At 44.7% G+C, this 57671-nt stretch carries 47 protein-coding genes, 1 tRNA gene and 2 pseudogenes (2 of these 50 only partly in view); 31 read left to right on the plus strand and 19 right to left on the minus strand.

What is annotated here, in order from left to right:
• From NIES593_RS03390 to NIES593_RS03425, 8 genes are all read left to right on the plus strand, one after another.
• On the plus strand, positions 1 to 754 hold the end of the coding sequence (locus NIES593_RS03390; protein WP_073598237.1) for a tubulin-like doman-containing protein. The gene continues 2582 nt to the left of window position 1, outside the view; only the last 754 of its 3336 coding nucleotides appear in the window; the start codon falls outside the window, past its left edge; its stop codon occupies positions 752 to 754.
• 22 nt (positions 755 to 776) lie between these two features.
• The gene (locus NIES593_RS03395) at positions 777 to 2699 is read left to right on the plus strand and encodes a synaptonemal complex protein 1 (protein ID WP_073598238.1); all 1923 of its coding nucleotides are present in this window, start codon (positions 777 to 779) and stop codon (positions 2697 to 2699) included.
• Positions 2700 to 2730: 31 nt separating this feature from the next.
• Entirely contained in the window at positions 2731 to 3351 is a 621-nt protein-coding gene (locus NIES593_RS03400; RefSeq protein ID WP_073598239.1) for an OmpA family protein, read from the plus strand.
• Positions 3352 to 3494: 143 nt separating this feature from the next.
• A complete protein-coding gene (ggt, locus tag NIES593_RS03405; RefSeq protein ID WP_073598240.1) occupies positions 3495 to 5045 on the plus strand; it encodes a gamma-glutamyltransferase in 1551 nt (516 codons plus the stop codon).
• A gap of 254 nt (positions 5046 to 5299) precedes the next feature.
• A complete protein-coding gene (locus NIES593_RS03410; RefSeq protein WP_073598241.1) occupies positions 5300 to 6907 on the plus strand; it encodes a TolC family protein in 1608 nt (535 codons plus the stop codon).
• A 118-nt stretch (positions 6908 to 7025) separates the two neighbouring features.
• Entirely contained in the window at positions 7026 to 7676 is a 651-nt protein-coding gene (gene upp, locus NIES593_RS03415; RefSeq protein ID WP_073598242.1) for a uracil phosphoribosyltransferase, read from the plus strand.
• A gap of 38 nt (positions 7677 to 7714) precedes the next feature.
• Positions 7715 to 8014 (plus strand): ssl2009 family thylakoid membrane protein, encoded by a 300-nt coding sequence (locus NIES593_RS03420; RefSeq protein ID WP_073598243.1) that lies wholly within the window; start codon positions 7715 to 7717, stop codon positions 8012 to 8014.
• A 111-nt stretch (positions 8015 to 8125) separates the two neighbouring features.
• Complete coding sequence (locus NIES593_RS03425; protein WP_073598244.1) at positions 8126 to 9721, plus strand: Hsp70 family protein; 1596 nt, start codon at positions 8126 to 8128, stop codon at positions 9719 to 9721.
• A 37-nt stretch (positions 9722 to 9758) separates the two neighbouring features.
• Here NIES593_RS03425 and NIES593_RS03430 read toward each other — a convergent pair.
• From NIES593_RS03430 to NIES593_RS03440, 3 genes are all read right to left on the minus strand, one after another.
• A tRNA-Val gene (locus tag NIES593_RS03430) sits at positions 9759 to 9830 on the minus strand.
• Between the two features lie 33 nt (positions 9831 to 9863).
• On the minus strand, positions 9864 to 10595 hold the full coding sequence (gene radC, locus NIES593_RS03435) for a RadC family protein (RefSeq protein ID WP_073598245.1): 732 nt from the start codon (positions 10593 to 10595) through the stop codon (positions 9864 to 9866).
• 281 nt (positions 10596 to 10876) lie between these two features.
• Positions 10877 to 12541, minus strand: a complete 1665-nt coding sequence (locus NIES593_RS03440; protein ID WP_083602314.1) for an iron uptake porin — start codon at positions 12539 to 12541, stop codon at positions 10877 to 10879.
• Positions 12542 to 12806: 265 nt separating this feature from the next.
• Between NIES593_RS03440 and NIES593_RS25725 the strand changes: the two are divergent.
• Both NIES593_RS25725 and NIES593_RS25730 read left to right on the plus strand, forming a co-directional pair.
• Positions 12807 to 13844, plus strand: a pseudogene (locus NIES593_RS25725) (CHASE4 domain-containing protein); the annotation flags it as partial.
• 18 nt (positions 13845 to 13862) lie between these two features.
• Entirely contained in the window at positions 13863 to 14981 is a 1119-nt protein-coding gene (locus NIES593_RS25730; RefSeq protein ID WP_425432526.1) for a sensor histidine kinase, read from the plus strand.
• Positions 14982 to 15011: 30 nt separating this feature from the next.
• Here NIES593_RS25730 and NIES593_RS23390 read toward each other — a convergent pair whose 3' ends face one another.
• Positions 15012 to 15248, minus strand: a complete 237-nt coding sequence (locus NIES593_RS23390) for a hypothetical protein (RefSeq protein ID WP_139253613.1) — start codon at positions 15246 to 15248, stop codon at positions 15012 to 15014.
• A 56-nt stretch (positions 15249 to 15304) separates the two neighbouring features.
• Between NIES593_RS23390 and NIES593_RS03450 the strand changes: the two genes are divergently transcribed.
• From NIES593_RS03450 to NIES593_RS03470, 5 genes are all read left to right on the plus strand, one after another.
• Positions 15305 to 15757, plus strand: coding sequence for a response regulator (locus tag NIES593_RS03450; protein ID WP_073598247.1), 453 nt, complete (start codon positions 15305 to 15307; stop codon positions 15755 to 15757).
• 76 nt (positions 15758 to 15833) lie between these two features.
• Positions 15834 to 17942: a putative bifunctional diguanylate cyclase/phosphodiesterase gene (locus NIES593_RS03455; RefSeq protein WP_245817257.1), complete on the plus strand. Its 2109-nt coding sequence runs from the start codon at positions 15834 to 15836 to the stop codon at positions 17940 to 17942.
• 222 nt (positions 17943 to 18164) lie between these two features.
• Positions 18165 to 18551 (plus strand): YMGG-like glycine zipper-containing protein, encoded by a 387-nt coding sequence (locus NIES593_RS03460; protein ID WP_073598249.1) that lies wholly within the window; start codon positions 18165 to 18167, stop codon positions 18549 to 18551.
• Positions 18552 to 18985: 434 nt separating this feature from the next.
• Complete coding sequence (locus NIES593_RS03465) at positions 18986 to 19981, plus strand: Npun_R2821/Npun_R2822 family protein (protein WP_073598250.1); 996 nt, start codon at positions 18986 to 18988, stop codon at positions 19979 to 19981.
• Between the two features lie 10 nt (positions 19982 to 19991).
• On the plus strand, positions 19992 to 20924 hold the full coding sequence (locus NIES593_RS03470) for an Npun_R2821/Npun_R2822 family protein (RefSeq protein WP_073598251.1): 933 nt from the start codon (positions 19992 to 19994) through the stop codon (positions 20922 to 20924).
• Positions 20925 to 20961: 37 nt separating this feature from the next.
• Here the strand turns inward: NIES593_RS03470 and NIES593_RS03475 are convergent, their stop codons facing one another.
• Positions 20962 to 21876 (minus strand): ion channel, encoded by a 915-nt coding sequence (locus NIES593_RS03475; protein WP_073598252.1) that lies wholly within the window; start codon positions 21874 to 21876, stop codon positions 20962 to 20964.
• A gap of 153 nt (positions 21877 to 22029) precedes the next feature.
• Here NIES593_RS03475 and NIES593_RS03480 point away from each other — a divergent pair, with 153 nt between their 5' ends.
• The 4 genes from NIES593_RS03480 (at position 22030) to NIES593_RS03495 (ending at position 30320) form a co-directional block, all read left to right on the plus strand.
• The gene (locus tag NIES593_RS03480) at positions 22030 to 24156 is read left to right on the plus strand and encodes an EAL domain-containing protein (RefSeq protein WP_073598253.1); all 2127 of its coding nucleotides are present in this window, start codon (positions 22030 to 22032) and stop codon (positions 24154 to 24156) included.
• 47 nt (positions 24157 to 24203) lie between these two features.
• Positions 24204 to 26030 carry an EAL domain-containing protein gene (locus tag NIES593_RS03485; protein ID WP_073598254.1) on the plus strand — a complete coding sequence of 609 codons (1827 nt, stop codon included), beginning with the start codon at positions 24204 to 24206 and terminating at the stop codon, positions 26028 to 26030.
• Positions 26031 to 26493: 463 nt separating this feature from the next.
• Positions 26494 to 29298, plus strand: coding sequence for a hybrid sensor histidine kinase/response regulator (locus NIES593_RS03490; RefSeq protein WP_073598255.1), 2805 nt, complete (start codon positions 26494 to 26496; stop codon positions 29296 to 29298).
• On the plus strand, positions 29295 to 30320 hold the full coding sequence (locus NIES593_RS03495) for a diguanylate cyclase domain-containing protein (protein WP_073598256.1): 1026 nt from the start codon (positions 29295 to 29297) through the stop codon (positions 30318 to 30320). The genes NIES593_RS03490 and NIES593_RS03495 overlap by 4 nt, the downstream gene beginning before the upstream one ends.
• Before the next feature lies 1 nt (position 30321).
• On the opposite strand, the gene NIES593_RS03500 is transcribed toward NIES593_RS03495, so the two are convergent.
• The 5 genes from NIES593_RS03500 to NIES593_RS03520 all read right to left on the minus strand — a co-directional run bounded on the left by NIES593_RS03500 (position 30322) and on the right by NIES593_RS03520 (position 37207).
• Positions 30322 to 31596: a M16 family metallopeptidase gene (locus NIES593_RS03500; RefSeq protein ID WP_073598257.1), complete on the minus strand. Its 1275-nt coding sequence runs from the start codon at positions 31594 to 31596 to the stop codon at positions 30322 to 30324.
• 73 nt (positions 31597 to 31669) lie between these two features.
• Entirely contained in the window at positions 31670 to 32944 is a 1275-nt protein-coding gene (locus NIES593_RS03505) for a M16 family metallopeptidase (RefSeq protein WP_073598351.1), read from the minus strand.
• 162 nt (positions 32945 to 33106) lie between these two features.
• Positions 33107 to 34333 (minus strand): hypothetical protein, encoded by a 1227-nt coding sequence (locus NIES593_RS03510; protein ID WP_073598258.1) that lies wholly within the window; start codon positions 34331 to 34333, stop codon positions 33107 to 33109.
• A 222-nt stretch (positions 34334 to 34555) separates the two neighbouring features.
• The gene (locus NIES593_RS03515; RefSeq protein WP_073598259.1) at positions 34556 to 35245 is read right to left on the minus strand and encodes a Bax inhibitor-1/YccA family protein; all 690 of its coding nucleotides are present in this window, start codon (positions 35243 to 35245) and stop codon (positions 34556 to 34558) included.
• A gap of 279 nt (positions 35246 to 35524) precedes the next feature.
• On the minus strand, positions 35525 to 37207 hold the full coding sequence (locus NIES593_RS03520) for a cation:proton antiporter (protein ID WP_073598260.1): 1683 nt from the start codon (positions 37205 to 37207) through the stop codon (positions 35525 to 35527).
• 201 nt (positions 37208 to 37408) lie between these two features.
• Between NIES593_RS03520 and NIES593_RS03525 the strand changes: the two genes are divergently transcribed.
• The 5 genes from NIES593_RS03525 (at position 37409) to NIES593_RS03545 (ending at position 42660) form a co-directional block, all read left to right on the plus strand.
• On the plus strand, positions 37409 to 38611 hold the full coding sequence (locus tag NIES593_RS03525; protein ID WP_073598261.1) for an argininosuccinate synthase: 1203 nt from the start codon (positions 37409 to 37411) through the stop codon (positions 38609 to 38611).
• Between the two features lie 63 nt (positions 38612 to 38674).
• Positions 38675 to 39259, plus strand: a complete 585-nt coding sequence (locus NIES593_RS03530; RefSeq protein ID WP_073598262.1) for an endonuclease dU — start codon at positions 38675 to 38677, stop codon at positions 39257 to 39259.
• 89 nt (positions 39260 to 39348) lie between these two features.
• Positions 39349 to 39684: a hypothetical protein gene (locus tag NIES593_RS03535; RefSeq protein WP_073598263.1), complete on the plus strand. Its 336-nt coding sequence runs from the start codon at positions 39349 to 39351 to the stop codon at positions 39682 to 39684.
• 56 nt (positions 39685 to 39740) lie between these two features.
• Positions 39741 to 41708, plus strand: a complete 1968-nt coding sequence (locus NIES593_RS03540; protein ID WP_073598264.1) for a heavy metal translocating P-type ATPase — start codon at positions 39741 to 39743, stop codon at positions 41706 to 41708.
• A 244-nt stretch (positions 41709 to 41952) separates the two neighbouring features.
• Positions 41953 to 42660, plus strand: coding sequence for a response regulator transcription factor (locus NIES593_RS03545; RefSeq protein ID WP_073598265.1), 708 nt, complete (start codon positions 41953 to 41955; stop codon positions 42658 to 42660).
• Between the two features lie 209 nt (positions 42661 to 42869).
• Here NIES593_RS03545 and NIES593_RS03550 read toward each other — a convergent pair whose 3' ends face one another.
• From NIES593_RS03550 to NIES593_RS03565, 4 genes and pseudogenes are all read right to left on the minus strand, one after another.
• Positions 42870 to 45401 (minus strand): sigma 54-interacting transcriptional regulator, encoded by a 2532-nt coding sequence (locus NIES593_RS03550; RefSeq protein ID WP_073598266.1) that lies wholly within the window; start codon positions 45399 to 45401, stop codon positions 42870 to 42872.
• Positions 45402 to 45500: 99 nt separating this feature from the next.
• Positions 45501 to 45584 (minus strand): annotated as a pseudogene (locus tag NIES593_RS25430) (VOC family protein); the annotation flags it as partial.
• 40 nt (positions 45585 to 45624) lie between these two features.
• On the minus strand, positions 45625 to 46866 hold the full coding sequence (locus NIES593_RS03560; protein WP_073598267.1) for a glycosyltransferase: 1242 nt from the start codon (positions 46864 to 46866) through the stop codon (positions 45625 to 45627).
• Positions 46867 to 46883: 17 nt separating this feature from the next.
• Entirely contained in the window at positions 46884 to 47819 is a 936-nt protein-coding gene (locus NIES593_RS03565; protein WP_073598268.1) for a Vgb family protein, read from the minus strand.
• 272 nt (positions 47820 to 48091) lie between these two features.
• Between NIES593_RS03565 and NIES593_RS03570 the strand changes: the two genes are divergently transcribed.
• The 3 genes from NIES593_RS03570 to NIES593_RS03580 all read left to right on the plus strand — a co-directional run bounded on the left by NIES593_RS03570 (position 48092) and on the right by NIES593_RS03580 (position 50619).
• Positions 48092 to 48658, plus strand: coding sequence for a photosystem I assembly protein Ycf4 (locus tag NIES593_RS03570; protein ID WP_073598269.1), 567 nt, complete (start codon positions 48092 to 48094; stop codon positions 48656 to 48658).
• Positions 48659 to 48704: 46 nt separating this feature from the next.
• The gene (locus tag NIES593_RS03575) at positions 48705 to 49388 is read left to right on the plus strand and encodes a peptidylprolyl isomerase (RefSeq protein WP_073598270.1); all 684 of its coding nucleotides are present in this window, start codon (positions 48705 to 48707) and stop codon (positions 49386 to 49388) included.
• Positions 49389 to 49485: 97 nt separating this feature from the next.
• On the plus strand, positions 49486 to 50619 hold the full coding sequence (locus NIES593_RS03580) for a beta-ketoacyl-ACP synthase (RefSeq protein ID WP_073598271.1): 1134 nt from the start codon (positions 49486 to 49488) through the stop codon (positions 50617 to 50619).
• 186 nt (positions 50620 to 50805) lie between these two features.
• On the opposite strand, the gene NIES593_RS03585 is transcribed toward NIES593_RS03580, so the two are convergent.
• The 3 genes from NIES593_RS03585 to NIES593_RS03595 all read right to left on the minus strand — a co-directional run bounded on the left by NIES593_RS03585 (position 50806) and on the right by NIES593_RS03595 (position 52935).
• On the minus strand, positions 50806 to 51567 hold the full coding sequence (locus tag NIES593_RS03585) for a glycosyltransferase family 25 protein (protein ID WP_073598272.1): 762 nt from the start codon (positions 51565 to 51567) through the stop codon (positions 50806 to 50808).
• Between the two features lie 289 nt (positions 51568 to 51856).
• Positions 51857 to 52675, minus strand: coding sequence for a tetratricopeptide repeat protein (locus tag NIES593_RS03590; protein ID WP_073598273.1), 819 nt, complete (start codon positions 52673 to 52675; stop codon positions 51857 to 51859).
• Between the two features lie 83 nt (positions 52676 to 52758).
• Positions 52759 to 52935, minus strand: coding sequence for a twin-arginine translocase TatA/TatE family subunit (locus tag NIES593_RS03595; protein ID WP_073598274.1), 177 nt, complete (start codon positions 52933 to 52935; stop codon positions 52759 to 52761).
• A gap of 146 nt (positions 52936 to 53081) precedes the next feature.
• On the opposite strand from NIES593_RS03595, the gene NIES593_RS03600 reads away from it, so the two are divergent.
• Positions 53082 to 53840 (plus strand): phycocyanobilin:ferredoxin oxidoreductase, encoded by a 759-nt coding sequence (locus tag NIES593_RS03600; protein ID WP_073598352.1) that lies wholly within the window; start codon positions 53082 to 53084, stop codon positions 53838 to 53840.
• A gap of 58 nt (positions 53841 to 53898) precedes the next feature.
• Here NIES593_RS03600 and NIES593_RS03605 read toward each other — a convergent pair whose 3' ends face one another.
• A complete protein-coding gene (locus NIES593_RS03605) occupies positions 53899 to 54456 on the minus strand; it encodes a zinc ribbon domain-containing protein (protein WP_073598275.1) in 558 nt (185 codons plus the stop codon).
• Positions 54457 to 54718: 262 nt separating this feature from the next.
• On the opposite strand from NIES593_RS03605, the gene NIES593_RS03610 reads away from it, so the two are divergent.
• Positions 54719 to 55378, plus strand: coding sequence for a hypothetical protein (locus NIES593_RS03610; RefSeq protein WP_073598276.1), 660 nt, complete (start codon positions 54719 to 54721; stop codon positions 55376 to 55378).
• A 290-nt stretch (positions 55379 to 55668) separates the two neighbouring features.
• Here the strand turns inward: NIES593_RS03610 and NIES593_RS03615 are convergent, their stop codons facing one another.
• Positions 55669 to 56361, minus strand: a complete 693-nt coding sequence (locus tag NIES593_RS03615; protein ID WP_073598277.1) for a manganese catalase family protein — start codon at positions 56359 to 56361, stop codon at positions 55669 to 55671.
• Between the two features lie 476 nt (positions 56362 to 56837).
• On the opposite strand from NIES593_RS03615, the gene NIES593_RS03620 reads away from it, so the two are divergent.
• Both NIES593_RS03620 and NIES593_RS03625 read left to right on the plus strand, forming a co-directional pair.
• Positions 56838 to 57323 (plus strand): orange carotenoid protein N-terminal domain-containing protein, encoded by a 486-nt coding sequence (locus tag NIES593_RS03620; RefSeq protein WP_073598353.1) that lies wholly within the window; start codon positions 56838 to 56840, stop codon positions 57321 to 57323.
• A gap of 131 nt (positions 57324 to 57454) precedes the next feature.
• Positions 57455 to 57671, plus strand: the beginning of a protein-coding gene (locus NIES593_RS03625) for an SDH family Clp fold serine proteinase (protein ID WP_073598278.1). It continues 656 nt past the right edge of the window; only the first 217 of its 873 coding nucleotides appear in the window; its start codon is at positions 57455 to 57457; its stop codon lies beyond the right edge, outside the window.

The following is a 57671-nucleotide window of genomic DNA, read 5'->3' on the forward strand; positions in this document are numbered from 1 at the left end:
AACATTTATTGACATCATTCCTCCCGATGCTAGGAAGATGGAAGAATTGCAAGATATTTTTTATACTTGTTTAGCCTTTAATTTGTTGGAAGAAAACCCGGAAACTCAAAAATATGAATTTCAATACTATGATGGATTACGTAATTTATATGAGACTGTCGAACTCAGTTATATCTGGAATGAAGCTTTAGAACAACTGGCAAATTTACAAGACATGACTAAGGCTTTAAAAGAATTGAGAGATAAGGCAATTCATGAAATAAAAATACAAAACGATCGCTGGGATAATTATTATTTACCTAAACTACGAGAATTTGTCAGAAAAGTCGATCGCTTGTCTGAATACGATCCAAATTTTCCTGAAAAAGCTACTGTAGTCGGCGTAAAAGCTACCATCGACACTCCAGCAAAAGAAGGAATTGTCGTGCGAATTTTGCGCCATGTTCAAGAGGAAATTATACAAAAACGTCCGCTACCACCTACTAATATACCTTCAACAAATCTCCTTACTCCCAGTTCAGAAAGAAGTGGCGATCGCGCTGGAAACAACAATATTAATACACAACTAGAACCAGTATATGAATTAGAGTTTGAACTAACAGAAAAACCGTCTCAAAATTCTCCATCCAATAACCAAAAAGTAAACGATCTAGAAGCTATGCAAAAACTTAGAGAATTAATTCAAATGAAAAAAGAAGGCGATCTTACCGAAGAAGAATTCAAAGCTCTCAAAAAGCAATTATTAGATCTATAAACTTATTTTAGGAGTTCAATTCATGCTTGAATGGATAAAACTTTTTCCTCCTTATCTAATTTTTCTTACTGTTGTTTTTGTCATTATTCCCTCTTTTGCTAGCTTTTTAATACGTTTGTCTATTTACAAGTATTTAAACGATCTGGCAAATAAAGTCATACGACTTTTAAGATCGGGAGAAAGCCGTGGCATACAACCTAAAATTGTTGAGGAACTAGAGAAAAGATACAAAGAATCTATTACTCAACTAGAACAGGTTAATACAGCAGCTTTAATTGACGGAGTTTACAGTCAAGAAAAGTTTCGCTTTTTTGGTTTTTCCCTTCGCTGCGAACAATGGGATCATTTTTGCAAAATACTACCTAATTTACTGCTTGCTTTTGGACTGTTAGGTACTTTTTTAGGCATAACGCTTAACTTATACAATCTGAGTCAAACCATTAACGGGATAGAGAATGATGTTAGTAGTTTAGTCCAGCAATTGCAGACTCCTCTGCAAAGTATGGGAATTGCTTTCATTACTAGCCTGATTGCTCTTGTTTGCAGTTCATTTTTGATCGTCATTAACCTTCGCTGCAATACTAATTTAGCAAAAGTTCGACTAATTAGTTCTTTAGAAGATTATCTTGACAATATTTTTAAATCCAAAGTTCAAGGCGATTCACGCCTCGATAAAGCTGTAAATCGAATGGTAGAACAGCAACATGAGTTCTTAACTAGATTTCATGAAAAAGTCGGGCAAGTCTTAGAGTCAACCTTGGGACGCGCAGCAGATAAAATTGCTGAAGAGAACAAAATATCTAATGCATTAGCTAGAGAAGTTTATGAGAGATTTCTTGAATCTTCTGGTACATTGGCTAGGAGTGCTAATACTTTTCAAGAAGCTGCCTCATTTTTAGACAAACAAGTAGAGAGTATTGCTGATATTGTTCCTCATTTCCAAAAATCTTGTCAAACATTGGAAAATAGTGCCCTTGTTTTTCTAGAAGCTTCTGAAAAGATTGAAAAGAGCAAATTCTCTGAAAATTTAGAAACTATTACCGCAGATTTAGCAAAAACTCAAAAAGCGTTTTCTCAGTCAACTGCATTTCTTGGAAATAATATGCATAAACTTATTGACAACAATCAGAAAGCTACCAAATTAGCTGAGAAAGTTTATAATCAACTGCAAGAATCCTCAGCGAAACTACAAAATAGTGCAACGAGTTTCCTTGAAGCATCAGAAACAATTAAACAAAGTCAGTTTGCTGATAAATTATCAGCAGCTACAACCGATCTAGCTACTATGCAAAATCAGTTTGCTCAAGCGGCATCAACTTTGAATCAATCTACCCAATCGATAGAAATAGTCATAACGAACCTACAAAACTCTGTTCAAAGAATGGTAGATTTAGGAGATAGAATAAGTGGCTTAAACCAACAGTCAGCTAAAATAATAGACTTAACTGAAACCAGACTAACCAATGAAAAAGATAGTTTGAATCACATTCAGGTTGAACTGAATAATTTAATTAAAATTTTAAAAGAAAATGAACAAAATACCAATCTTGAGTTACAGAAACTAGGCGATCGCTTTATCGCTAATACTGATAAACAGTTAGGTAATAATAGTAAACAAATTCAAATATTAGCCGATAAATTTGCTCGATATATCAGCGAGCTTATTGAGACAAAATCTAATTTGACTAATCTAGTCAACACTTTGAAAGAAAATACTAAACAGACGGAAAGTAATTTCCAGTTTTGGGGAGAGCGAATTACAACAGTGATAGAGAGAGAAACTAAACGTAGTAACGAGCAAAGTCGGGAATTGTTCTATCAATTAGCGCAATATATTCATAAAAATAGCGAAGTTCCTTCTAAATTCAATAAATTAGAAGAACTAAAAAGAGATCGTTTAGACTCATCAGGATTTAATGGAAAAACTAACCATAAAAATTCTTAGAGAGAAAAAGTAATCACTCAGGAGTTCTATAATGACCAGACGCTCGCTATATGCTCAAGACGATGAATCCGTAAATATCTTTCAATCTTTTACGGATTTAATGTCTAATGCTTTCATGATTATAAGTTTTTTCTTGTTACTCGTTCTATTGCAAGTTTTAGAATTAAACCAACGCTTGCAGGCGGCTTCCCCTATCATCATAGACGAGCAGTCAGGAAAATTTAAATTTAAATCGGGAAGTGCTGAGTTAACAACCGAACTGACAAGCTATATTCAAACTGCGATCGCGCCAAAAATTGAAGAGATTGCCAAGGAACGGGAGATTGATTTTATTCAAGTCATCGGTCATACTGACGGTCAGGAAATTAACAAAACCAGCAATTTAGATAGTACCCTAGAAGAAATAGCTCAAGGTCGTCAAGCTTTTAATAAACTCAAACCAGGCTCTAATGTAGATTTAGGGTTAATGCGAGCCTTAGCTGTGGTAAAAGAATTAGAAAAAACAAGTCGTTTAAAAAATATAAAATTTAGAGCCTATTCTGCGGCACAATTGTATTTATCATCAGGACAATTAGCTCCGCGCGATCGCAATCCTGATGAAAATAGGCGCAGGATAGAAATACGCTTTATCCCTCCAGGAGAACAGAAGTAAACAATACAGAATAAAAGATTTTAGAAGTTTAGAATTATTTCTCTCGCACTAAACTGGTTGTGTTGCAAAAACTGATAGAAGCCTGGTACAGATAATAAGTATTGATCGCTAACTATTTGCCAACGTGGAAAAAGCGAAGAGAAATGAGCCAGAAAAATCGAGGGGTTATTGCTGCTGGACATCAAAAAACTGCCGAGGCGGGGCAAGCAATGTTTGCCTTAGGCGGGAATGCTTTTGATGCTGCGATCGCGGCTGTCTTAACGGCATTTGTTGCAGAATCGGTTCTTTCCTCTCCAGCTGGCGGCGGTTTTCTCCTGGCTCATACTAAAGATAATCAAAGTATTTTATTTGATTTTTTTTGTCAAACTCCCCGTCATAAAAAACCTGTAGAAAAAATTGATTTCTATCCCATTCATGTTAACTTTGGCGGCGAAATTCAGACGTTTCATATAGGACTAGGTTCGATCGCAACGCCTGGAAATTTAGCAGGAATCTGGAAAGTTCATCAAAAATTGGGAAAATTGCCCTTTGAAGTCGTCGTCCAACCCGCGATCGATTGTGCCCAAAATGGATTTATTGTTAATCATTTTAATAGTTTTACCTTTAAATTACTCGAACCGATTTTGACAAGATATCCCGAATCTCGTCAAATTTATGCGCCAGATGGGAAATTATTGACTGCCGGACAAATCTGCTACATGAAAGATTTAGCGGCGACTTTAACTGAAATATCTCGCTCTGGAATCAAAATATTTTATGAAGGAGACATTGCTCATCAATTAGTGAAAGACTTGTCAGACGCGGGATATTTAACTCTAGAAGATCTTGAAAATTATCGAGTTCTTGTCAGGAAACCGCTAAAAATTCGCTATCGTGGCTGGGAATTACTGACCAATCCTCCACCGAGTTCGGGCGGAACGTTAATTGCTTTTGCCCTCAAACTTTTAGAAATATTCGATCTGAGTCAAATTGAATTTGGCACCTCTCAACATTTGGAAATATTAGCTCAAGTCATGCGCCTGACTAATGAAGCGAGAAAACATAATTACGATAGTCGCCTCTATCAAAAGAATATAGAGCAACATTTTCTCGACGAACGGTATTTAGAACAGTATCGATCGCAATTAGATGCTGCCGTCAACAAATTAGGCAACACCACTCATATCAGCGTCCTCGATAGCGAAGGAAATGCCGCAAGCGTTACCGTTTCTAACGGAGAAGGGTCTTCCTATGTCATCCCAGGAACGGGAATCATGCTCAATAACATGCTCGGAGAAGCCGATTTAAATCCCCTTGGCTTTCATAATTGGGAATGCGATCGCCGCATTTCTTCGATGATGTCGCCAACCATCGTTTTAAGAGACGGAAAACCAGAATTAGTACTGGGTTCGGGCGGTTCCAATCGGATTAGAACGGCAATTTTACAAGTCATTTCTAACTTATTAGATTTTAACTTATCGCTCGCAGAAGCTGTAGAAAATCCGAGAGTGCATTGGGAAAATAATATATTCAGCGTCGAACCTATGTTTGGAGCAGAAACTCTCGAACGATCGCGCCTGCCAGAAGCCACTCAAGTTGTTTTGTGGCAAGAGAAAAATATGTTCTTTGGCGGCGTTCATGCAGTCAGAAAAAAACCCGACGGAAGCATGGAAGGACGTGGCGATCCTCGACGGGAAGGAGTAGCGATCGCTTAATCCCATTTCACTTCCTATAACAAAGATAAAGGCACAAGGGGGCATGACCATACGCCTGTAGGGGAAAGTGGGAGGAGATCGCTACGAAAGTTTGGATGAAGGAACCATTTCCTTGAATTTTCAATTCATTACCGATTAAATAAGCTTTAAGCTATTTAGCAAGAAGTCTGTTTCAAAATCTAATCGTTCTTGCTAGATGACTTCAGATTTTCTTGCATAATTACCTGTTAAGAACGAAACCTATACTAGAGCCAATGTTAGTTATTCGTTATCTCATGACAGCCAGTGTCGGTGCAATCCTAACCCTTGTTTGGGGAACATCGGCAACTGCACAGACAGTATCGCCCCCTCGCACTAAATTCGAGAAGCTATCTCAAGTCGAGCATCGGAACACCAACGTAGCGCAGATGCAAGAGCAGCCAGCTCCTCCAGCTAGGGAGTCACTTCCCGGATTAGAGCCAGCTCAACCCTCTCAAGCGCCTGCCGAGACTCGCAAAGATGAGCCAGCCCCAGAAAATCTCGATCCGAGCGCTAATCCGCTACAATTTCCAACCAAACCAGAAGAAGTTGACATCGAAAACGTTCAGCCTATTACCCTCAATCAAGCGATCGAACTGGCACTGCGCAATAACAAAGACCTTCGGGAAGCCCGAATTACCCTAGAACGTCGGCAGGCTGAGTTGCAAGAAGCTCAAGCCGCTCTGTTACCCAACCTGTCCACTCAAGTCCAGTTCGATCGCAGCGGACAAACAACTAACATCCCAGGACAAGTAAATCCCTTTACCGGACAAACCGTAGGCGAACCCGAGCAAGGGTTTGAAGAAAGTACGAATTTCCAGGGAAACCTCGAACTGAGCTACAACATATACACGGGAGGGCGCAGAGGCGCGCAGATCGAACGAGCGGAACGTGCCTTGCGTCAAAGCGAGTTAGATGTAGAACGCCTTGCCGAAGAAACCCGCTTTAACGCGACTGACAGATATTACCTATTGCAAAATGCCGACGCTCAGGTTGCGATCGCTCAAGCAGCCGTAGAAGATGCCACTCAGAGTTTGCGCGATGCCCAACTCCTCGAACAGGCTGGTTTGGGAACGCGCTTCGATACGTTGCGATCTGAAGTAGACTTAGCCAGGGCAAACCAACAGTTAACCAGAGCCATTTCAGCGCAACGCACGGCTAGGCGGAATCTGGCAGAAGTCTTGAGCGTAGGTCAGCAAGTCGAGCTGACGGCTGCCGATGAAATCAAAGAGGCTGGCAGATGGCCGTTGTCTCTAGAAGAAAGTATCGTCCAAGCCTATAAAAATCGAGCCGAATTAGAGCAGCAGCTCTTACAGAGAGAAATTAGCGAACGCGATCGAACGATTGCACTAGCCGACATTAAACCGCAAGTTGATTTCTTTGCCCAATACAATTTCCGAGACAATTTCGATGACGAGTTTGGGATTGGCGACGGCTATAGCTTTGGAGCCAGAATGCGCTGGACGCTTTTCGATGGCGGAGCAGCTTTTGCTAGAGCGAGGCAGGCAGATAGAAATATCGACCTGGCTAACAATGCCTTCGCCAGACAGCGCAACCAAATTCGCACGCAGGTCGAAACAGCATACTATGAACTCATCGCCAATCAAGAAAATATCGAAACAACTCGGCTCAACGTGCAACGGGCTGAAGAATCGCTGCGACTAGCTCGCTTGCGTTTCCAAGCCGGAGTCGGCACCCAAACAGATGTAATTAACTCGCAACGGGATCTGACCGAAGCTCGCAGCGAGTTCCTACAGGCAATTATCGGTTACAATCAGTCGTTGAACCAACTACAACGATTCGTTAGCAATCAGCCAGATAATAGGCTATTTGAGTTCCGTTAATCGTGGTGTGGGGAGCAAATAAAGGAAAAAAGAAAAGGAAAAATTAATTTTGCCTTTTAACTGTCAACTTTTGACTCCCCTTTGCTTTTATCATCCAAAATCTAACATCTAAAATCGAATGACTTTACAATTACGAGTATACGTCCCCGACCATCCCTTGATTAAACACTGGTTGGCAGTTGCTCGCGATGCAAATACGCCCTCAGTCCTCTTCAAAACCGCGATGACGGAATTAGGACGCTGGTTAACCTACGAAGCCGCCCGCCACTGGCTGCCGACGCTGGAGGCAACCGTACAAACCCCGCTAGCTGAATGTTCGGCTACGCTGATCGATCCGGAAGTTCCCGTCGCAGTCGTTCCCATTCTCCGCGCCGGACTCGCTTTGTTGGATGGAGCGCAGGTACTGCTTCCTCTGGCTTCAATTTACCATCTGGGAATAGTCCGCAACGAAGAAACCTTGCAGCCTAGTTGTTATTTAAACAAATTGCCAGAACAGTTTGCTTGCGAGACGCGAGTGTTGATTTTAGAGCCAATGCTGGCAACGGGAGGTTCGATTATGACGGCAATGGCAGAAATTACCCGTCGGGGAGGAGATCCGGCACTGATACGGATTATCTCTGTCGTGGCTGCACCGCCCGCTCTGCGACAATTGAGCGAAAAATATCCTAGCTTGAATATCTACACCGCTATCATTGATGAAGGACTAAATAGTAAAGGTTATATCGTACCGGGGTTAGGAGATGCAGGCGATCGCGCCTTCGGAACCTGAGCGATCGCATTATTGTAGATACAGTAGGGAAAAGAACTATGAGTCAGCGTGATGGTTTTGCCGCAGGATTTTTCTTAGGAGCGATCGTCGGCGGCGCAGTCGGCGGCGTACTGGGAGCAGTCGTAGCTACTCGTCGGCAATCTCAAGAACCCAGCCAAGACGATCGGTCTTTGCTTTCGCCCGGTCAAGGGGCTAAATTCGAGACAGAAGAAAGCATGGAAAGGGCGCGTCGCCGCCTAGAAGATAAAATAGCTCAACTCAATAGCGCGATCGACGATGTTCGCCAGCAGCTAGATCCGAATAATGGCAGTTCATCCCAACCAGAGGAGTTACCTTGAAGGTGAATTCGGGGTTGGAAGAAGATCGTTCCCAACTCCGAACTCATAGCTCTGCTAGAGGATAAATTATGTAACACTGATAACTGATAATTGACCACTAATAACTGAAAAGTGTCCTACGCCATCGATTTCGGTACCAGTAACACCGTTATTACCCGTTGGAACGCAGTAACCGAAAAGCCCGAAACCGTAAAACTATCGGGACTGTCCCAACAACTGGGAGATAATCCCCCTCTGATTCCCAGTTTGGTGTATGTAGAAGATGCCAGTCGCGCTAAGATCGTCGCGGGACAGACAGTACGCGATCGCGGTTTGGATCTCGCCAGCGATCCCCGCTTCTTCCGCAGCTTCAAGCGAGGAATCGGCGCGCAAATACAAGGGTTTTTGCCAGAATTAGATGAAAAAATCGTCACTTTTGAACGAGTCGGGGAATGGTTTTTAACGACGTTAATTAACCAACTCAAAGACGAAACCTCCCAAACTCCGGACTCTCTCGTCCTCACGGTCCCCGTCGATAGCTTTGAAACCTATCGCAGTTGGTTGACTCAAGTCTGTCAATCTTGGGCGATCGAACAAATTAGAATTCTCGACGAACCGACGGCAGCGGCGCTGGGGTACGGTACGACAGATGAAAATTTGCTTTTAGTCGTCGATTTTGGCGGCGGAACGATCGACCTTTCTTTAGTTCAGTTGGACTTAGATAACAAACAAAAAACGCAGGGCTTTATTCTTAAATGGGGCGAAAAATTCTTTGGCAATAATTCGGGACAAAAAGCTAAACTCGCCCGCGTTTTAGCCAAAGCAGGCACGAATTTAGGGGGTTCCGATCTCGATTATTGGTTAGTCGATTATTTTGCTCAAACACAAGGATTGCCAAAATCTCCTTTAACAACTCGTTTGGCAGAACGACTAAAGATTCAACTCTCTTCTCAAACACAAGCAACTGAAGTTTATTTTAATGATGAAACTTTTGAGAGTTACGAATTAGCATTAGAACGCGATCGCTTTGAAGAAATTCTCAAACAACAGCAATTTTTTGAGCAATTAGACGAATTAATGACTCAAGTCTTGCAGCAAGCAAGACGCAATGGCATTGAAATAACCAATATCGATGCCGTGTTATTGGTGGGAGGAACGGTACAAATTCCTGCCGTACAAAATTGGGTCAAACAATACTTTGATGAAGCTAAAATTCGCTGCGATCGCCCCTTTGAAGCGATCGCATTGGGCGCGTTGCAATTAGCCCAAGGATTTGAATTAAAAGACTTTCTTTATCACAGTTACGGAATTCGCTACTGGAATCGCCGCAAAAACGCCCATAGCTGGCATCCGATTATTAGGGCAGGGCAACCTTATCCGATGGACAATCCCGTTGAATTGACCTTGGGTGCCTCTGTGGAAAATCAACCCAGCATCGAATTAATTATCGGTGAATTGGGTGCAGACACGGGAGGAACGGAAGTATATTTTGAAGGCGATCGCTTGGTAACTCGTTCCGTTGGCAGTGGCGAAACCACGGTTCGCCCTCTCAACGATCGCGATGGGGCAAGAACGATCGCGCAACTAAATCCTGCGGGGAGTCCGGGAAGCGATCGTATTAAATTGCAATTGTGGGTAGACGAACAGCGTTTCTTGCGAATTAACGTGGAAGATTTACTGAGACAAGAAACACTACTGAGAAATCAGATTGTGGCACAGTTGAGTTAAGCGGGCGATCGCTAACCAGTTATATCAAACGTAAAAATGGGCGATACTGGATTTGAACCAGTGACCCCTTCCGTGTGAAGGAAGTGCGCTACCCCTGTGCCAATCGCCCTTCTTCCTCCAAGCTTAACATAAACCTCAACTATCAATCGTTTTGAGGGTATTTCTCCCACAGATTGGTTATCTGTCGCAAACTTTGACGATCGCCATTGCCGACGATTAAGTGATCCAAAAGTGGAATCCTTAAATATTGCGCCCCTTGTAATAACTGCTCCGTTAAAGAAATATCTTCTCGACTCGGTTCTAAGTTACCAGAAGGATGATTGTGAGCGATAATGAGCTTCGTTGCTCCTTGTTTGATAACTTCGCGGAAAATCTCGCGAGGATGAACTAATGTTTCAGTGGCAGTACCGATGGTTACCACTTTAGTACCAATGAGACGGTTCTTGACATCTAACAAAATGACGGCAAATCGCTCTTGTTGCTGCCACATCAAATCTAGACTAATCGCTGCTGCTGCTGCATCGGGACTGTCTATCACAACCTTTTCCATCGGTCGTATTTGAAACGATCGTTTGCCCAATTCAACAGCAGCAAGAATAGTTGTAGCTTTTGCAGGTCCAATTCCTGGAATCGCCATCAACTCTTGAGGGCTGATATCTCTCAAAACATCCAGAGGCTCGCGCTTGTGCTTGCTTAATTCTTGTAAAATGTACTGTCCTAAGCCGATCGCAGAGAGTTTTCCCTTTCCTTGACCCGTAGCGAGTAAAATGGCTAACAATTCAGCCGTTGATAAATGTCTGGCTCCCAAGCTCAGCAATCGTTCGCGAGGTCGTTCGCTGCTGGGAATATCGGCAATTCTGAGACTATAGGTCATGGATGAGTTAAGTTTGACGATTTAATCGGGAACAATCTCTTAATTTTCTCCCCTCAGGGATAATTAATACCGTTTCTAAAAAAAGCATAGAAAGCCAAAGCCCTGTAATATCGGTTTAAAAAATGTTGGCGACAGGATAGATCTCTAAAACGCCTATTAGAAGTTCCTTTCAAAATCCTTTCGTCCAAAATCTTTTCATCCAAAATCCAAAATGGTATGAGTGTATGAGAGGGCGCAATAAAAGTTCCCTCGCGCCCCCGTCTTTAATTAGCTGGGCATTATTAGAACGTAAAAGTCGTTCTAACAACGCCCAAAATCGCATCTTCATCATCCTGCTGATCGGGCGCGTTTAGATAAACAATTCCAGGCGTGATGGAAATATTATCGTTGAGCTGATAGCGGTAGAAAGCTTCTATGTGTATGGGAATATTGTTAGAAGCACCAACAAAACCCACTTCAGCGGGGTTGCCCAAATAGGGCTGAACGCCTGCGATCAAACCGCCCAAATTTCCCTCTCCGAACAAGTCAGGAAAGGCAAGAGACAGTGCGTAGTTCCAAATTTCTCCGTCCTCAGAGACATTGCGAATATCGGCGATCGTGTATCCTCCCCAAGCGCTGACGACGAATTGCGGCGCAACCCGATAAGAAGCACCAACGCCAAACGAGTTGGCACTAACCCTAGCATCAGTGCCGCCAGGAAAGTTAGCAAAGCTTGTCCCGACAACTCCTGTACTATCGGGGGAAGTAGCAAAGCCATAGTTAAAGATGGGCGTACCAGCACTATGATAGCTATTGACGTAGGTCAGGACAAACGTCAGACTGTCATTGGGCGTAATGGTCAACTGCCCCAAAGCAGCATAGTCTCCGTTAAAAATTCCAGCCCCTTCTGCCGGACTGGCAGCATCGGAAGGCCCGGCTAGATAACTCGTACTAAGCGTAAATGTATCGCCGAACTTAAGGTTAAATCCTGCCCCAGCGCCACCTCCGATATAGTAAATCGGATTGTGGGCACCAAAGAGAGTCAGGGCACCAGAACCGCCATCGCCGCCATCGTCAATGGGATCGTTACCAGCGGTAGGTAAATAGTCTGAAGTAGCTCCGGCAGCAGCAGTCACGAAAACTTCAGCCCAATCGCCAATCGGCGTGAAGTAGGATAGAAAATCGATCGCGACATCATTGTCAGCATAGTCCTGGAAGGTAAAGGTACCTTCACCCGTAGGGATGCCCGTTCCTTGGGAAGGAAGGTCGAAGCGAGGAGAATTGCCTGCCGCCAGTCCGGTATAGAGAATATCTTCTCCTGTAAAGCTAGTTTCTAGATATAAGCGCGTCCGATTTTGGAAAACGGCTTGATTATCCGTCCCGCCGTTGTTGGTTGCGGCAGCAACGGCAAAAACCACTTCGCCCGTTAGCTTAGTAGTTGTTGAAAATTGATTGTCTTCCAAAAAGGCAACGCGCCCTTCTAAGTTATCGACTCGTCCGCCCAGGGCAGCTAGTTCGGCTTCAAATTCTTGAGCGAGTCGTTTGAGCGTATCCACGTCTTCCTTGAGCACGGCAACATTTTCTTGGATGAGGCGCTCTATGGTGTTCATACAAGCGTTCAAACCAGCAGCAAACTCCCAACGAGTCAGGGCGCGGTTGCCTCGGTAAGTGCTATCGGGATAACCTACAATACAGCCATAGCGTTCTACCAAACTCCGCAATGCTTCATATGCCCACTCTGTCGGAGCGACGTCCTTTAATTCTTGGACGCTAGTCACTTGGTCGAGGGAATCGCTCTGATTATTGTAGCGATCGAGTTGTTGGAGGAAGTCAGCATTAGCCGCAGGAGTTTCGCGACTTTGAGGCGCGATCGCGTCAGCTAGAGCATTGGTCGTCGTTAGACCTATCGAACCCAGCAGCATCGAACCGAGCAGCCCGTATTGTCCTAGTTGTCTCAAACTTGTCATATCCTCACACCTTATAAGAGTAATGATTCGAGAATCGATTCAATCGAAACTCTAAATTTAAATTTCCCAAAATGATTGCCCAAATTCAACAGAAGCAAAAAAATGTTAAGCAAATCCTTGCTATTTCCGATCGCGATTGGGGAATTCTAGGTGTCAGTCTAGCGCTGGCCATCTCAGCGTAACGGGGACTTTCGAGCGCCCAGCTTCGGGAATCGAACCGCAAAAAGTTTTCCAAAAACTCATGTCAGCTATCATTTCCAAACCAATGTCAGGACTTCGTTTTAAAGTAGTATCCGCGATTGGCATTGCATTTTTAGTGCTTTTCGTCGGTCAATTTACTGCTGCTCGGATTATTTTGCTCAACAGTTATGCCAAATTCAATCGAGAAAGGGCTATCCTGAATGCCGAGCAAGTCCAGAATGTTTTATCTCACGAAATTTGTCAGCTAGATCTGATTGCTGGCGATTGGGCTGAATGGAACGATACCTACCAATTTGTTAAAGATGGGAATGCCGCCTATGTAGCCTCAAACCTAGTAAACGGAACATTCACCAATTTGAAGCTTAACGTTTTGCTGATTATCAACCCATCCGGACAAATCGTCTTTGGGCAGGGTTTCGACCTACAGAGTCAAAAAAGACGAGCATTGCCTGCTGACTTGATGGCGCTAATTTTTCAAGACAGATCGCCTCTGCTGCGTCATTCTCGAACGAAGGGAAGTATCAAGGGTTTCGTTCTCCTACAAGAGGGTTTGATGCTTCTGAGCGCTCGGTCTATCCTCACCAGCCAGGAACGAGCACCCGTTCGCGGAACCTTAATTATGGGGCGCTTTCTCGATCGCGCAGAGATTGAAAGGCTGGCTAAAGTTATGCAAGTAAAATTAAGTCTTTATCGCGATCGCGATCCTCAACAGCCAGCCGACGTTCAGTCCGTGCGATCTCAATTACTTAAAAATGCGCCAGTCGCTGCAAAAACCCTAACTAACAACGCGATCGTGTCCTATGTTTTGCTGCGCGATATTTTCGCTCGACCCGCCTCGATCGTGCGCCTAGAAATAGACCGAAACACCCATGTGCATGCAGAAAGCAGTTTTTTCTACTATTTCTGGACTACCCTAGTCATCGGTTTAGTCTTCTGCGGTCTGAGTTGGCTGCTGCTAGAGAGGCTAATCCTCTCTCGTCTGGGTCAACTTACCCACCTAATCAATCAAATTGGATCTACTGGCAACTTGTCGGCAAGGGTTTTATTGCCGGGTAACGATGAATTATCTCAACTAGCTAGCGCTCTTAACTCGACGCTCGAACAACTCCAGCAATCTCAGATAGCTCTTAAAGAGAGCGAAGAGCGGTATTTTCTGGTAGTTGAAGGCGCTAATCATGGCGTGTGGGATTGGGATTTGCTGAGCGACCAAATTTATTTCTCCCCGCGTTGGAAAGCCATTCTCGGCTACAAAGATAATGAAATCGCTCCAGATCCCAATGAATGGTTTGGGCGAGTACATCCCCAAGAGCGCGAGTCGATCGAATGGGGGATCGAGATTCACTTAAACGGTCAGACTCCTTACTTTCGACACGAATATCAGATGCGGCACAAAGACGGATCGTATCGCTGGGTACTTTGTCGGGGACTGGCAGTACGAGACGAACAGGGAAAACCCTACCGCATGGCAGGCTCGCTGAGCGATATCACAGAGCGCAAACTCGCCGAACGAGCCTTGGCACAACAGGCGGTAGAATTAGCGCGATCCAATGCCGAACTCGAACAGTTTGCCTATATCGCCTCCCACGACCTACAAGAACCCCTCAGGAAAATCGAGGCATTTGGCGATCGCCTGCAAGCCAATTACGCCGACCAACTCGGCGATCGAGGTCGAGATTATCTAGAGAGAATACAAAAGTCAGCGCAGCGCCTGCGAATCCTGATCCAGGATCTACTCACTTTCTCGTGCGTGACCACTAAAGCTCAACCATTTGTCTCGGTCGATCTCAACAAACTGATTGCTGAGATCGTCTCCGATTTTGAAGTGCAAATTCAGCAGACGAGAGGGGGCATAGAAATTGGCGAACTCTTTCCTATCGATGCCGATCCGCTACAGATGCGTCAATTGTTTCAGAACTTGCTCAGCAATGCCCTAAAATTTCGCCGCCAGGAGGAACCGCCAATCGTTCGAGTGTTCGGAGAAAGGTTAACGGGCAATCGCTGTCGGATCTCAGTGAGTGACAACGGCATTGGCTTTGACGAAAAGTATCGCGATCGCATTTTCCAGGTTTTTCAACGCCTGCACGGTCGTAACGAGTACGAAGGAACGGGGATCGGACTCGCTATCTGTGCCAAAATCGTCGCTCGCCATCGCGGTTCTATCGAAGCTAAAAGTACTCCAGGTCAAGGCGCGACTTTTATCGTTACCTTACCCATTCGACAGGCTAGAGAAGTGGACTAGGAGTGTGGGGAGATTTCTGAGATCTGACTTTTATTTCATCGCCAGAAGAAAGGCTTCCCTGGTCGCGCTCGATGGCATGCGATCGAGATCGCAACCCGATGAGTATCGGATCGCAGTTAAAGACAATAGCATCGGGTTTGATGAAAATATAGCGATCGCATTTTTCAGGTATCCAACGCCTGCACGGTCGCAGCGGAATGCAAAGGAACGGATATCGGCTTGGCAATTTGCGCCAAAATCGCCACCGCCAAAAGTGTTCCAGAGCAAGGATCTACTTTTATCATTCAACCCCCTTTCCAACAGGAATCAGCCGCAAGCGAACTATGAAAACGACCAACAAACTTACAACCATTTTAATCGCCGATGACGACGAAGAGGATTGCATGTTGATCCAAGAGGCTCTAGAAGCGAGCAAACTCGCCAACGATCTAAGCTTTGTCAGCGATGGCGAAGAACTGATGGATTATTTATATCGCCGAGGTCAATACGCCGAACCGAGTACTTCTCCCCGTCCCGGATTGATTTTGCTCGACTTGAATATGCCTAAAAAGAACGGTCGCGAAGCCTTGCAAGAAATCAAAGTCGATCCCAATCTACGCAGAATTCCCGTCGTCGTCTTAACCACCTCGAAAGCAGAGATAGATATTTACCAAAGCTACAATCTGGGCGCTAACTCTTTCATCACCAAGCCTGTCACTTTTGAAGGATTGGTTGAAGTCATGAAAACGCTAGGTAAATACTGGTTCGCAGTTGTAGAACTTCCACCGCAAGCGTAAGAAATCAGAAGAAAACGGGAATACTTAAGATGATTGTCGTATTTGCGAACCCCCGATCGCTGAAAACTGATAAACGATGATGAGCAACACAGGAAGTCAACAATTAAGAATCCTATTAGTGGAGGACGATGAGGATGATTTTATCCTCCTCAAAGATTTATTGTCTGACATCGAGGGAACTGAATTTACACTGGAGTGGGTTAGCAATTACGCAGCCGCACTAGAAGCAGTGCAAAAGAACCAGCACGAGATCTATCTATTTGACTGCTGTTTGGGAGAGTATAATGGGCTAGAACTCCTGCGAGAGGCGATCGCCAATGGTTGTAAAGTTCCCGTTATCATGCTCACCGGACAGGGAGAGCGGGAAAATGACCTCGAAGCCATGCAAGCCGGCGCAGCCGATTATCTGGTTAAAGGCGAGATTAGTGCTTCTTTACTAGAGCGATCGATTCGCTATGCCATCAATCGCTCTCAGACGTTGGACGCATTGCGAGAGAGCGAAGAACGATATGCCTTAGCCGCTCAAGGCTCTAACGATGGGTTGTGGGACTGGAATCTAGCCACTAATGAAGTTTATTTCTCCGAACGCTGGAAAGCAACCATCGGTTTAAGCGATCGAGAGAAAGAGAATTTTAAACATTTTAATCAGTGGTTGCAGCGCATTCATCCCGAAGATTTGGAGCGATTTAAAACGAAGTTGCGCGACCACCTCAAAGGCATTACTCCCTACTTTGAAAGCGAATATCGCATTCGGCATTGCAACGGGACTTATCTTTGGGCGCTCAGTCGAGGGCTAGCCGTTCGCACTGCTAACGGTCGTCCCTATCGCATAGCAGGCTCTCAGACCGATTTAAGCCATCATCGCGTTCTTTACGATCAGCTAACGGGTTTGTCGAACCGAACGCTCTTTATCGACCATCTAGAGCGCACCCTCAAGCGTACCAAACGACAACCCGATTATTTATTTGCCGTTATCTTTTTAGATTGCGATCGCTTTAAGATAATTAACGACAGTTTGGGACATTTGGTCGGCGATCGATTGCTGATCCAAGTAGCAAAAAGACTGCTAAAATGCCTGCGACCGGGAGATATCGTCGCCCGTCTGGGAGGCGACGAATTCGCCATCTTGCTAGAAAACATTAGAGATATTAGCGATGCAACGCAGGTAGCCCAGCGGATTAACGAAGACTTGATGAAACCCTATAGCCTAATGGGTCATTTGGTATACATTTCGGCAAGCATCGGCATTGCTCTCAACTCGCAAAATTGCCAGAAACCGGAAGACCTGCTCCGCAATGCCGACACTGCCATGTATCGCGCCAAAGCTCTAGGGAAAGCTAGGTACGAGGTTTTCGATACTACCATGCACGCCCAAGCGCAGGCGCGATTACAGCTAGAAACGTCACTCAGACAAGCACTCGAACGCAGCGAATTTCATCTCAACTACCAACCAATTATCTCTCTGAGCACCAACAAAGGTATTGGTTTCGAGGCGCTGGTGCGCTGGCGACATCCAGATCGGGGCATTATCTCTCCAGCCGACTTTATCCCAGTAGCAGAAGAAACGGGGTTAATTATTCCGCTCGGTCAGTGGGTACTTCAAGAAGCCTGCCGCCAGATGAAAGCATGGCAGGAACAGTTCCCAATCTGTCGGTCTTTGACGATGAGCGTCAACCTATCTCGCCAACAATTGTCTCAACCCGATTTAGCCGGACAAATCGATCGCATTCTCAAGGGAACGGGCTTGTCGGCAAGCTGTCTGAATCTAGAAGTGACCGAAACGGGCTTGATGAACGAACACGAGGAAACGGCAGCGACGATTCTCGCTGAAATCAAAGAATTAGGCGTGCAGTTATCGCTAGATGATTTTGGGACGGGATATTCGTCGCTCAGTTGCATCCATTCTTTTCCCATTGATACGCTTAAGCTCGATCGCTCCTTCGTGAATAATATGCATATTGCTAGCAAGAATATGGACATCGTTCGAGCGATCGTTACTTTAGCACGCAGTTTGGGCATAAAAGTGACCGCAGAAGGCGTGGAAACCGCCAAACAACTGGCACAGTTACAAATCCTCAAATGCGATTGCGCGCAAGGCTATTTCTTTTCTAAACCGCTGGCACCAGAAGCTGTAACCGATTGGATAGCCAGAAATTTCCCAGAAATTGTGAGAAAGTTTGCTTAACAATTGGGCAATACCATTAACTTCCCTACAACACCATTGCCAATTGCCAATTGGATTGTCCCCATTTGAATTTCTACTATTTTCCCTTTTTTTCTACTATTTTCCACAATTGGGATCGGAAATTTTCCCAATTGGAGTGGGACTGACATCCTCAAGCGATCGCAATAGCCTTAAAAAAAGGTTAATAGAGCCTCATAAAAATTTCACTAACAGGAGTGAGAAATGAAAAGAGGACAAAAAATCACCTTGTTCGCTCCGGCGATCGTTGCCACTGGCATCCTAGGAACTATTTTATTGCCATCTCAACCTGCTCGTGCCGATCTAATTAAGGATACTGCTGTAGGAGCAGCTACCGGAGTCGTTGCTGGAGAAATTCTCGATCGACGAAGCAGTACCTGGAAAAATGCGGTAGGAGGGGCGGCAGCGGGCGCAGCAGTCAGCGCGACGCATAATCGCAATAGCGGTACCCTTCCGAGTCTGATTCAAGATGCCGCAGTTGGGGCAGCAGCTAATGCAGTAACTGGCGAAATTACAAACAATAGCTCGCTAGGGAATAATGCCATCAAAGGAGCAGTCACTGGTGTAATTGTCAACGTCACTAAAGACTGAGTTCTAATTTCTTTATAGGGTGACTGCCGGTTGAGTGACAAATCTTTGTCCCCTCATCCCTAAATCCCTTCTCCCACAAAGAGCGAAGGGACTTCAGGTAAAAGCCTTAATTGGAAAGTCCCTCTCTCGCTCTGGGAGAGGAGTTGGGGTGAGGGCGATTTGAGTTGGGTTACTCAACCAGGGGTGACTAACGAGTCAATTCCCCTTACGGGGGTCGATCGTTAAAAAGCTAATTTGAAGACCGTTGGGAATTTATTTGTGCATAATAGCCTGCCTGACTTAATACAGTTGTGGCAGGTTTTTTCGTAATCCTAGCCCATTCTGGTTAAAATTCAATTGGCATGCAACTCAAAAGGCAAATCAACAAAACTCGGTCACAATTTCTCAAGTTGACTGAATTAGCTAAACTAAATTGGGGCTTGTAATTTAGATTTATGGATGGAATTTGTACCTTAGCTAACGACCGAGTTTACGACCAACTAATTGCTTTACTTAATAGCATTGAAGCCAATTCAGATTCGGAAACTCCTGTTTGTGTCTATCCTTACGACGATAATACCGAAAAAATTGCGGCTGAGATAGCTAAGCGCCCTAATGTCCAATTGTACGACGATCGCAGCTCGATCGAAAAATGGGATAATTTTGCTCGCTCTGTTTGGGATACTCATCCGACTGCGCGAGAGCGTTGGGCTAAAGTAGGAAGTACGGGGTATCATCGCTTTGGCACCCATCGGCGCTATTGTGCATTCGATGCTCCTTTCGATCGCTTTCTTTACATGGATGCCGATACCTTACTCTTAGATTCGGTTGACTCGATCTTTGCCCGACTCGATCGCGACGATTGTATTGTTTATGACTTTCAGTATAAAGATCCTACACACGTTTACGAACTTTCCTCGGCTAAGTTAACAGAAATTTTTCCAACACAAAGAATTAAATCTGAAATTTTTTGTTCGGGATTTTATGCCTCTAAAAAAGATTTATTTGACGAAGAGAGAAAAAATTGGTTGCTCGATCGCCTCAAATCTGGAGAAGCAGAAATTCTCTATCCCATGGCTCCCGATCAAACTTTGATTAACTATATGATGATGCGATCGGGATATTCGATTTATAATTTTGCTCTCCAGCTACCCAAAAATAAAAGAACGGGATGCAGCATCACTTCCAGGCATTTTAAAAGTAGAAATAACTTGCTCTACGATAAAGGCAATCGCTTGACTTATTTACACTATATTGGGATTCACTCTAGAGTCTTTGCTCAAGTCGGTGCGGGAGAAAATCTGAGCTTTCCCTATCGAGATATTTTCTTGTATTACCGCTATCTTTACGAACCAGAACAACGTCCCAATTTTAATGAGAAAGCGAAACCTTATCGACAATCTCCCAATCTGGCTAAAAAAATCTTGAAAAAATTAGGATTGACATTTTGAGGTCAAATAGATGAATCGCGGAATTTATATAGTTGCTAATGATAAAGTTATCGATAATGCGATCGCACTCCTAAATAGTATCCGCTATCATGACAGAGATGTCTCCGTTTTCTTGATTCCTTTCAACGAACAGTATAAAAAAGTCGCTAATATTCTCAAACAGAAGCATAATGTAGAAATTTTTCCCGATTTAGATTTCCTGGAAAAATTTACGCAAAAAGTTGGAGAAATTTTCGATAGAGATTTTTTAAATAATCCCAATAAAATGCGAAAACTCGTTCAGTGGTTTGGACCACTAAATGAATTCCTTTATATCGATACAGATATTCTAGTTTTTGAAAAAATTGTTGATATTTTAAACTATTTATCTGAATGCGAGTTTGTTTGCTGCGATTATCACTATAAAAAAAGACAACTAGCCGATATTTTTTCTTCTGTAGTTAAAGAGCAAGGAATCTTTAGCGATCGCGAATTAGAAGATGTTTTTAATAGCGGCTTCTGGGCATCTAAAAAAGGAATATTTTCAGAATCTCAACTATATGAATTATTACAAGAATGCGCTCAACATCGAGAATATTTTGACTTTTCTTACAAGACAACCGATCAACCCATTCTTAATTATATTATTCTCAAAACAACACAAAAAAGGCTGAATTTAGTTAAAATTTCCGATAAAGAACCCGGTAGCTGGGCAGGTTCCCAACATTTTACAGAAAAAGATCATATTTTATATGACGGAGAGAATCGATTGAGATACCTTCACTGGGCAGGGATGCCCATGATCCCTGGCAGTGCTTATCGAGAACTCTGGGAATACTATCGTTATTTGGGAGAAACAAAACCACCTCAAGTTGTTGTGCCACCTCAACAAGAAAGTCAGTGGCAAAAATTCGTCACTCGAATTAAACAACAAATTAAAAAAGCGATCGGCAAGCGAAAATGAGAATTAAGCGACGAAAGAAGCTTAGACGTGCGGAGTGTCAATCTATGGGCACGACATCGTGGAAATGGTTGTAGTCGATGTAGCGATCGCCATTGGGAGCGTCGCGAATCACATCGACAAATCGATTGTTCCAAAGAATGTCTTGAGCGGCATAGATGTGACGGGAGTGAATCGCCTGAGCGACGGTTTCATCGATTCCACTGAGCGAGATGACGAGAGTCGTTTGATTTTCAAATAAAGAGTCTGGCGTAGCGCCATAGAGAGGGCTATTTTCATCGATCTGGTGCATAGCAGCCCAAGTCAGCGCAAAACTCGGCGATCGGTGTCTCAGCAGCTTGAGATCGTAGATCCGACGCATAAATTGCCCTTCGCTACTGATTTCGTCTCGCATGAGATAAACCTGTAACTGCGCTTCTAAAATCAGGTTGCGGCGCTGATTAGCCGCCCGAAACATGAGAGTGGGAACGCCATCGTAGGGCGTAATTACGGCAACGCGGCTAAAGAGAACGCGAGCTGTAGGCAAGGAAAATCGGGCAAAGGCAAGTCCGGTAACGACGGCGATGGTTAATAAACTCGTAATTGCTGATAGTGTGACGATGATATTGGCGTAAGTGGTTTTTGGCGCGATGACACCATAGCCAATCGATGCCAAGGTATGCACGCTGAAGAAAAATGCATCCTCAAAAGATCCCGGACGCGCCCCCTCCAAACAATCTCCACCTGCCAGATATAACAGCGCAAAAAGGGCATTGAGGACAATATAGGCGATCGCGACGATCGCAATAAATCCCCACCAGGGAATGGTCAGCATCATGTGATAGGGATCGCGCCAGTAGGAATACCAAGCGCCAAGACCAACTATTTGAAAGCGCCCGTCTTGGATTTGAATTTTAACGACTGGAAGCCGACGCTGACGAGCTTTTGCGGAATTTCTCTCTTGTCGAGGTTTCATCATCACCTTTGATTGCGATCGAAATCACGACGGGCGAGTGACAACTGTTGTTGAGGGAACCGTTTTTAGAGGGCATTCTCTTATTAATAAGCCAAATTTTAAGGCGCTAATGATTAAACAACCTCTAAACACCCGCTCTTAGGACAATACAAGATGTTAACCCTAGTAGACAACTTAAAAAAAGTTAACCACATCTTGGTGATTGATGCGCCCAATTTGAGACGGACGGTTTCTCTCGAACAGCCTATGTATTCAATTGGTCGGCAGACGAGCAACTCAATTGTCATTTTTTCTCAAAAGTTGTCTCGCAAACATGCCACTATTCTAAGGAAAAATGAAGATCGAGACAACAGTCATTCATTTTGTATTATTGATGGAGATTTAGAGGGAAATAAAAGCAAGAATGGCATTTTCGTTAATGGGAGAAAATGTCTAGAGCATGAGCTTAAACACGGAGATTTAATCAACCTATCTGACGACATTAGAATAAGTTATTATATTATTAATAACTCTTCCAATAATCTTAATGCCGATCGCTATAAAGATAGTCAACTAATCCCTGAAAAATCCACCTCTTTTAATATCTCTAGAGAGCAATTCAAACAAACTCAAGTTATTACAAAAACTGAGATAACTGAGATCGAAGGAGAAAATGATTACGAGCTAACTAAATTAGCATCTTTAGTTGAATTAAGTCCCAATCCAATTATTGAAATTGATTGGGAAGGTCAAATCACTTATCTAAATTCAGCAGCCAGTCTAAAATTTCCCGATATTTATAAAACCAAACTAGAGCATCCCATTCTCAAAGATTTACTGGAAAAGAATCAGCATCGCAACGGCAATTTATTAATCCGAGAAGTCAAAGTTGAAGAAGAAGTCTTTGAACAACACGTTCACTACTTATCCGAAAGTAAACTGATTAGAAGCTACATTTTTGATATTACCGAACGGAAACGAATCGAAGAAATTTTGCAATATCAAGCGTTTCACGACGCGCTTACCGATTTGCCCAACCGCTCCTTCTTCCACGAACAGCTAGCACTGGCGATCGCCAATGCCCATCGCAATCAAACCCAAATGGCAGTCATCTTTCTCGATCTCGACTGTTTTAAGAACATCAATGACACCCTAGGACACAGCATCGGCGATCGCATTCTGCAACTATTTGCCAAACGCTTGAATGCCGGCTTGAGGGAGGGCGATACCATCGCGCGTTGGGGAGGCGATGAATTTACGATCCTGCTGCCCCACATTAAAAATGTTGAAGAAGCTGCCAAGCTTGCCGAGAGACTGCTCGGAGAAATCAAACAGCCCTTTGAAGTCGGCGAACACAAACTATATGTCAAGAGTAGCCTCGGCATTGCTATCTATCCTCAAGATGGAGAAGATCCCGAAACGCTGCTCAAAAATGCCGATGCCGCCCTCTATCGCAGTAAAGAACAAGGTCGCGATCGCTATCAGTTTTATAGCTCGACCATGACTTCTAAAGTCTCGGAATGGTTGCGACTAGAGCATCTGCTCCACCAAGCATTGGTCAATGAGGAATTGTTCCTCGTCTACCAACCTCAACTCGATCTTGAGAGTGGCAAGATCTTTGGCATGGAAGCCCTTCTGCGCTGGCATAATCCAGAATTAGGGCTAGTCTCGCCAGCCAAATTTATCCCGCTAGCCGAAGACAACGGGCTGATCGTTCCTATCGGCGAATGGGCACTCTTGAGTGCCTGCGCTCAAATCAAAGCTTGGCAATTACTAGGAATAGAACCGTTCAAGGTGTCGGTCAATCTCTCCGCCCGACAATTCCAAAACGCCAACCTAGTAGAGATGGTGACGCAAATCTTACAAGAGACAGAAATAGATCCTCAATGGCTGGAATTAGAAATTACAGAAACCACCATCATGCAAAATGTCAATTTTGCGCGTCAGGCACTGGAGAAATTGCAGCAAATCGGCGTTCGCATCTCTCTAGATGATTTCGGAACCGGATACTCCTCTCTCGGCTATCTCAAACAATTTCCCTTCCATACCCTCAAAATCGACCAATCTTTTGTCCGCGATCTTAAGGAAAATTCTCGCGATACAGCAATTATTTCAGCAGTCATCGCTCTAGGACGCGGACTCAATCTGCGCGTCATTGCCGAAGGCGTAGAAACCCAGCAACAACTGGAATTACTGCGGAATCTGCAATGCGAAGCCATACAGGGATATTGGTTAAGCAAACCCTTAATTGCCGCAGAGGTAGTTAACTTTCTGACTTGTCACGCCAAAATGGCGGGGTAATTTTAAATTCACCAATACACAAACTATTTATTAATAGAAAGGTAAACATGGTTAACTCTCAGGCAGGTTCTCATATTCTCGTGATCGAAGACGAAAAATACAGAAGAACGATTTCTCTCGAAGAGGCGACCTACTCTATGGGTCGTCATAAGAGCAATGCGATCGTGCTCAACTCTAAGCAAGCCTCTCGCAAACACGCCACTTTAATCAGAAGACTCAACACCAAAACGAATAGTTACTCCTACTGGATTTTGGACGGCGATTTAGAGGGAAATAAGAGCGTCAATGGCGTATTTGTTAATGGAGAAAAATGCCTCGTCAAAGAACTCAAAAATGGCGATTTAATTAACTTCGGTTGTAACGTTAACGCTAGCTATCACTGTACGACTAATGGGTCCGATACTTTCATCAATATAGAGCGCTTCAGAAACGGCAATGGTACTTTAAACGAACGAACCATAGGCGAGGTAACTGCCGTGAAGCCTAGAGAGATAACCTCATTCAAATCGACTTTGCGTGCAACTCTGACCCTGAGTGACGATCGCCAAGACAATTTGAGTAGCAAAGAAACCATTCAAGAACAGGCGTTTCGCGATCCTCTCACCGATTTACCCAACCGAACCCTGTTTCACGAGTATCTCTCTATCGCCCTCTCCAATGCTAAGAGAAATCAAAATCTAGTCGGCGTTGTTTTGCTCGATCTCGATAGCTTCAAACAAATTAACGATGGCTTCGGCTATCCCATCGGCGACCAGTTATTAAAATGCTGTGCCGACCGTCTCAACTCCTGTTTTCGCTCTGGCGATATCGTCGCCCGCTGGGGAGGCGATGAGTTTGCCATACTTCTGCCTCGCATCAGCCATATCGAGGATGTCAGCAAAATCGGTCAAAGAATTTTAGAGATCCTCCAACAGCCATTTGAAGTGTCCGGTCAGAAACTTCAGCTAAGAAGCCAAATGGGGGTAGCCCTCTATCCTCAAGACGGGCAAGATGTCAGCACGATTGTAGAACAAGCGACAGCCAATCTGCGCCAAAATAAAGAGCGAAAGATAGATGGTTCTGCCTCGCAGGGTTCGACGGTAGATCCCAAGGCAGCTCAGCTATTTAAGGCGAAGAATGTCCTATCTCAAGCGCTGGTACAAGAAGAGTTTTCCCTGTGCTATCAACCGCAAGTCAACATCAGCAGCGGCGAAATTCATGGCATGGAAGCTCTCCTGCGCTGGAAGCATCCTCGCTTCGGACAAGTATCGCCCAGCAAATTTATCCCTCTAGCCGAAGAAACCGATCTCATTATCCCTATTGGCAAATGGGTTCTCAAGACTGCCTGCATTCAAAATCAAGCTTGGCAGAAAATCGGCTTACCTGCTGTGCCCGTCTCAGTTAACCTCTCGCCCCGACAATTGCAACACCCAGATCTCGTCAAAATGGTGGGACAAGTTTTGGATGAAACGGGACTCGCCCCTCATTGGCTGGAGCTAGAAATTACAGAAGCTGCCCTGATGCAAGACTTAGAGTTAGCCAGGAAAGTAATGCGAGAGCTACAACAGCTAGGCGTTAGCATCTCAATGGATGATTTTGGGATCGGCTGTTCTTCTCTGGGCTACCTGAAACAACTTCCCTTCCATACCCTCAAAATTGCTCAGTCTTTTGTACGAGAACTCAAAGATGACTCCCAAGATGCGGCGCTGCTGTCGGCTTTAATTACCCTGGGGCGCAGTTTGAATTTAAGAGTAGTTGCAGAAGGCGTAGAGACCGAGCAGCAAGTCGAACTCCTGCGCAGCTTACATTGCGAGGAAATGCAGGGTTATCGGTTCAGCAAACCGCTTCAAGCCGAAGAAGCTGCTAAATTTCTAGCCCTGAGTCCCATCGTATAAAATCGTATAAAAGAATAGTAGGGGTATGCCAGGGCTATTTCATTCTAGTAGCCAGAGAATTTCTTCTCTGGCTAAGAGGCTAAAGTCCACTTAGATCTTGCACCATTCTCAACAATCGCCGGGGAATTAATTTCTCGTCTCATATACTAATATTAAATCCGGTTGAATGACCACAATAACAAGTAGTGCGATCCGTCCTCTTGGGCACTGCGCTTGACGCAAACGTCCCGCTCGCGACTCCTGTTGGTCGCACTATATACTATGACTAATTAAACGGATTTGATATAGGTCGATTAAAATCGACTCAAACACTTATGCAGTCGTCTTTAGACGACTTTAGATATGAGGCAGCGATAGAACATCGCTGACTGTGACGAAGATCTCATTCGTCCTCTTTTCAACTCTCAGTCCTTTAAACTGAAGTGTCGCACGATTGAGTTAGCCGAATAGACAAGCTAACAAAATGAACGTGCTACATCCAAAAACCACTTCTAAAAAGTTGCCACTTCGCCTAATTTTGGTGGTGCCTTTTGTCGTGCAAATCTTTGCGGCAGTGGGACTGACGGGATGGCTTTCATTTCGCAATGCTCAGAAAGCGATTAACGATCTGGCAAGCCAGTTGCAGTCGCAAGCAAGCGATCGCGTTGACCAGCACCTCGATAAATACCTGTCTACGCCCCATCAGATCAATCAAATTAACGCGAAGGCGATCGATCTAAATCTGATTGACACAAAAGACCTCCGCACGTTCGGGCGCTATTTCTGGCAGCAAATGCGAAGCTTTAAAGATTTCGGCTACATTAACTTTGGCAACCCTCAGGGAGACTTTATCGGCATTTATCGCGAACCTAAAGATGACAGCCTGCGGATGGATTTTGTCGAACCAGCCCACCTTGGCAAATATTATGGCTATGCGATTGATGAGCAAGGCAATCCTACTAAGCGAATCATTGTTGATGGCTTCGATCATCGTAGGGATAGCTGGTATACGGATGCTGTCAAAGTTGGAAAACCCATCTGGAGTGAAATCTACACCTGGGATGACGACCCATCAATTATTTCTATCTCTGCTAGCTATCCTCTTTACAACAAAGATAAAATACTGCTCGGCGTAATCGGAATCGATTTGGTGCTTTCACAAATCGGTGATTTCCTGCGCGAATTGAAAATTAGCCCATCGGCAAAAACCTTTATATTGGAGCGCAATGGACTGCTGGTAGCGGCTTCTAGCAAAGAGAAATCTTACATTATCGACGCAAATGGCGCAGCGCAACGACTCAAAGCAGTTGACAGTCAAGATGCCTCCATCAAACTAACGACACAGCATCTCATCGATCGCTTCGGCGACTTAAGTCAAATTCAGCAAAGCCAGCAACTTAATTTGAACGTCGAGGGCGAAAAGACGTTTGTGCGAGTCACGCCTTGGCAAGATGAATATGGATTGGATTGGCTGATTGTGGTGACATTGCCCGAATCTGACTTCATGGAACAGATTAACGCCAATACCCGCACCACTATTTTGCTGTGTTTGGCATCGCTGGCAATAGCAACCGCACTGGGAGTTTACACTTCTCGTTGGATTGCTAAACCCATCCTAAAGCTCGTTCGGGCAAGCAAAGCAATTGCTTCTGGCAACCTCGATCGCACTGTGGAAGTTGAAGGCATTGAAGAACTCAGCTTGCTCGCCCAATCCTTTAACCGCATGGCAGTGCAATTAAAAGAGTCTTTTGAGACTCTAGAGCAAAGGGTTAAGGAGCGCACCGCTCAATTAGCCCAAGCCAAAGAGCGAGCTGAGGTAGCCAACCGAGCCAAAAGCGAATTCCTTTCCAACATGAGCCACGAACTGCGCACGCCTCTCAATGGCATTTTAGGCTATGCTCAGATTCTGAAAGGCGATCGCAACTTAAATACCCGACAAATTGATGGTTTAAATATTATCGAACAAAGTGGAACCCATCTGTTGACCCTCATCAACGACATTTTAGACCTGGCTAAAATTGAAGCTTGCAAAATGGAACTCTACCCAACCGACTTTCACTTCCAGACCTTTTTGGAAGGAATGGTTGGCATTATTCGCATGCGCGCTCTAGAAAAAGATATTTCGTTCGACTATCAAAGCGAAGGGAACTTACCCATCGGAGTTCGAGCCGATGAGAAACGCTTGCGTCAAGTTCTGCTCAACCTTTTGGGCAATGCGGTCAAGTTTACGGAAAAAGGCTCTGTGACGCTGCGCGTGTCATCAGTCATTAGTAAAAACCAAGGCGAAGCCGACGCAGCCCCTGGAACCTGCGTCCAGGGGAACGTCGGACAAACGATCGATGACGAAGAACAAATAACCATTCGCTTTGAAGTCATCGATACGGGCGTGGGGATCGCTCCCGAACAGATTGGGAAAATTTTCCAACCCTTCGAGCAAGTAGGCGATCGCCAGCATCGTTTGGAGGGAACGGGTTTGGGCTTGGTCATCGCTCGACAGCTCGTCGAATTGATGGGAGGCGAGTTAAACGTTCGCAGCGAATTGGGAGTAGGTTCTACTTTTTGGTTTGAGGTTTTCTTGCCCGTCGTAGAGATCCTTCAAAAAGGAGAACAAAACTGCCTCTGTCAGGTCATCGGATACCAAGGGCGACGACGCAAGATTCTTGTGGCAGATGACAAACGAGAAAATCGGTTAGTGTTGCTCAGCATGCTCGAACCTTTGGGCTTCGAGATAGTCATGGCCCAAAACGGTCAGCAGGAAGTGGAAATCGCCCGACGAGTTCGTCCCGATCTCATCTTGACCGATTTAGTGATGCCAGTTAAAACAGGCTTTGAAGCCGTGCAGGAAATCCGACAGATTCCAGAGATTGAGGACGTGCCAATTATTGCTATCTCGGCTAGCGCGTTCGATATCCAGCAGAAGGAGTCTCAGACCGCAGGATGTCAAGCTTTCTTACCCAAACCTATCGATCGGCAAAAGTTACTTTCTTTATTAGAGCAGTATTTGCAACTGGAGTGGATTTATGAAGAAATCCTCCAACCACCAATAGTGGAACCAGCAAACGCGATCGAATCGCTAATCGTTCCTCCCGAAGAAGAACTGGAAGTATTATATGAATTAGCCAGACTGGGTAGTATGCGCAAGATTCGAGATCGCTGTGCCTATTTAGAGGAAATCGATGAAAAATACCTTCCCTTTGCTAATAAAATTAAGGATCTCGCTCAAGGGTTTCAAGAAAAAGCGATCGTTACCTTGATAGAAAAATACCTTAATTTCGAAGGAGCCAAATGAGCGAAACTGATGTCGATCTAGTCAACCTCGATCCGAGAAACTTTACTATCTTAATTGTTGACGATAATTCCACTAATTTAAGCGTGGCGGTCGATTATTTGGAAGAAAGCGGCTTTACGGTTCTGGTCGCTCAAGATGGCGAAAGTGCTTTAAAGCGGGCAAAGTACGCTCGCCCACATCTGATCTTGCTCGACGTACTCATGCCAGGAATTGATGGCTTTGAAACTTGTTGTCGATTGAAAAGCGATCGCGATACTAAAGATATTCCCGTAATTTTTCTAACTGCTTTATCAGATACAGAGGATAAAGTCAAAGGATTTAAGTTTGGGGCAGTCGATTACGTTACCAAACCCATACAAAAAGAAGAACTCTTAGCCCGCCTTACGACTCATTTGCGAATTCAGGCGCTCGCGCAACAACTGCAACAGCAAAACCAGCAATTGCAACAACAAGCCCTCGAACTCAAAGCGGCTAAGGAAGCTGCCGAAGCTGCCAACAGAGAACTAGAACGCCTTGCCAATGTAGATAGCTTAACTCAGATTGCCAATCGTCGCCGCTTTGACGAACATCTCAACCAAGAATGGCGACGGCTGACGCGAGAGCAAGCGCCCCTATCTTTAATTCTCTGCGACATCGATTATTTTAAAGGCTATAACGACTACTATGGACATCAGGCAGGAGATGAGTGCTTGAGGCAAGTTGCCCAAACGATCGCTGAAATTCTCGAACGTCCCGGCGATTTAGTCGCTCGTTATGGCGGCGAAGAAATTGCCGCGATCTTGCCCAATACAACGGCTGAGGGTGCAATCCAAATTGCCGAACTCATCCACTTGGGCATCAGACGACTTAAAATTCCCCACGTTCGCTCGACGGTCAGTTCCTATGTGACTTTGAGCTTGGGAATCAGTAGCCAGGTTCCTAACCGCCAACTCAGCCCCGAATCTCTAATTGCTGCGGCAGATAAAGCGCTCTATGCTGCAAAAGAGCGAGGGCGCAATCGGTATTATTTGTACGGAACTTAAGTTAGAAGTTGACTGACGCAGCAGGTCCTACCAGAGAGATGTAGGGTTCTAGAAAATAATTCCCAGCTACTTTTTGTGCCATCTCGGCAGTCACTCGTGCCACGGCTTCTTGAAACTGGGTATCAAATTCGAGTCCGAGTCCCAGCGTCTCGTACCAGCCAAATAACTGCGCCATTTCTGCATTGGTTTGTTTTCCGAGGGCATACTGACCCAAGAGCTTATTTTTAGCGGCTTGTAGTTCTTCTGATGTCAATTCTGTATGGCAGAGGCGTTCGGCTTCTGTCCGCAGTCCCTCTACGGCGATCGCGGTATTATTGGGGGAAGTTCCCATATAGAGGACAAACTGCGATCGCTCTAAACGAGTTGGATAAAATGCCGACACGTCGTAGGCTAAGCCGCGCTTTTCCCTCAATTCTACAAAGAGGCGACTGGAAAGACCATTGCCTAAATAGGTACTCAGCAATTTCAGCACCGGATAATCGGGATTTTTAACTGCCGCTCCCAAATACCCCAACATGACGATCGCTTGTTGGGTTTCTTGCGGCGTAATTGCTAGACGGGGTTGAGGCACCAGTTCGGGAATTGGAGACTCCTCTATCGACTTACTGGGAATTTCCCAATCCCCAAAGACTTGCTCGATTAGTTCGATTCCTTCTTCTAGCGTCAGGCGACCCGACAAACTGACAATTAAATTATCGGGACGAAAATAGGTTTGGTGACATCGTTCTAAATCGCGTCGGGTTAACCGGGAAACGGTTTCTTCTGTGCCTAAGATGGAGAGTCCATAGGGATGATTGGGGTACATAGCTTCTCTCAATTGATTGAAAGCAACATTAAAGGGTTGCTCCAACTGAGAACGGATATTTTGGCAAGTAATCTGTTTTTCTCGCTCGACCTCTAATTCGGGAAAAGTGGGCGATCGCAAAATGTCCCCAGCTAGCTTCAGCATTTGCGGAAAATCGCGAGAAACTGTCTTGAGACTCAGCACGAAGTAATCGGCTGCTGCATCGGCACTGAGACTTGCCCCAATCGATTCTACTCGTTCGGCAATCTCGACAGCCGATAATTTTTCCGTGCCTTTGGTTATAACTGTTGCCAACAGATGAAATAGTCCGGCTACCGACCGCGACTCCCATCTCGATCCCGCACCTTTTAAAAAAATTCGACCGGCGATCAAATCGGCAGCTTGATTTTCGATCGAGATTAAAGTAATGCCATTATCGAGAACGACCTTCCGAACTGTTTGATTGTTGCCCGTGGATCTTACCGTTTGCATTGGTTGTTTCTTGTCTGTTAGGAGTTAGGAGTTTGTAGTTAGTTGAATTTTTTCTCACTACTACTAACACTAACTAACAAGGTTGCATTATGGTAATGGCATAGCATTCTGGCGAGAGATATCGATCGGCAAGACACTGGAGTTCTAAAGGTTGGAATTGCCCGATCGCCATTGGATAGATCGCTGACATTTGGGCAGTTGCGATGGTCTGGTAATAGCCATATAAACCTGCCAACTGACCCGGAGTTTCTGTCGAAAAGATATAGTCATTGATCAGCAAGCGTTTAGCGCGTTCTAATTCTGCTTCTGATATGGGAGTCGCTTGCAACTGCGCCAAGCGATCGCGAATAATTTGCTCGACGCTTTCTAGATGTTCTTCTTTCAGCCAAGCTGCGATCGTAAATAAACTCGAATCTCGCTGGAGAGAAAAAGTACTTTCAATATGAAAGACTAATTGCTTTTCTTGTTGCAATTCTCGTACCAAACGCGAAGAACGGCTGCCAGCCAAGATGACGGATAGTAAATCCAATCCAAAGGCATCTTGGATCTGTTCTACGCCCGGTCCCATCCAACCCATAACTAGGCGGGCTTGTTCTAGCCTGGGTAGATACATCTGAGTGCGACGAATACTTATTAACGGCGGTTCCGCTTCTACGATGCTGGGCGGGCATTCGGAGGGCGCTCTAAACTTGGCGAAGGAGTCCTCGATCAAAGATAGAGCGCGATCTTCTTCAATTCCTCCGACAATCGATACCGTCATATTCTCCGGTTGGTAGTAAGTGCGATGAAAGCACCGCATTTGATTGGGGGTGTGTTTCATCAGCTGCGCTTCGTCGCCTAAGATCGGTCTTCCATAGGGATGGCACTGATACATACTCCCGCACAATGCCTGAAATCCCAACCAATCAGGATCGTCATAGGAAGCGCGAATTTCTTCTAAAACAACTTCTCTCTCTAGATAAAATTCTTCGTCTGGAATTTCGGCGTGCAAGAGGATCTCTGCGAGGTGAGGTAGAGTATCGGCTAGGTATGGGGCTGCCGCCGTCAGGAAAAAGTGAGCGTAATCGTGGCTGGTAGCCGCGTTAGTCATGCCGCCGCTATGTTCGACAAGGCGATCGAACATTCCCGGCGGCAGGTATTTGGTGCCTTTAAAGATCATGTGTTCGAGAAAATGTGCCATTCCGGACCACTCATGGGGTTCGGCGCTGGCTCCGGCACGCACCCATATGTCTGCCACCACTACGGAAGTCGCTGGCAGATATTGATGGATTACCGTTAACCCATGACTTAACTGAGTGACTTTGGCGGGAAATCGATCGGTTTCGAGGCGCTCTAATAGGTGTTGCAATCTTACCAATCGCAAAAAATAATCGGATTTATCCAATTATATTAGCGCTTTATGTCGAACCGTTAAAAAATTTATATGCGAAAATCTTGACATTTCTAAGTTTTGTCATCGGTCGTTTGTCATTGGTCGCTTGTGAAAAATCAAGTTGTTTGAGTGCGATCGCTACCTGGAATTGGGCAGCAGTTCCAGCTTAAAGGTTTCGTCGTCAGAAGTAAGCGATACGCCTTGATAGCGCGCTCGCAGCACTAATCCCCGACCTAGGGTGGTTGAGACGGAAGTCACCCAACCCGTTCCCTGAGAACCCATGCCATAACTCACATCAAATTCCCAGCGAGATGGATCGTCTTTCGAGCCATTCCCCGACTGATAGCGCCAGCCAACCGTAGTGAGGCGATCGTCTCGCTCTTCGGAATCGCGAGTTTCGTAACCGACTTTCAGCAAATGTGCCGAACCGGAATTGTCGTTCTTGAACAGACTATAGCCTACTTGTGAATTCATTCCCAGTGCATGGGGATCTCCATTGGTTTGATAGCTGAGCTGGAGATCGCCCAAATTAGAGTTAACGCCCCAACGCCATCTATTCTCGCTATCGAGATTCGCTCTGGCAGAGAAAGCAAAATCATCGCTTTTTTGGGAGAATTGGATTCCACCAGCGAGAGTCTCGCTCTGGTTATGACGACTTCCTGTGAAAGTTAAGCCAGGAACGGGCTGCCAATTAACCCCAAATTGGGAAGAAAGATAGTTGCCGTCAAAATTAATTCCCAATTGGGACAATGGCTGAAAGTTTAGATTAATTCTCCAGTCATTAACTTCATTGGCGCTTGTCGCCGATGACATCTGGGGTAGAAAAAGATCGGATTCCTGACGGGAAATTTTTTCTAATTGAGCTGGAACTGGTTTGTCGTCAACGACGTTGACTCCCATGGTGAGTTCTTCAAAAGCATTCCAGCGATAATTCCTACTTCTTCGCAATTCGCTTGGCGAAGCGAGAAAAACGTTTTCCTCGATTTTGGCTTCGTTGGTAGAAGGAAAGCTTAATTTAATGGGGGCAGCATTGTGGGGATTGGTGTCTGCCTGGAACGCTTCGTTTTTGCTAGCAGACAAGGTAGGCCACTCGAAAAACGACTCGGTTTCTGGGGCATAAGGTGTCAGTTTCCAAATGAGGAGCGGGGGGAGTTCGACATCTCGATCGCGCTCGGCACCTACGAGTAAATCGATCGTCGTTCTTAAGTCATCCCACGACGGAAATTGTAATGATTCGGTAAGTTCGCTAACAATTTCTCCTATTTGCGGCTGGGGTTGTTCTCCTGACGGTTCTGCCAAGACGGGACTGGTCGCAAGCAGACAGCAGAAGAAGCCAAGCCAGCTAGATAATTGTTTTGTCATCATGTCGGCGAGTTGACTAACAATTGTCTACAACTATAGTTACAGAGTTCCCCAAAAGAACTGCTTTGGTAACATCGATCTGGCTAATTATTACTACTCAACCCAACCCGGACTTTCCGAAAAAAAATACAAATTTTAATTGTATATAGGGACGCAAATCTTAAAAGCGATCGCGTCCCCAATAGTAATGATTTCGCTCAGGCAGTTGGCATAAACATTATTCGCCTAACGACGGGAAGAAAGTGCCATCACGATCCGCAGCACGTACCAGAATAACAGCGCCACCGAGGCAAACAATTCCAGCGAAGCAGCTACATACTGATGGGGCGCGTAATGATGCATGATTTTTGAGGTGTCATAGAGAATTGCCGCCGATGCAAAGACGACCATGACGACTGAGAAGACAAGACCCAGGGTAAACCCAAAAATAATACTGCAAACGATTAAACCCAAGGCAACAAAGCCACCAATTGTCAATATCCCGCCCAGAAAAGTAAAATCTGTACGGGTCGTAAAAGCTACGGTTGTCAACCCGGCAAACAGCAACAGAGTCAGAATTCCTGCCGTGGGGATGACGCTAGCATCTGAGAAAGTGGCGGCAATATAGAGTAGCGGTGCAAAAAGCAGCGCTTCGCCAAGGACATAAATTCCCAGTCCAATATACTGAGTCTGCACGGAATCCGCTTGGGCACTCAGCGATCGCGCCAACCAACCGAGGATCGCAAAGCCTCCCAAAATCGCTAGCCAGGTAAACCGACTGGCGAGAACAAAACTGGTAAAAGCGGCGGCAATCCCAGTCTGGAAGAAGAGAAATTCTAAGGCAATAAAGGCACCGACTGCGCCGGCGAGATGCGTATACGTTTGCTGGATAAATTTAGCGCGTTCGTTAGGCTGCGCTTGTGCGACAACAATCATTTTTTGGCAGTGATAAGGCTAAACGAATTTATTTCGAGCTTAACAGAGCTTTTTAGAAATGACTGTAACGGCGATCGCTGACAGGTTGTCCCAAAAGTATAAAATGTGCAAGGTACTCCGCCAAGTGAGCGGCGGAGCCTGAAAAGCACTTCGTCATGTTGAGCGTAGCGAGAGCGAAGCTTCTTCGATCGTCGAGGGGAAAGGTAAAACTTCAGCAGCAACTACATCCCTGTCACCAGAGTAGTTGCATTTTTGATACTTGTGAGTACGTTGAGCTAATTAATTGTGAATTGTGAATTGCGAACGGGAGCGAATTGCGAATTGTGCTATGCTATCTGCTGCTTCTTTGGCGGCATCCCGAAAGGGCAGCAATACCAGATCTGCCCCGGCACCTTTGAGAATCTCCATTTCCCGATGGCTATGGCTGGTCAAGGCAATGCGACCTTGAAAATGGCGGTGTTTTAGCGCGTGCAATAAAGTTAAACCGATCCGTTCGCCGGGAAGGGTACTAACTACCCACTTGGCATGACTCAGAGGCAGCGAGGCAATGAATTCTGGGTCTTCTGCATCGCCATAGAAAGCTAACATTCCCTCCCTGCGCCAGAATTTTACTAACTCCGGATCGAAATCCACCCCTAAGACTGAGAAACCATATTGATGTAAATAGCGGATCGTGCTACCTCCGTATCGTCCTAACCCAAATAAGATTACGTCAACGCGATCGATTTGGGCTTCTGTGAGATCGCCGAGTCGTTTCTTTGGATGGGGAATAATGCGATCGTACCAAGAGAGCCAGGGAGAAAGCCATTCATAAAGATTGTGAGAATAAATAATTGCGTAGGTGGACAAGCCCATGGTAATCAGTCCCACTAGGGCAATCAGCCCGACGATTTCTTCAGAAATTTGACCTAAACTGACGCCGAGAGTTGCCAGAATGAAGGAAAATTCGCTAATCTGACCCAGGGAAAAGCTAGTCAGGGTGCTGGTGTACTTTCGATACCCCATCATTCCCACCAAGATCGTTACCATCAACGGTTTGCCCATCAGTACGAATAAGGAGAAAATAAGCGCTGGGACGAATTGAGATCCAAAATGGGAAATATCGAGATTGACTCCTAAATTGATGAAGAAAAATAGTAATAAGAAATCTCGTAGGCTGACTAATCGAGCGCTCAAGATAGCGCGATAATGGGTAGAAGCGATAGTAACTCCCGCGATAAACGCTCCCATTTCTTTGCTCAATCCCAATACGTCTGCAACCGTTGCGAAAGCAATCGCCCAGGAAATGGCAAAAATCAGTAATAATTCAGTGGAACGCGCCAAGGCGTGCAGGAGATTGGGTAAACAATAGCGAGCGATCGTGGCAGCCGCAGCTAATAAAACACTTCCTTTGGCTAGTACCATTAAAGTTGCTCGTCCGAAATCGGCTGGTTGCGAATTGCCATTAAATGCTGTCAAGGCGATCGCAACCAGCACGACAACGAGATCTTGGACAATGAGAATTCCCAAGGCAATGCGACCATGCAGGGCATCGATTTCTCGTTTGTCGGATAGCAATTTAACGACGATGATAGTACTGGAGAAGGTAAGCGCGATCGCTACGTAAAAAGCAGCTACAGTCGTCAGTCCTAATGCGATCGCGATTAGACCTCCCAAACATCCAGTCAAGAGAATTTGAGCGAGTCCTGCAATAATGGCTACAGAACCAACGGCGGAGATTTCTTGAGGATCGAGTCTGAGTCCAACCACAAACAGCAGCAGTGCCACTCCTAACTCGGCAAACAGTTCTACTTGTTCGCTAGAATGCACTAGATCTAGCCCTGCGGGTCCGACGAGAATTCCCACTGCAATAAATGCCATAATTAAGGGCTGCCGCAACCAAAGGGCTAAAGTCCCTACTGCTGTCGCGATCGCTAAAATGACGGCAATTTCATAAAAAACATTGTTAAAAGAGATCGTCATATCAATTTTTTATTGTTATTTATGATATAATGTTAAATCTTGGATATTTAAGCTTCTGTATATTTTTATTGCTGCTGCAAGCTTTAAATAATTGTTAACGACGAGTGAAGAACTCAAGAAAAATAACTACTAACTATTAACGATTAACCCCAACTAATAAGCTACAATAGCCGATTAGTCATTTTTGGGGCCAAAAATTCTATGGGTCGCGCCAATAAAGTTGTGTTAGCCTACTCTGGCGGTGTAGATACTTCCGTCTGTATTCCCTATCTTAGAGAAGAATGGGGCGTAAACGAGGTGATTACCCTGGCAGCCGATTTAGGACAGGGGGATGAACTCGGTCCCATTCAGGAAAAAGCTGTCAAATGCGGGGCCGCCGAATCCTTAGTTGCAGACGCTAAAGAAACGTTTATCAAAGATTATGCTTTTCCGGCTATTCAAGCCAATGCATTGTATGAAAATCGCTATCCCCTATCTACTGCATTGGCTCGTCCCTTGATTGCTAAACTCTTGGTAGAAGCTGCCGAAAAATATGGTGCGGATGCGGTTGCCCACGGGTGTACTGGCAAGGGAAACGATCAGGTACGCTTCGATGTTAGCATTATGGCGCTCAACCCCAAATTGAAAGTCCTCGCACCCGCGCGGGAATGGGGCATGAGTCGGGAAGAAACCATTGCCTATGGAGAACGTTTCGGCATCCAATTTCCTGTAAAAAAATCTTCTCCTTACAGTATCGATCGCAATTTACTCGGTCGCAGTATCGAAGCGGGTCCGTTGGAAGATCCGATGACAGAACCGCCAGAGGAAATTTATGCGATGACTAAAGCGATCGCGGATACTCCTAATGAACCAGAATATCTTGAAATTGGGTTTGAAAAAGGAATTCCCATCAGCTTAAACGGAAAACCTCTCGATCCCGTCAGCTTGATCTCTCAATTAAACGAAATTGCAGGCAATCATGGCGTAGGACGCATCGACATGCTTGAAAATCGCGTCGTCGGGATCAAATCGCGGGAAATTTACGAAGTGCCTGCCTTGCTAGTTCTCATCGACGCGCATCGCGACTTAGAAAGCCTTACCCTAACTGGGGACGTAACGCAGTACAAACGCACCATCGAAGAAACCTACAGTCACTTAATTTATAAAGGACTTTGGTACAGTCCCTTAAAAGAAGCCCTCGATGCCTTCATCCAAAAAACTCAGGAACGAGTTTCTGGAATGGTACGCGTTAAATTCTTTAAAGGCAATGCAACCATAGTCGGTCGCAGATCGGAAAATTCTCTCTATGCAACCGATTTGGCCACCTATGGCGAAGATGATGGCTTCGATCACAAGGCTGCCGAAGGCTTCATCTATATTTGGGGATTGCCTACCAAAGTTTGGTCGGAAAAAATGAGAAGCTAGTAATAATAGTTATCAGTTAGCTGTAGGGGCAAGGCATGCTTGCCCTTACTATTGGCTGAGATGATGGAACTTGAGGATCTATTAAAACGCGATCGCATCATACGAGTGATTGGCTTTGATGATGCCCCTTTTATCCGTCATGCAGGCAATCCCGTAGGCGTGGCAGGCGTCGTATGTGCGGGGACTCGTTTTGAAGGCATGGTATGGGGAAAAGTAGCACCGGATGGATGGGACGCAACGGAGATTCTCTGCCAATTATTAATTGGGGGTAAGTTTCTGCCTCAGCTTCATCTTGTTTTATTAGACGGGATTTGTTTGGGAGGATTTAACGTTATCGATTTGCCTTTATTAGCACAAAGGTTAGAACGTCCCTGCGTTGCCGTGATGCGAAAATTGCCTAATTTTATCAAGATCGAAGCCGCACTTAAGCGATTGCCGCACCCAGACAAGCGATTGGAAATTATACGTCGCGCGGGGACGATTTATGAGTATCCACCCTTCTATTTTCAAGTATGCGACGCTAATCCAGAAACAATCGCTCAAATATTGACGAAACTGAGCGATCGCGGGAACGTACCGGAGGCTTTACGAATAGCCCATTTAATCGGTGCGGCAATCGTTAAAGGCGAAAGCGGAAGTCAAGCTTAAAGAATTTCCTCACAGTTTCCTTATACTGTTTTCTTATTCTAAAAATAGAGCTAAATAGGTCTTGGCGATCGCGTTGAGGAGGAAATCCGATGAAAACCGGAACATTATTGAATCCCACCGCAGAAGTTCCCAGTCGCTTGCGCGAAGAAATTCAAAAACACTTTCCCGGACGGGAAATAAGCGATCTGTCTATTCGCTATTACGAAAGCGTCGAGGATGTCGGTTACGAGTATTTCACGCAGAAGGTTTTAAGTGCCTGTCAGGATCTCGAAGCTGTGAGATATCTGGAACCGTTTATTTCTTTTGTCTGTTTGGGAGAAGCCCTAATTTTATCTGAGGAAGGAATTGTGGTCTACGACACGGATGAGAACGATAGATGCACTGAAACCGGACCTTTCTGGTTGGTAACGGCTAAAAAAGCTTGACCTTAACACTAATGTTAAGGTTTAGGGTAAAAGAGTCGTCAAAAATAACTTGATTGATGGCTCAGCGATCGCTTCTCAATTCTAAACCTTCCTTTTTCCCGATCGAAATCAAAAATTTTGCTGCTCGACTCCTCAAAGACCATCCAGACGCAGTAGCAGCAGGAATTTGTGCCCTGCTTGTCTTGCTCGGTTGGTTTGCCCTGCATTTTAACTGGGTTGGACTAGCAATCCTCGTTCTCAGTGCAGCTTACATCATCGGCGGTTATGAGAGTGCCAAAGAAGGCTTAACGACATTATTTGAGGAGAAAGAACTCGATGTTGACTTGCTGATGATCGTAGCGGCGTTGGGGGCTGCTGGTTTGGGATTCTGGCGAGGGGAATACTACCTCATGATTGATGGTGCGATACTCATCCTCATCTTTGCGATTAGCGGCGCGCTGGAAAGCTATGCCATGAAGCATACTCAGCGTAATATCCGCAGTTTGATGGCAATGACGCCGGATACCGCGAGAGTCGTGCGACGGGGAAAAGAGGAGATAATTCCCGTCGAACAATTACAGGTAGGCGATCGCGTTATCGTCAAACCGGGCGAACTCATCCCAACCGATGCCATTATCGTCGAAGGTTGTAGCGCCCTCAATCAATCTTCCATTACGGGAGAGTCGATGCCCGTCGAAAAAATGCCGCCCGATGAGGTGTTTGCAGGCACGATTAACGGTAATGGGGCGTTGCAGTTAGAAGTTCATCAACCGCCTGAAAGTAGTCTAATTCAGCGAGTCATCCGCCTAGTTCGGCAAGCGCAAACCGAAGCGCCTCCTTCTCAGCTATTCATCGAGCGCTTCGGGAGGGGTTATGCCAAGATAATTGTTATTGTCGGTATTTTACTAGCGATCGCGCCGCCTTTTCTGTGGAGATGGAATTGGGAAAGCACGATCTATCGAGCCTTGATTTTTCTGGTCGTCGCCTCTCCCTGCGCTTTGATGGCATCGATTATGCCGACTTTGCTGTCGGGGATTGCCAACGGGGCAAGGCAGGGAATTTTGTTTAAGACGGGGGCACAGTTAGAGTTGATGGGCAAAGTAAAGGCAATTGCCTTTGACAAAACTGGCACGCTAACGACGGGTAAACTCCAAGTCGCTCAAATCATTCCCGCACCCGGACAAAGCGAAAATCGAGTCTTGGCGATCGCGGCTACTCTAGAATCTTTCTCAGAACATCCTATCGGAGAAGCGATCGTGCAAGCTGCTCAACAGCAACGCCTACAATTGCGCACTGCCCAGGACGTTCGCGCAACAGCGGGACAAGGCATTACTGGAGACATCGCCGGAAAACTCGCGATCGCGGGGAAAGTTACTTTTATTGAAGAAATTTTATCTCAATCGGTTGGCGACGCCAATCTACGCCAACGCATCCAGCAACTAGAAGCAGAAGGCAATACCGTTATTTGGGTAGCTTATGCAGAAGAGATGTTAGGCGCGATCGCGGTTGCCGACGCGTTAAGACCTACCGCCGCAACTACTCTCAAACGTCTCAAACAACTCGGCATCGAACAAATTGTCATGCTAACTGGAGATAACCAACGTAGCGCCGATCGAGTCGCCCAGCAGTTAGGCGTTGACCGAGTGTATGCCGAACTGTTGCCAGAAGATAAAGTGCGTGTCATTGAGCACCTCCAGAAAGAGTATCAAACAGTAGCAATGGTAGGAGATGGCATTAACGACGCACCCGCTCTTGCAATGGCATCGGTAGGCATTGCCATGGGTGGGGCAGGAACCGACGTTGCCCTGGAAACGGCGGATATCGTTTTAATGGCAGATCGTCTAGAAAAACTAGAAGTAGCAATTCGCCTGGGACGACGTTCTCAAAGGATTGTCAAGCAAAATATTACCTTTGCTTTGAGTTTTATTGTCGTGCTGCTGATTGCCAACTTTATGGTCAATATGACGATGCCTTTAGGAGTCATCGGACACGAAGGGTCTACAGTTCTCGTTACCCTTAGTGGATTGCGACTGTTGCGAGGATAGTGTTTCAGTCATTCTATGGCTGAGATTTTTCAAATTTTCACAACATTGCCACAGCATAGTCATAGTTTTGACATATGCTTTTCCTACACTTTGGGTAACGAATCAGAAATCGGTTGATGCTTCAGCTCATCCCTACTTCAGTCAGGAAACCCTTTCAGATTTCTTTTCCTAGCCTGCGATCGCCCTTTACTAGCGAGATCGCGCTGGGTTAACTAAATTAGCCTTGGGAAACAATCGCACAACCATGTCCTATCAGATTTTAATCGTTGAAGACGAACCAGAAATCGCGCGGCTCATCGAATTTGCCCTGACAAGAGAAGGCTTTTCTACCTGCCACTGCGCCAATGGATTATCAGCCCTACAGGTATTTAAAGAGCAGCAACCGGATGTTATCGTGCTCGACTTAATGCTGCCCGGTTTAGATGGATTGGCAGTTTGCGATCGCATTCGTCAGATGTCCAATCTAAAAGACCCCTATATTTTGATGCTGACTGCCAAGGGAGAAAAAATTGACCGAGTCAATGGCTTGGGCGCTGGCGCAGACGATTATTTAATCAAGCCATTTAGCCTACCAGAATTAGTGGCGAGAATTCGCTCCCTGCTGAAGCGCAGCCTCCGCCAGCAGCAAGATTTAGTCTACCGCACCCAACATTTTGAGGTGAATGTCGATCGCTGCACGGCTTCTCAAAATCTCGATTCGGGAATCGGGCGATCGCTGGAATTAACGACGTTAGAATTCAAACTGCTCAGCACTTTGATGAGTCAACCCCGGCGAGTTTGGAATCGCACTCAGCTCGTCGATCGACTTTGGGGAAATGATTTTTTTGGCGACGAACGAGTCGTCGATACCCACGTTGCTCGGTTGCGCCAAAAAATTGAGTCAGATCCCACTAACCCCAAATATATTCAGACTATTGTCGGAATCGGCTATAAGTTTGAAGATAATCGCTAACTCAATATCCCACAATAATTTCCTACCTGCCAATTGCCAGTAACGCAGTGCATAAGTGCTGCACTAACAATAATTCAAAATTTTTCCTGGGCGAAAAACCATCACGCGGTTCTTTCCTGAAAAATAGAAGTTGCTCGATATTTTGGCATAGCACCACCCCTGATAAATTGCTCGAAATGGGATGCTACCCTGACGAATTTAAAATTATTTCAATATCCCACAATAATTTTCCACATGCCAATTGCCAGTAGCACAGTGCATAAATGCTGTGCTAACAATAATTTAAAAGGCTGACGAGCAATTTTTTGGGTCAAGATAACCGATAAAATAACGCCAGCAACTAATGCGGTTCCTTGCAAAAAAGCTATTACTGCTGGATGAGCAACTAAGATTGGCAATCCTTCGCCCGATAAACCAAACGTTGCAAAACTGACGGGTAATATTCTGCCTGCTTCTCCCAACAAAAGTCGCAGATAATGGGCTAAATTTCCAGCGAGAACTAAGGGTAAATATCCATAAGCCAACTCGACGAAACGGCGAGGCTTAATCTTTTGAGTCGCTTGATAAATTAATTGCATCACTCCATGGCCAACTAAGGGAATTAGTGCGGGCAAACTTAACACAACCACCGATACCCAAAAATGCGTCCAAAACTGCGTTAAATCTAAGTGCAATCCGAGTCTTTGTTGGATCTCTGGCAAGTGATGCAAAAAGACTACATCTAATAACAGCAACAGCAAGGCAACTTCATAACTTCGAGGAACGTGAGTCGTCCATAATTCAATACCTGGAGGACGCAAGTTAAACTCTACAGAACGATGGGGACAAGCCTTCAAACAAGTCATGCAGAGAACGCAATCTCGATTATCTTCTAATTGCGCTGGATGGGAATATAAAGGACAGCCATTTGTTTCCATTCCCTCGCCTTTTTGAGGACCTCCTTTGTAACATTGGTAGGTCGTACATTCAGCCGAACAAATTCCCTGTTGTGCCCGCAATTCTGTCATTGAAAGTTTGGCAAACATCCCATTCATACCGCCGATAGGACATAAATAACGACACCAAAAACGCCGTTCAAAAATAGTGGAGAAAATCATTGCTCCCGCCGTAATTAATAACAGTAAACAAGAAGACAGATAGGCAGTATTTTCTAAATCCCAAAGTTCTTCCCACAATAAAATCAGAGCAAATAAGCCAAATAAAAACCAGCCGCCCCATTTTTCTGCTGCTTGTCGGGGCCATTTTTTTAATTGGCGGGGAAACAACCATAAAGAGAGTTTTTGGGTGACTTCGCCATAAATCATGAACGGGCAGATCGCACACCAAAACCGTCCAAAAAAAGGAAAAACCATTAATACTAAGGGCCACCACCACGCCCAAAATAAATTGAGGGCAAAGTTTTGCGATCGCGTTTGCGGTCCAACAAATAAAATGACGTTAAGGAGAGCAAAAGCCGTTAAAGTAAAGCCATAATTAATGCGATCGGGCCACCAAGAACTTCGGAGAAATTGACGCAAGGCTGGATAAGCATTTAAAAGATTCAAACGAAATTGTTTTTTCTTACCTTGAGAGGGCCAGATAACTTCTTCGGTAATATCTGCGCATCCTTGTAATTGAACGATCGCCCGTTCGATTAAATTAGCTAATTCCCTTAAATTGTTCGGAAAATCATAGGCTTGTAGCCGTCGTAATGCTTCTGGTACGATGCGGCTTTTTTTCATTCCTTTCGCACGACAGATAAGACTGATATAGTAATTAGTTAAATCTTCTAAATCGCCTTTACGAACTCGCAACGGCGGAACTTTGATTAAACTGCCAACCCAAGACGCGATCGCCGTAATATTTTTTTCAGAGATAATAATTATTCGCGCCTGAGAAGTTTTTTTCTCGGCTAAAGATTCTCCCGGACGAGTAACGGGAATATAAGTATTTGTTTGCAATAATTCTGCAATTGATTGGAGTAATTCTGAGGGAAGTTCCTGAATATTATTTAAAATGAGGGTTCCTTCTCCTACTGCTTCGAGTAAGCCCATTTTTCCGCCCGCACGACCGAGTAAATCTGCACCGCTAGCTTGTAGGGTAGAACAGTTAATTTTAATAATTGGTTTGCGGCGATAGGAAGAACTAAAATGAATGAGCGCGGCAATATTATCTTTTTCTAATCCCGGTTCGCCAAAAATAAGAACCGATTGCCGACTTTCTGAAGCTTGTTTGATTTGCAAGCGCAGTCGCACGGCATAGGAACTTTTGCCAATAATTCCTCGTTTTGCTTTAGTAACGAGATAGGGTCGCAAAATTATTTGGCGTTCTTGTTCAAAACTTAATTGAGAGGATAATTGTTCGAGTTCTCGCGCGAGTTGTTGCGAAAAAGTTGGTGTAATTTCGGGATATTGCTCGATTAATTCTTGAAATTTTTGGGCGCTAAGAAACCAAAATTCACATTCAGTCAGCGTAACGATCTTATCTCGAACAGGTTGCTTTAAGATTAGCGCTTGCAAGTTAATAACCGTTCCAGGTAATAAACCCAAATTTCGCAAGCGATCGCTCTTATTTTCACTTTCTAAACAACCCGAACGCAAGATATAAAGTCCGTCGGCAGGAGTTTCTTCCTCAACTAGACGTTGGTTAGCCGATACGACTCGTTCTTCTAAAATCGGTGCAATTGCTTCGATGACATTGGGAGCCAAAATACTTAAAGCTGTCCGTTCTTGCAACCATGTTATTAAGCTGGGAATAGTCATAGTTAGCTTTCCGATTTAATCTTGCTTTTATTCTATTTTCAAAGAGAGCGCGATCGCCAAGAGAAAAACTAATATTAAATTTGCTATAGAAAAATTTAGTTAAATATATTCGGAAACTTCTATAAGATTGCAGTCGGGGTCGCGAAGATAAATAAAGCGGATCTTACCTGTTGCTCCTGTCCGTTAGACTATTCCTTCTTCTAAAGAAATTACAAATTATAAATCATGAATTATTTTGTTGCCTTGCAGCTATTTTTTCTTCCCAGATTTGAAGTAAATTCTTAACAGCATTATCCCAACTATACTCGACAATATAATCTCTTCCCCTTGCCCCCATAATTTTTCGTAAATTAGGATCGTCGATTAATTGCTTAAGCTTCTTGGTAAAATCATCGCAATTCTGCGGTTCATACAAAAACCCATTCCAACCATCTTGAATACTATCTGATATTCCTCCCGCACGCGGCGCGATCGCGGGAATTCCAGCAGCAAATGCTTCTAAAATAGTTAATCCTTTAGTTTCTTTCTCAGAAGTTGTTATATGAATATCGCAATTAACTAAAAGAGCAGGTACATCCTCATGAGGAATTCTTCCTAAAAAGTAAAGATTTGGCGTTAGCTTGCCTAATTGTTTGGCAATTTCATCTCGCATCGAACCATCACCAGCAATAATAACCGCAATATTTTTAAAATCGACTTTATTTGCCATCTCGAACCAAGCATTTATTGTAAATTTCCATCCTTTATCTGGTGTCAAACGTCCTAAAAAAACAAGCTTTACTTTTTGTGCAATATCTGATATATTATAGCGGTCCTCAAAAAACTGTTCGCGACGAAGATCGCGGTTAAATTGTGCCAGATCGATACCAAGAAAACTTCCCCGTACAACATTCTTAATGCCCATTCGAGAGAGTTTTTGAGCGGTGATGCTGCTAGAAACTAGAGTGGCATCGTATTGGTTATAAATCCAAGCCAGAGGCAATTGAAATATCCATTTCAGGATAATATCTAACCAAGCAGGCGTACTAAAATAATCTTTTCCATACTCTAAAAAATTTGTATGAAAAAAACTGATGCAGGGAAGATGATTTTTTTTAGCAAAATCTACTCCAGGCGTTTTTAAAAACCCAACAAATAACCTCTCTGGTTCGTCAACGTGAATAATGTCTGGCTGAAATTCATGTAACTTTTCCAAAACGATTTGATAAGATTGTTTAGTGACATTGCGTTCGAAATTTAGTCCCATTAAAGAATTGCTGGGAAGGTTGATTACCTTGACTCCCGGCAAAATATTACCCGTATATTTTCTCCAATTGGGATAGATTTTTTCGAGAGAAGAATAGTCGGGACAGAGCAATAAAACTTGATGTCCATCTTTACTGAGTCGATAAATTCTGTTAATTAAAGTGACCGTTACGCCATCGACAACAGGAAAAAATCCAGAACTAATAATGGCAATTTTCATCTTGTAGTTAATCAATTTTATTCGCCAACACCGATCGCGAGATCTTCGACATTCGATCCATCTAAATTAGCGCGTTGAATCTTACGGGTTTCGCGATCGCTCCAGTACATTTTCCCTCTAGAAATATCGAGGGCAATTCCATGGGGACTTTTGAGTCCGTTAGGATTGCGACTGACCAAAATTTCCATCGGCGTTCCCTTGAAAGTCGCTCGCGCGATCGCATCAGTTTCTTCGTCAGTCCAGTAAATTTTATTATTAGTAAGATCGAGAGCGATTTCTCTGGGATTATTAAGTCCAGACAAGACAATTTCTGTATTCGTTCCATCCAAATTTGCTCGCTGAATCATCTTCGTTTCTGCGTCAATCCAATACATTTTGCCTCTTTTAATATCGAGAGCAATATCTCTTGGATTTTTTACATTGGTTGTTGTTAAGAATTCAACTCGGTTTCCATCTAGATCGGCTCGTAAAATTCTTGGGGGATTGGAGTTAAGCCAATACATCTTAGCGTTAACATAATCGATCGCAATACCTTCAGGATTTTCCAGCCCTTCCATCTCTCCAGAGACTAAAATTTCGATCCGACTTCCATCTCGTAAGCTTGCTCGTTGAATTTTATTGCGACCTCTGTCAGTCCAGTAGATTTTGCCCCGTCTAAGATCGAGAGCAATATCTCTCGGATTTTCTAATCCTGTCATGACCACAGTTTCGGCATTACTTCCGTCCAAGTTTGCTCGTTGAACTTGCTTGCCTTCTCCATCGATCCAGTACATTTTGCGATTGATGGGATCGACAGCGATGCTCAGGGGACTCTTTAAATTTGCGACTGGAAATGCTGCAATTAGGGAAGTTGCCTTTGAATGCGTCAAGTTGCGATCGCTGCTTAAGGCACCCCCGGCAACGATACCTCCCAAAGCGATCGCGATCGATAAGCAGCAAAGATTTTTTTGCATATCACCACTCCACAAGAGCTTTTATCTATCTAATTGGATAAATTTTATGGCTCTGGTGCAAAAACTCACCCAAATCTCGCAAATAAATTTAAATTGAATCGGCTATTGGTTATTAGTTAGTGGTTAGTAGTGATTGGTTTCTAATTCCGACTTCCCCAACTCCCAGTCCCCCAGTCTCAGAAGTCCCCATTCCCCCACTCCCCGATCGCCAAAAACAAGTAAAATTCAGAAGGATATTTATTTAGATTTCGCTAAAGCTCACTTGTTGGAATATGGCAGCACAGGCAAAAGCACAAGATAGCACCATCCTGCGTCAAGAGGTGTTAGGTTCTCGCCGACTGAGTAACTACTGGTGGGCGATCGTTGCCGCCGTCGGCGGTGTAGGTTTTCTTTTAGCAGGACTTTCTAGCTATTTAAAAGTTAACCTTCTCATCGTGAGCGATACGAGAGGATTGCAGTTTGTCCCCCAAGGAGTGGCATTGTTGTTTTATGGGGTAGCGGGTTCTCTAGTCAGTTTGTATATGTGGTTGATGATTCTATGGAATGTTGGCGGAGGTTATAACGAATTCAATAAAGAAACGGGCAAATTCAAAATTTTTCGTTGGGGATTTCCCGGAAAAAACCGACGCATTGAAATAGAATGCCCCATAGCAGACGTTCAGTCAGTCAAAGCAGATATTAAGGAAGGAATCAATCCCAAACGGGCACTGTACCTGCGCGTCAAGCAACGCAGAGATATCCCTCTAACTCGCGTCGGACAGCCTATCGCCTTGTCAGAGTTAGAAAATCAGGGAGCAGAACTCGCTCGTTTCTTGGGTGTTCCTTTAGAAGGATTGTAGTAATTCAAGTTATTTTTAGAAGAAGTTACCTTTCACAAGATTTAACATGGAAAAGTCTATTCAGTACTGGTTGAAATCGCTGCTGACGATTGTTTTTGTATGCGGTTTAGTGCTGACTGGATGCTCGACACCAGAAGCAAATTCTCTCAATATGGATAATTACGTACCCAGACTCGAAGGAAAAGCTACCGTTGAAATGACGGTGAACGGTTCGCCCATCACTATCGAAGTCGATGGCAACAATGCCCCCATCACGGCAGGTAATTTTGTCGATTTGGTCGATCGCGGCGTTTATAATGGTTTGATCTTTCATCGAGTCGTCAACGAACCCGAACCCTTTGTCGCGCAAGGCGGCGATCCCAGAGGCAATGGCACTGGCGGGTTTATCGATCCCAATACCAAGCAAGAGCGAACGATTCCTTTGGAGATCAAGCTGCAAGGAGAAGAAAAACCGCTTTACAGCAAGGCAGTGGGCAGACAATCCGGGTATGCATCGCCTAAAGTCGTATTGAATCACAAGCGCGGTGCGATCGCGATGGCACGCTCCCAAATGCCAGACTCTGCTTCGTCTCAGTTTTACTTTGCGCTATCGGATCTAGGATTTCTCGACGGCGATTATGCGGTATTCGGTTACGTCACTAGCGGCATGGAAGTAGTTGACAATATCAAACAAGGCGATCGCATCGAATCCGCTAAAGTAGTCTCTGGATTGGAAAACCTGAAAAAATAGTGCATGGTTAGTGGTTAGTTTAAGTGCATGGTTAGTGGTTAGTTTAGTAGATAGCTAGGATAACTACCCATTAACCACTAATTCATAACAAACCGTCGTGGATGTTGTCGTAACTGGAATTGGGTTGCTTTGCTGTTTGGGATCTCTAAGCGAAAGTTGGCAGAATTTACTGGCACGGCGATCGGGAATTAAACTCCAGCGCCCTTTTCCAGAACTTCCCACCTATCCGTTAGGACTAATCGGGAAATCGCCAACCCGATTAACGAAGCTGACTCAACTCGTCCTATCAGCCGTTCTAGAGGATGCGCGACTAACCACCCCTTTGCCAGACTGCGGAGTCGTTCTTGGTTCCAGTCGCGGTTGTCAGGCAGCCTGGGAGCAATACGCGAGTCAATTGCACGGGGATAGAGATTCGCTACAGCTAGAAAATTGGTTAGAAACGCTACCAAACCAAGGCGCGATCGCGGCGGCGCGTCAGATAGGAACGACGGCGATCGTACTAGCGCCAATGGCAGCTTGCGCCACGGGAATTTGGGCGATCGCGCAAGCTTTTGAACTGATTCAACAAGGGAAATATCAGCGCGTTATTGCCGGAGCAATAGAAGCTCCCGTAACGCCACTGACGCTAGCGGGATTTCAGCAAATGGGCGCTCTGGCAGCGACGGGTTGCTATCCTTTTGACAAGCATCGGGAAGGCTTGGTTTTAGGAGAAGGTGCAGCAATATTGGTGCTGGAGTCAGCCGAATTAGCGTTGAGTCGCGGCGCATCCATCTACGGTCAGATTTTGGGGTTTGGTTTGACTTGCGATGCAACTCATATCAGTGCGCCTTCAATAGATAATCGCAGCGCAACCATAGCCGTCAAAGATTGTCTAGAGCGCAGTCATTTATTGCCTGCCGAGATAGATTATATTCACGCTCACGGAACCAGCACCAAACTTAACGATGCAAGAGAAGCTAGTCTGATTGAGTCTTTATTTCCTCATCGCGTCGCTGTAAGTTCGACCAAAGGAGCTACGGGTCATACACTAGGAGCATCTGGGGCAATTGGGGCGGCTTTTTGTTTAATGGCACTGAAGCGCCAGGAATTCCCTCCTTGCGTGGGGGTGAAAGAATCGGAGTTTGAGTTGAATTTAGTCACTGCGCCGCATCGGGGAGAGATTCGGCGGGCGATGTGTTTTAGTTTTGGGTTTGGGGGTCAAAATGCAGTCATAGCACTGGGAAAATTTTAGCGATGCTCGCAGGAATTATACCAATTCGCCGATGCTTCCCCACTTCGTGGGAGTCCGCGTCGGTTCGCAATTAAGCAACTCTGGGTGTAAGGCTTTTTCCTTCGAGCATCTGTAGCGTTCTTTTTTAGAGATAGTATTATCGGCAAATTATACGATCGCTTTAAGAATGGTATGAGATTGTCTTCCTTAAGGTTTGCGACGCTTCGTTTGCTTGAGAAAAGAAAAATTCTTTAGCATCCCTACCAAACCTATCTCTCTAGCAACTCTTGCCAGAAAACGTAAAATCGGCAGGCGATCGAACCAGCTTGGAGTAATATCGCTACGCGAACTTCGCTGACCGCCAAAACTTGGAACGGCAATTAGCCTAACAACGTCGGGATTCTGCCACCGAAAAAAATTGTAAGCCCCATCTGGAGACATCGGACCTCCTTCGGGATGTCCCGCAGGTCGCTGTAGCAATGCTTCAAAGAAATCGATTAATCGACCCAATACCTTACCATTAACTCCATAGAATTGAGCGCCAATCATTTCTCCAGAAAAAGGTTGCAGTATAGGAAGAGAAACTTCTCTAGCGCTAGCGATTGATTCGATGCCATAGCCAAAATGAACAATGTCCCAATCTCTTACCATTAATTCTGCGATTAAGAGATCTTCATACTTTTTAAAATCTTCTGATAACTCTAGATCGTCTTCTATAATCAGAACATTGTTTAACCCCTGTTCTCTTGCTTGCTTGAGAACGTTTAAATGGCTTAGAAATGCTCCCCTATATCCAATCGACCGAAAAGAACCAGCGCTATCCGGTCTAATTGCCGCAAATAGTTCGACCTTTTCGGACAGAAAAGATATTCCTGCCTGGTTAAGTTCCTTTTCTATAGCTTTGCGTCGATCGACTCTGTAAGGCAAATTTATGACGTAAATGCGATCGAAGAACTCTAAAAACTTCATCTAGCCCTCTTGTTTTTGACTGACCCTGTAATTCGCGATTAACCAATCCTATGTGTCGAAGTTTTTTATGATTGAATCGGACAGTTTGCTTGCTCGGATTGCTGCCCAATTAAGTCAAATAAGATAATCGCACTTTTGATAGATAGCAATAAAGGATATGTCATTGATAATCCATTATAAGGTCGAGCGATCGCTAACTGGTTATTAGAGCTTGACTCAATTTAAAGCCCTGCTTTTCTCCGTGTAATTAACTCGGCTCTTACTAAGAGAAAAGCTATTTAAGGTCAACCTAATACAGTGCCATCATTAATTCTTGTTGATATTGTTTGGTCAAGGGATGGTCGAGTCCTAATAAATTAAAAAGAGACACCATCGCTTTTCTAGCTCCATCATTTCTGTATTGACGGTTTTCTTGAACGATTTGTAACAAGAGTTGGAATGCCCCTTCGTAGTCCTCAGATAACGCCAAACGAGCAGCACTAGCAAATAATCGATCTAATTCGCTATCCCCTGGATTGTCAGCCGCTTGTTTGAGTTGAATCAAGGTTTGAATTGCCTGAGCTTTGGGGTAGAATGCTCGATTATCCTCTCCAATCGTTTGTGCTATCCTTTCTGCGTCTTGCAGTTGCCCGATTCGTAACAAAAAACGCGCTGCTTCGATAGCTACACGGGGATTTTCGGAATATTGGGCCAACAAATTGTCGAATATCTGTTTTGCACCTCGAAAGTCCTGAGAAGCGATCGCGTCTTTAGCTTTTTCTAATCCCAAGTCTAATTCTGACTTGAGATTGAGCCTATCGAGCAAGTCTCGCAATTGGGCTTCTGAAAGGGCACCAACGAATCCGGGGTACACTTCTCCCTTGAGGGCAATTCTTACGTCCGGGACGCCTTCGATGCCATACCGATTAGCTAAATCTTGATTTTTGTCAATATCGACTTTTGCCAGGATAAAATCATACTCCCTAGCCAGCTTCTCTAAAACTGGTTTCAATAACTGACAAGGACCGCACCAAGTCGCAAAAAAATCGATTAAAACGGGTTTAGTATAAGATGGCTCGATAACTTCGCTATCGAAGTTACTACTATTAACCTCAACCGAATATCCCATATGCAAGGCAAAAGTAAAAAGGAAAAATTCTGTCGTGACAAGACTTTTAGTACAAAAGCAAGTTACATTATCTCATAGCTCGATTAATCCTCTTCCTTGTCTTCGCTAGAAGAAATTTCCTGGGTTTTACCGACCTCTTCCTTGAAACCGCGTAAAGTTTTGCCTATGGCGCTACCGAGTTCTGGAATTTTTTTCGGACCTAAGATAATTAGCGCAACGATCGCAATAATAGCCACTTCGGGCCACCCCAATCCAAACATAATCAGTCTCTCCTATAGTTATAGTTAATTTATGTCTTAATCGATATGGATAGCGATCGGTCTCGGTATATCTTTTTATAGAGATACCTTTTATTTAGCAGATTTGTTCGATCCTATCGCACTCTGGCAAGGCTTGAATGCTTGGAATGTTAGAAACTTTGAAATCCTCTATTGGCGAACGACAACACCCCCTTATTCGTCAGCTAGCTGACCTGATTCTGTCCTCTTGGCAAAAGTATCTCGACTTATCTCCTTACGAATTGCCAGAGGACTTAGGCTACGTCGAAGGAAAACTGGAAGGGGAAAAACTGGTCATTGAAAATCGCTGCTTTCAGACCCCTCAGTTTCGCAAAATGCACCTAGAACTGGCAAAAGTGGGCAGAAATCTGGATATTTTGCACTGCGTCATGTTTCCCAAACCAGAATATGCTCTGCCCATGTTTGGCTGCGATATCGTAGCGGGAGGGGGTGAAGTCAGTGCTGCGATCGCGGACTTATCCCCAACTAACCCGGAACGGATCCTCCCTCGAGCCTATCAAAGTGCTTTACAAGCTTTACCCAGCCCTCAATTTGCTCAGCCTCGTCCTCTCCCAACTTGGGGAGATATTTTCTCGGAGTTTTGTCTGTTTATTCGTCCGAGTAACCAAGAGGAAGAAACCCAATTTCTCGCTCGCGTTGAGAGTTTCTTAGAGATTCATTGCACTCAAGCAATCCAATCGCAACCCGTTCCTCCCCAACAACAAGCGTTATATTCTGCCGGACAGCGCTACTATTGCACCAAGCAACAGAAAAACGATAAAACTCGACGAGTTCTGGAGAAAGCGTTTGGTTCTGAGTGGGCAGAGAAGTACATGACGTTAGTATTGTTCGATCTGCCTGCCGAGGAAGAGGAAGCCCAATGCTGATGTTAACTTAGTGTTGGCATTGATGGGAAAATAAATGCCAACATTAAGCTAGAAGTAGCTAACCGAGGTGATGACCGCAACTCGAACAAAAGCGATCGCTCGGTTCGACAGGTGCGCCGCATTGACTGCAAAAGCGTCGATTGACTTGAGTTTGAGTTGTCGAACCCATACGCATTTCCATATTGCCCATCCGCATTTGCATGGGGTTCGCGCTCATCTCCATATCCCCCATTTTCATGGGTTCCATAGGTTTGATGGGTTCCATCGGCTTCATCGGTTGCATCGATGGCATCGAAAAACTAGAGGATACTGACGTACTAGAAACCTGCTGCCCTTGCATCCATTGACCGCCGCCACCGGAGGAGCGACTGGTTACGCCGATGCTATTGCCTTGAATTTGGATGTAGTGTTCTCCCTGTGCGGTAGTAATTTTTATGACAGCACCATTGGGAGTTTGTAATAGTTCGGGAGGGGAAGTCCATTTTCCAGTTTGGACGCTACTGCTGGATTGTTGTTGCTGTCCCGGACCGCCGCTGCTGACGGTGACGACTGTCTGCCTACCTCGATCTTCGAGGTAGACTCGCTGACCCGTTCCTAGCTCGAATACATAAGCCATAATAGCCTCTTGAAAGAAAGCTCTCTATTTCTAGTGTAGGACGAGGGCGATCGGATAACGGACTTCTTAACCATTGTGTAATACCAATTGTAAAAATCTAACTCAAGATAGACGAAACAAAATAATTCGAGCTAGTCGTGTAATGACGCGATCGACTTGGTAATCATACACCTTTCTCAAGATAGGTGTAGTGGCTATAGGATTTACCTAAACTCGGAGTGTGAATCGTTCTAAGCATGATTAACCTAGGAGTAAATAACTTATGGTGGAATTCAGCAACGAATATCCTGGCGGCAGAGTTAGAGAAGAACGAGGTGGAGTTTCAGTTGTCGAATATCGCGATCGCGTTCGTTGGGGTCCAATTATGGCTGGACTGGCTATTGCTTTGGCTATTCAACTAATCTTGAGCGCTTTAGGAACGGCAGTAGGCGCAACTACTATTGCTACTTCAGGGGCACCTCGCACTCAAGCTGGCGATGTGGGAACTGTCGTTGGCATTTGGTCGATTATTAGTTTGTTGATCTCTCTGTTTCTGGGAGGATATATAACCAGCCGTGCTAGCGGGCCTCTCAATAAAGGGACTGCGCTTCTCAATGGTGCGATTCTTTGGGCAGCAAGTTTGATTATTGGTGCTTTCTTGATAGCGAGTGGAGTATCGGGTGCTTTTGGTGTTGTGGTTTCCAATGCCGGAGCAATCATCACTCAGGCACAACAAGGCGGTGCTGGTGCTCCCCTTCCAGCTCAAGCTCCCAATGTAACCGCAGAACAAGCGCGACAGATTGCCGATAGTATCGCGAAGACTAGTGGCTGGTTTGCCCTTGGTTCCCTTTTTGGTCTAGCTGCTGCATTAATTGGGTCTTCTGTCGGCATTCATCGCCATAGAACGATGACTCCAGAGGCAGTCGCCGAACGTAGAGTGTGAAAGAACAGGCAGGCGCTCAAACCAGAAAACAAGACGAAAGGTAGGATTAGAGAGCAAAATATTGTATATTTCTCTATTTAATAGCTCGGCTCTCAATTTTTCCTGATTTTTTATCTCTTATCGAGTTAAGTTAAGTCTGCCAGGAACTTAAGTTCCTGGCTAATAGCTTAAGTAGGGGACAAAGCGTTGCTTTGCGCCCCCTACTATGAGCATAGAAATCAATTTCTATGTTCGTTGGTGTATTGTATTGGGATTACAAAAACTGAATCGGATAGCTCGCTTTTCTGGAACTATACGCCTTTTTTCTGCATTGGGTCGGCGATATATCTGAAGTTTTCATCAGAATTCCAAGCTCCGCGCTCGTCCTGACCATTAGTAGATAAGTTGTAATAGATATCTACTGTTTCATCGGGCTGAACATTACCAAAGAAGGGGTCGGTTAACTTACCCATTGAATCGAGTGCTTTCATGAACATATTAGTATGAGAAATCTCGCGAGTCAGCAAATGTACCAGTACCTCTTTTGTATTTTGGTCTGGCGCTAGTTTAATCAGAGCTTCATAAGTTTGACGCGCTCCTGCTTCAGCAGCAAGGTTAGCCCGCAAATCGCGCACGACATCGCCACCTTCATTTATATAACTGGCAGTCCAAGCAGCACCTTGAGAGTCTAAAAAATGCGGTCCCTGACCGCGCACGGCAAACAAAGTACTTTTGAAAGCTTCGGTTTGGTCAGCATTCTTTGTATGTGCTTCGATGAGTTTGCCAACCATTTCCAAATGACTAAACTCTTCCACCGCAATATCTTGAAGCATGTCTTTGATACCGGGATGTTCGACATGAAAAGACTGTACCCAATACTGTAAAGCAGCAGTTAGTTCTCCGGTTGCTCCTCCAAATTGTTCTAATAAAAATTGAGCAAAACGAGGATTGGGTTCATCAATTTTTACTGGTGTTACAATTAATTCTTTTTTATGAAAAAACATTGCTTATTTATCCTCCTGTCTATTTTTTTAAAGTTTTATTCGGTTGGCAATTGCTCCCTATATAATTTAGCTTCTTGGATACCGTAAAACTTATCTCTAAAGACATAGCTTTGAAATGCAAATCTAAAAAATAAAGATCCAATTTCTAACTAAAGTAGTATGTCTGATAGCGATCGCTTTGCCAAGCTCATCACTTTCACTTCGTAATTAGGGAGAACGCTGCATGTCCTATAATTAGCGATCGTCGATCGGTTATCGATCGAGAGCAAATTATCTTCATTACTATCTAAAGCCAGAATTCAGAGTTTGGGCAATAGACTTTAAAAAATCGGAAAATCTGGAGATAAAAATAAAATCAATCATTGGATGTATTTATTTAAAAAAAAAATTAACCATTTATGTCTTTTGATTGTCATAAAAAATCGCTGATTATTTTACAGTTTTATTAGCAAAAATTGAAAGCGATTGGAGGAAACATTGTGGTATCTGCTAACCTAGATCCCAATTTGCAAGAAGCTCTCAAAACTTTTAGCGAGTTAAGTGTTGATGATAAACTCGCCCTTTTATGGTTTGTTTATACCAAAATGGGCGATTCTATAACGCCTGCTGCTCCGGTAACTGCTGGCCAAGACATTGCTGAGGGACTATATAACCAGGTTAAACAACTCTCTCATCAAGAACAATTAGAAGTGCAACGCAATCTGTTTGCGGGAAAAGATAGCCTGATTTCGCGCGAGTATGGCTCTTTGAGCGAGAACACAAAATTACTGTTTTGGTATCGTCTCGCTCAAGGCATGGAAGACGCAACAATCGTACCAATGCCAGAAAGCTACGAACTCAATAGCAATGCACAGCAATTGTTGTCGCAATTAGAAGCAATGGAATTTCAGCAGCAAATTACTTTCTCGCGCGAATCTGTCTCAGCAGCAGGAAGCGAGCCAAAAGTAGGTGCGGCTATATAGTTCAAAACTTTTCTAGTGTGGGTAATCCCCACACTATAGTGTTAAATAATTCAAAAATAATTTTCGATCTAGGTAAAGCGAGATTAGTTTTAACTTAAAGTAAATTTTTATTAGCTTTTGATTGACACATCATGAATTTTAACTTTTTTGATTTATTTTGGATTTTTTTGGTAATCTCGTCTTTACAACCATTATGGCAACGCCGTCAGCTAGAATTTCGGCGGATTCGAGCCTTACAAGAATTTGAGCAAAGGCGTAAAAGTCGAGTAATTCTGCTAATCCACCGACAAGAATCGATTAGTTTGTTAGGAATTCCCCTGTCGCGCTATATTTCAATTGAAGATTCCG

This window comes from Hydrococcus rivularis NIES-593, from assembly GCF_001904635.1.
GTDB classification, from domain to species: Bacteria; Cyanobacteriota; Cyanobacteriia; order Cyanobacteriales; family Microcystaceae; genus Hydrococcus; species Hydrococcus rivularis.

What these genes read in the sequence shown, in the direction of transcription:
- radC (WP_073598245.1), bottom strand. Translation starts at nt 10,595, where the DNA reads ATGACCTATAGTCTCAGAATTGCCGATATTCCCAGCAGCGAACGACCT.
- NIES593_RS03400 (WP_073598239.1), top strand. Translation starts at nt 2,731, where the DNA reads ATGACCAGACGCTCGCTATATGCTCAAGACGATGAATCCGTAAATATC.
- NIES593_RS03605 (WP_073598275.1), bottom strand. Translation starts at nt 54,456, where the DNA reads ATGGCTTATGTATTCGAGCTAGGAACGGGTCAGCGAGTCTACCTCGAA.
- NIES593_RS03440 (WP_083602314.1), bottom strand. Translation starts at nt 12,541, where the DNA reads ATGACAAGTTTGAGACAACTAGGACAATACGGGCTGCTCGGTTCGATG.
- NIES593_RS03510 (WP_073598258.1), bottom strand. Translation starts at nt 34,333, where the DNA reads ATGATGACAAAACAATTATCTAGCTGGCTTGGCTTCTTCTGCTGTCTG.
- NIES593_RS03475 (WP_073598252.1), bottom strand. Translation starts at nt 21,876, where the DNA reads ATGAAACCTCGACAAGAGAGAAATTCCGCAAAAGCTCGTCAGCGTCGG.
- NIES593_RS03485 (WP_073598254.1), top strand. Translation starts at nt 24,204, where the DNA reads ATGGTTAACTCTCAGGCAGGTTCTCATATTCTCGTGATCGAAGACGAA.
- NIES593_RS03545 (WP_073598265.1), top strand. Translation starts at nt 41,953, where the DNA reads ATGTCCTATCAGATTTTAATCGTTGAAGACGAACCAGAAATCGCGCGG.
- NIES593_RS03395 (WP_073598238.1), top strand. Translation starts at nt 777, where the DNA reads ATGCTTGAATGGATAAAACTTTTTCCTCCTTATCTAATTTTTCTTACT.
- NIES593_RS03565 (WP_073598268.1), bottom strand. Translation starts at nt 47,819, where the DNA reads ATGCAAAAAAATCTTTGCTGCTTATCGATCGCGATCGCTTTGGGAGGT.
- NIES593_RS03520 (WP_073598260.1), bottom strand. Translation starts at nt 37,207, where the DNA reads ATGACGATCTCTTTTAACAATGTTTTTTATGAAATTGCCGTCATTTTA.
- NIES593_RS03570 (WP_073598269.1), top strand. Translation starts at nt 48,092, where the DNA reads ATGGCAGCACAGGCAAAAGCACAAGATAGCACCATCCTGCGTCAAGAG.
- NIES593_RS03585 (WP_073598272.1), bottom strand. Translation starts at nt 51,567, where the DNA reads ATGAAGTTTTTAGAGTTCTTCGATCGCATTTACGTCATAAATTTGCCT.
- NIES593_RS03470 (WP_073598251.1), top strand. Translation starts at nt 19,992, where the DNA reads ATGAATCGCGGAATTTATATAGTTGCTAATGATAAAGTTATCGATAAT.
- ggt (WP_073598240.1), top strand. Translation starts at nt 3,495, where the DNA reads ATGAGCCAGAAAAATCGAGGGGTTATTGCTGCTGGACATCAAAAAACT.
- NIES593_RS03500 (WP_073598257.1), bottom strand. Translation starts at nt 31,596, where the DNA reads ATGCAAACGGTAAGATCCACGGGCAACAATCAAACAGTTCGGAAGGTC.
- NIES593_RS03535 (WP_073598263.1), top strand. Translation starts at nt 39,349, where the DNA reads ATGAAAACCGGAACATTATTGAATCCCACCGCAGAAGTTCCCAGTCGC.
- NIES593_RS03575 (WP_073598270.1), top strand. Translation starts at nt 48,705, where the DNA reads ATGGAAAAGTCTATTCAGTACTGGTTGAAATCGCTGCTGACGATTGTT.
- NIES593_RS03590 (WP_073598273.1), bottom strand. Translation starts at nt 52,675, where the DNA reads ATGGGATATTCGGTTGAGGTTAATAGTAGTAACTTCGATAGCGAAGTT.
- upp (WP_073598242.1), top strand. Translation starts at nt 7,026, where the DNA reads ATGACTTTACAATTACGAGTATACGTCCCCGACCATCCCTTGATTAAA.
- NIES593_RS03550 (WP_073598266.1), bottom strand. Translation starts at nt 45,401, where the DNA reads ATGACTATTCCCAGCTTAATAACATGGTTGCAAGAACGGACAGCTTTA.
- NIES593_RS03610 (WP_073598276.1), top strand. Translation starts at nt 54,719, where the DNA reads ATGGTGGAATTCAGCAACGAATATCCTGGCGGCAGAGTTAGAGAAGAA.
- NIES593_RS03460 (WP_073598249.1), top strand. Translation starts at nt 18,165, where the DNA reads ATGAAAAGAGGACAAAAAATCACCTTGTTCGCTCCGGCGATCGTTGCC.
- NIES593_RS03450 (WP_073598247.1), top strand. Translation starts at nt 15,305, where the DNA reads ATGAAAACGACCAACAAACTTACAACCATTTTAATCGCCGATGACGAC.
- NIES593_RS03595 (WP_073598274.1), bottom strand. Translation starts at nt 52,935, where the DNA reads ATGTTTGGATTGGGGTGGCCCGAAGTGGCTATTATTGCGATCGTTGCG.
- NIES593_RS03615 (WP_073598277.1), bottom strand. Translation starts at nt 56,361, where the DNA reads ATGTTTTTTCATAAAAAAGAATTAATTGTAACACCAGTAAAAATTGAT.
- NIES593_RS03600 (WP_073598352.1), top strand. Translation starts at nt 53,082, where the DNA reads ATGTTAGAAACTTTGAAATCCTCTATTGGCGAACGACAACACCCCCTT.
- NIES593_RS03490 (WP_073598255.1), top strand. Translation starts at nt 26,494, where the DNA reads ATGAACGTGCTACATCCAAAAACCACTTCTAAAAAGTTGCCACTTCGC.
- NIES593_RS03560 (WP_073598267.1), bottom strand. Translation starts at nt 46,866, where the DNA reads ATGAAAATTGCCATTATTAGTTCTGGATTTTTTCCTGTTGTCGATGGC.
- NIES593_RS03495 (WP_073598256.1), top strand. Translation starts at nt 29,295, where the DNA reads ATGAGCGAAACTGATGTCGATCTAGTCAACCTCGATCCGAGAAACTTT.
- NIES593_RS03410 (WP_073598241.1), top strand. Translation starts at nt 5,300, where the DNA reads ATGTTAGTTATTCGTTATCTCATGACAGCCAGTGTCGGTGCAATCCTA.
- NIES593_RS03420 (WP_073598243.1), top strand. Translation starts at nt 7,715, where the DNA reads ATGAGTCAGCGTGATGGTTTTGCCGCAGGATTTTTCTTAGGAGCGATC.
- NIES593_RS03455 (WP_245817257.1), top strand. Translation starts at nt 15,834, where the DNA reads ATGATGAGCAACACAGGAAGTCAACAATTAAGAATCCTATTAGTGGAG.
- NIES593_RS03515 (WP_073598259.1), bottom strand. Translation starts at nt 35,245, where the DNA reads ATGATTGTTGTCGCACAAGCGCAGCCTAACGAACGCGCTAAATTTATC.
- NIES593_RS03465 (WP_073598250.1), top strand. Translation starts at nt 18,986, where the DNA reads ATGGATGGAATTTGTACCTTAGCTAACGACCGAGTTTACGACCAACTA.
- NIES593_RS03480 (WP_073598253.1), top strand. Translation starts at nt 22,030, where the DNA reads ATGTTAACCCTAGTAGACAACTTAAAAAAAGTTAACCACATCTTGGTG.
- NIES593_RS03530 (WP_073598262.1), top strand. Translation starts at nt 38,675, where the DNA reads ATGGAACTTGAGGATCTATTAAAACGCGATCGCATCATACGAGTGATT.
- NIES593_RS03540 (WP_073598264.1), top strand. Translation starts at nt 39,741, where the DNA reads ATGGCTCAGCGATCGCTTCTCAATTCTAAACCTTCCTTTTTCCCGATC.
- NIES593_RS03525 (WP_073598261.1), top strand. Translation starts at nt 37,409, where the DNA reads ATGGGTCGCGCCAATAAAGTTGTGTTAGCCTACTCTGGCGGTGTAGAT.